At 62.1% G+C, this 56,229-nt stretch carries 51 protein-coding genes and 1 pseudogene (1 of these 52 only partly in view); 21 read left to right on the plus strand and 31 right to left on the minus strand.

All coding sequences use genetic code 11. The features are described 5' to 3' along the window. Positions 1-120 precede the first annotated feature (120 nt). From HJB91_RS27585 to HJB91_RS27605, 5 genes are all read left to right on the plus strand, one after another. Positions 121-582, plus strand: a complete 462-nt coding sequence (locus HJB91_RS27585; protein ID WP_221124541.1) for a cytochrome c-type biogenesis protein — start codon at positions 121-123, stop codon at positions 580-582. A gap of 178 nt (positions 583-760) precedes the next feature. After that, positions 761-2,353, plus strand: coding sequence for a Do family serine endopeptidase (locus tag HJB91_RS27590; RefSeq protein WP_210628569.1), 1,593 nt, complete (start codon positions 761-763; stop codon positions 2,351-2,353). Between the two features lie 67 nt (positions 2,354-2,420). Beyond that, on the plus strand, positions 2,421-3,176 hold the full coding sequence (locus tag HJB91_RS27595; RefSeq protein ID WP_405047691.1) for a response regulator transcription factor: 756 nt from the start codon (positions 2,421-2,423) through the stop codon (positions 3,174-3,176). Next, the gene (locus tag HJB91_RS27600) at positions 3,173-4,585 is read left to right on the plus strand and encodes a HAMP domain-containing sensor histidine kinase (RefSeq protein WP_210628568.1); all 1,413 of its coding nucleotides are present in this window, start codon (positions 3,173-3,175) and stop codon (positions 4,583-4,585) included. Before HJB91_RS27595 ends, HJB91_RS27600 begins: the two co-directional genes overlap by 4 nt. A 130-nt stretch (positions 4,586-4,715) precedes the next feature. Next, positions 4,716-7,673 carry a bifunctional [glutamine synthetase] adenylyltransferase/[glutamine synthetase]-adenylyl-L-tyrosine phosphorylase gene (locus HJB91_RS27605; protein ID WP_221124542.1) on the plus strand — a complete coding sequence of 986 codons (2,958 nt, stop codon included), beginning with the start codon at positions 4,716-4,718 and terminating at the stop codon, positions 7,671-7,673. Here the strand turns inward: HJB91_RS27605 and HJB91_RS27610 are convergent. Beyond that, the gene (locus HJB91_RS27610) at positions 7,670-9,973 is read right to left on the minus strand and encodes a PAS domain-containing sensor histidine kinase (RefSeq protein ID WP_210628566.1); all 2,304 of its coding nucleotides are present in this window, start codon (positions 9,971-9,973) and stop codon (positions 7,670-7,672) included. The genes HJB91_RS27605 and HJB91_RS27610 overlap by 4 nt on opposite strands. Positions 9,974-10,165: 192 nt before the next feature. Further along, entirely contained in the window at positions 10,166-12,814 is a 2,649-nt protein-coding gene (pepN, locus tag HJB91_RS27615; protein WP_210628565.1) for an aminopeptidase N, read from the minus strand. 415 nt (positions 12,815-13,229) lie between these two features. Between pepN and HJB91_RS27620 the strand changes: the two genes are divergently transcribed. Continuing rightward, positions 13,230-14,168, plus strand: coding sequence for a DMT family transporter (locus HJB91_RS27620; RefSeq protein ID WP_221156487.1), 939 nt, complete (start codon positions 13,230-13,232; stop codon positions 14,166-14,168). A 230-nt stretch (positions 14,169-14,398) separates the two neighbouring features. Next, on the plus strand, positions 14,399-15,292 hold the full coding sequence (locus HJB91_RS27625; RefSeq protein ID WP_210628563.1) for a hypothetical protein: 894 nt from the start codon (positions 14,399-14,401) through the stop codon (positions 15,290-15,292). On the opposite strand, the gene HJB91_RS27630 is transcribed toward HJB91_RS27625, so the two are convergent. From HJB91_RS27630 to HJB91_RS27655, 6 genes are all read right to left on the minus strand, one after another. Continuing rightward, entirely contained in the window at positions 15,272-15,418 is a 147-nt protein-coding gene (locus HJB91_RS27630) for a hypothetical protein (protein WP_210628562.1), read from the minus strand. The two genes, HJB91_RS27625 and HJB91_RS27630, sit on opposite strands and share 21 nt — an antisense overlap. 91 nt (positions 15,419-15,509) lie before the next feature. Then, on the minus strand, positions 15,510-15,701 hold the full coding sequence (locus HJB91_RS27635) for a hypothetical protein (protein WP_168294200.1): 192 nt from the start codon (positions 15,699-15,701) through the stop codon (positions 15,510-15,512). Positions 15,702-15,833: 132 nt separating this feature from the next. Next, positions 15,834-16,727, minus strand: coding sequence for a uracil-DNA glycosylase family protein (locus tag HJB91_RS27640; protein WP_210628561.1), 894 nt, complete (start codon positions 16,725-16,727; stop codon positions 15,834-15,836). A gap of 68 nt (positions 16,728-16,795) precedes the next feature. Next, entirely contained in the window at positions 16,796-18,088 is a 1,293-nt protein-coding gene (locus tag HJB91_RS27645; RefSeq protein WP_210628560.1) for an Hsp70 family protein, read from the minus strand. A gap of 206 nt (positions 18,089-18,294) precedes the next feature. Further along, positions 18,295-21,417, minus strand: a complete 3,123-nt coding sequence (locus HJB91_RS27650; protein ID WP_221156489.1) for an efflux RND transporter permease subunit — start codon at positions 21,415-21,417, stop codon at positions 18,295-18,297. Next, the gene (locus HJB91_RS27655; protein ID WP_221156491.1) at positions 21,414-22,733 is read right to left on the minus strand and encodes an efflux RND transporter periplasmic adaptor subunit; all 1,320 of its coding nucleotides are present in this window, start codon (positions 22,731-22,733) and stop codon (positions 21,414-21,416) included. The genes HJB91_RS27650 and HJB91_RS27655 overlap by 4 nt, the downstream gene beginning before the upstream one ends. Positions 22,734-23,006: 273 nt before the next feature. On the opposite strand from HJB91_RS27655, the gene HJB91_RS27660 reads away from it, so the two are divergent. Further along, positions 23,007-23,888 carry a phosphotransferase family protein gene (locus tag HJB91_RS27660; protein ID WP_210628557.1) on the plus strand — a complete coding sequence of 294 codons (882 nt, stop codon included), beginning with the start codon at positions 23,007-23,009 and terminating at the stop codon, positions 23,886-23,888. Positions 23,889-23,894: 6 nt separating this feature from the next. Here the strand turns inward: HJB91_RS27660 and HJB91_RS27665 are convergent, their stop codons facing one another. Then, a complete protein-coding gene (locus HJB91_RS27665; RefSeq protein ID WP_210628556.1) occupies positions 23,895-24,683 on the minus strand; it encodes an SDR family oxidoreductase in 789 nt (262 codons plus the stop codon). A gap of 242 nt (positions 24,684-24,925) precedes the next feature. Between HJB91_RS27665 and HJB91_RS27670 the strand changes: the two genes are divergently transcribed. Next, positions 24,926-26,590, plus strand: coding sequence for an electron transfer flavoprotein-ubiquinone oxidoreductase (locus HJB91_RS27670; protein WP_221147746.1), 1,665 nt, complete (start codon positions 24,926-24,928; stop codon positions 26,588-26,590). A gap of 136 nt (positions 26,591-26,726) precedes the next feature. Further along, entirely contained in the window at positions 26,727-27,341 is a 615-nt protein-coding gene (locus HJB91_RS27675) for a L,D-transpeptidase (protein ID WP_221156493.1), read from the plus strand. A gap of 75 nt (positions 27,342-27,416) precedes the next feature. Here HJB91_RS27675 and HJB91_RS27680 read toward each other — a convergent pair whose 3' ends face one another. Then, the gene (locus HJB91_RS27680; RefSeq protein WP_210628553.1) at positions 27,417-28,319 is read right to left on the minus strand and encodes a DMT family transporter; all 903 of its coding nucleotides are present in this window, start codon (positions 28,317-28,319) and stop codon (positions 27,417-27,419) included. 145 nt (positions 28,320-28,464) lie between these two features. Here HJB91_RS27680 and HJB91_RS27685 point away from each other — a divergent pair, with 145 nt between their 5' ends. Continuing rightward, the gene (locus HJB91_RS27685) at positions 28,465-28,938 is read left to right on the plus strand and encodes an Lrp/AsnC family transcriptional regulator (protein ID WP_210628552.1); all 474 of its coding nucleotides are present in this window, start codon (positions 28,465-28,467) and stop codon (positions 28,936-28,938) included. Positions 28,939-29,151: 213 nt separating this feature from the next. Here the strand turns inward: HJB91_RS27685 and mgtE are convergent, their stop codons facing one another. Then, positions 29,152-30,525: a magnesium transporter gene (mgtE, locus tag HJB91_RS27690; RefSeq protein ID WP_210628551.1), complete on the minus strand. Its 1,374-nt coding sequence runs from the start codon at positions 30,523-30,525 to the stop codon at positions 29,152-29,154. 262 nt (positions 30,526-30,787) lie between these two features. Continuing rightward, complete coding sequence (locus HJB91_RS27695) at positions 30,788-32,014, minus strand: MFS transporter (protein WP_221156495.1); 1,227 nt, start codon at positions 32,012-32,014, stop codon at positions 30,788-30,790. 303 nt (positions 32,015-32,317) lie between these two features. On the opposite strand from HJB91_RS27695, the gene HJB91_RS27700 reads away from it, so the two are divergent. Then, complete coding sequence (locus tag HJB91_RS27700; protein WP_210628549.1) at positions 32,318-33,262, plus strand: diacylglycerol kinase family protein; 945 nt, start codon at positions 32,318-32,320, stop codon at positions 33,260-33,262. A gap of 17 nt (positions 33,263-33,279) precedes the next feature. On the opposite strand, the gene HJB91_RS27705 is transcribed toward HJB91_RS27700, so the two are convergent. Further along, positions 33,280-34,632 (minus strand): glutamine synthetase family protein, encoded by a 1,353-nt coding sequence (locus HJB91_RS27705; RefSeq protein ID WP_221156514.1) that lies wholly within the window; start codon positions 34,630-34,632, stop codon positions 33,280-33,282. An 83-nt stretch (positions 34,633-34,715) separates the two neighbouring features. Between HJB91_RS27705 and HJB91_RS27710 the strand changes: the two genes are divergently transcribed. Next, entirely contained in the window at positions 34,716-36,083 is a 1,368-nt protein-coding gene (locus HJB91_RS27710) for an aspartate aminotransferase family protein (RefSeq protein ID WP_221156497.1), read from the plus strand. Between the two features lie 6 nt (positions 36,084-36,089). On the opposite strand, the gene HJB91_RS27715 is transcribed toward HJB91_RS27710, so the two are convergent. From HJB91_RS27715 to HJB91_RS27730, 4 genes are all read right to left on the minus strand, one after another. After that, positions 36,090-37,574 carry a glycosyltransferase family 39 protein gene (locus tag HJB91_RS27715; protein WP_221156499.1) on the minus strand — a complete coding sequence of 495 codons (1,485 nt, stop codon included), beginning with the start codon at positions 37,572-37,574 and terminating at the stop codon, positions 36,090-36,092. Continuing rightward, entirely contained in the window at positions 37,575-39,074 is a 1,500-nt protein-coding gene (locus HJB91_RS27720; RefSeq protein ID WP_221147752.1) for a glycosyltransferase family 39 protein, read from the minus strand. 12 nt (positions 39,075-39,086) lie between these two features. Continuing rightward, a complete protein-coding gene (locus HJB91_RS27725) occupies positions 39,087-40,103 on the minus strand; it encodes a glycosyltransferase family 2 protein (RefSeq protein WP_221156500.1) in 1,017 nt (338 codons plus the stop codon). Between the two features lie 138 nt (positions 40,104-40,241). After that, positions 40,242-41,735, minus strand: coding sequence for a glycosyltransferase family 39 protein (locus HJB91_RS27730; RefSeq protein WP_221147741.1), 1,494 nt, complete (start codon positions 41,733-41,735; stop codon positions 40,242-40,244). Between the two features lie 184 nt (positions 41,736-41,919). Here HJB91_RS27730 and HJB91_RS27735 point away from each other — a divergent pair, with 184 nt between their 5' ends. Then, positions 41,920-42,882 (plus strand): lysylphosphatidylglycerol synthase domain-containing protein, encoded by a 963-nt coding sequence (locus tag HJB91_RS27735; RefSeq protein ID WP_221147740.1) that lies wholly within the window; start codon positions 41,920-41,922, stop codon positions 42,880-42,882. Here the strand turns inward: HJB91_RS27735 and HJB91_RS27740 are convergent. From HJB91_RS27740 to HJB91_RS27755, 4 genes are read right to left on the minus strand one after another with little or no spacing between them, the layout of a single operon-like run. After that, the gene (locus HJB91_RS27740; protein ID WP_221156516.1) at positions 42,850-44,091 is read right to left on the minus strand and encodes an RNA polymerase sigma factor; all 1,242 of its coding nucleotides are present in this window, start codon (positions 44,089-44,091) and stop codon (positions 42,850-42,852) included. The genes HJB91_RS27735 and HJB91_RS27740 overlap by 33 nt on opposite strands. A gap of 12 nt (positions 44,092-44,103) precedes the next feature. Further along, the gene (locus HJB91_RS27745) at positions 44,104-44,463 is read right to left on the minus strand and encodes a YciI family protein (RefSeq protein WP_210628543.1); all 360 of its coding nucleotides are present in this window, start codon (positions 44,461-44,463) and stop codon (positions 44,104-44,106) included. 2 nt (positions 44,464-44,465) lie between these two features. After that, positions 44,466-44,825, minus strand: a complete 360-nt coding sequence (locus HJB91_RS27750) for a YciI family protein (protein WP_221156503.1) — start codon at positions 44,823-44,825, stop codon at positions 44,466-44,468. A gap of 10 nt (positions 44,826-44,835) precedes the next feature. After that, entirely contained in the window at positions 44,836-45,192 is a 357-nt protein-coding gene (locus HJB91_RS27755; protein WP_210628541.1) for a YciI family protein, read from the minus strand. A gap of 156 nt (positions 45,193-45,348) precedes the next feature. Here HJB91_RS27755 and HJB91_RS27760 point away from each other — a divergent pair, with 156 nt between their 5' ends. After that, complete coding sequence (locus tag HJB91_RS27760) at positions 45,349-45,564, plus strand: hypothetical protein (protein WP_221156505.1); 216 nt, start codon at positions 45,349-45,351, stop codon at positions 45,562-45,564. Positions 45,565-45,573: 9 nt separating this feature from the next. Here HJB91_RS27760 and HJB91_RS27765 read toward each other — a convergent pair whose 3' ends face one another. From HJB91_RS27765 to HJB91_RS27775, 3 genes are all read right to left on the minus strand, one after another. Continuing rightward, positions 45,574-47,076 carry an AMP nucleosidase gene (locus HJB91_RS27765; protein ID WP_221147739.1) on the minus strand — a complete coding sequence of 501 codons (1,503 nt, stop codon included), beginning with the start codon at positions 47,074-47,076 and terminating at the stop codon, positions 45,574-45,576. A gap of 85 nt (positions 47,077-47,161) precedes the next feature. Then, the gene (locus tag HJB91_RS27770) at positions 47,162-47,341 is read right to left on the minus strand and encodes a hypothetical protein (protein WP_064809967.1); all 180 of its coding nucleotides are present in this window, start codon (positions 47,339-47,341) and stop codon (positions 47,162-47,164) included. A gap of 214 nt (positions 47,342-47,555) precedes the next feature. Then, positions 47,556-47,894, minus strand: a complete 339-nt coding sequence (locus HJB91_RS27775) for a DUF2147 domain-containing protein (RefSeq protein WP_221147738.1) — start codon at positions 47,892-47,894, stop codon at positions 47,556-47,558. A gap of 442 nt (positions 47,895-48,336) precedes the next feature. Here HJB91_RS27775 and HJB91_RS27780 point away from each other — a divergent pair, with 442 nt between their 5' ends. Beyond that, entirely contained in the window at positions 48,337-48,606 is a 270-nt protein-coding gene (locus HJB91_RS27780; RefSeq protein WP_210628537.1) for a sel1 repeat family protein, read from the plus strand. Positions 48,607-48,802: 196 nt separating this feature from the next. Continuing rightward, positions 48,803-49,240: a VOC family protein gene (locus HJB91_RS27785; protein WP_221156507.1), complete on the plus strand. Its 438-nt coding sequence runs from the start codon at positions 48,803-48,805 to the stop codon at positions 49,238-49,240. 62 nt (positions 49,241-49,302) lie between these two features. Here the strand turns inward: HJB91_RS27785 and HJB91_RS27790 are convergent, their stop codons facing one another. Further along, positions 49,303-50,415 carry a pyridoxal phosphate-dependent aminotransferase gene (locus HJB91_RS27790; RefSeq protein ID WP_210628535.1) on the minus strand — a complete coding sequence of 371 codons (1,113 nt, stop codon included), beginning with the start codon at positions 50,413-50,415 and terminating at the stop codon, positions 49,303-49,305. Between the two features lie 170 nt (positions 50,416-50,585). Beyond that, positions 50,586-51,011 carry a PilZ domain-containing protein gene (locus HJB91_RS27795; protein WP_184453433.1) on the minus strand — a complete coding sequence of 142 codons (426 nt, stop codon included), beginning with the start codon at positions 51,009-51,011 and terminating at the stop codon, positions 50,586-50,588. A 415-nt stretch (positions 51,012-51,426) separates the two neighbouring features. Here HJB91_RS27795 and HJB91_RS27800 point away from each other — a divergent pair, with 415 nt between their 5' ends. Continuing rightward, on the plus strand, positions 51,427-51,873 hold the full coding sequence (locus tag HJB91_RS27800) for a host attachment protein (protein ID WP_210628534.1): 447 nt from the start codon (positions 51,427-51,429) through the stop codon (positions 51,871-51,873). A 53-nt stretch (positions 51,874-51,926) separates the two neighbouring features. Here HJB91_RS27800 and HJB91_RS27805 read toward each other — a convergent pair whose 3' ends face one another. Then, positions 51,927-52,793, minus strand: a complete 867-nt coding sequence (locus tag HJB91_RS27805) for a LysR family transcriptional regulator (RefSeq protein ID WP_221147735.1) — start codon at positions 52,791-52,793, stop codon at positions 51,927-51,929. A gap of 89 nt (positions 52,794-52,882) precedes the next feature. Between HJB91_RS27805 and HJB91_RS30950 the strand changes: the two genes are divergently transcribed. After that, on the plus strand, positions 52,883-53,131 hold the full coding sequence (locus HJB91_RS30950; protein ID WP_247241666.1) for a hypothetical protein: 249 nt from the start codon (positions 52,883-52,885) through the stop codon (positions 53,129-53,131). Here HJB91_RS30950 and HJB91_RS27810 read toward each other — a convergent pair. Then, positions 53,082-53,414: a hypothetical protein gene (locus HJB91_RS27810; protein ID WP_210628532.1), complete on the minus strand. Its 333-nt coding sequence runs from the start codon at positions 53,412-53,414 to the stop codon at positions 53,082-53,084. The two genes, HJB91_RS30950 and HJB91_RS27810, sit on opposite strands and share 50 nt — an antisense overlap. A gap of 27 nt (positions 53,415-53,441) precedes the next feature. Then, positions 53,442-53,663: a hypothetical protein gene (locus HJB91_RS27815; RefSeq protein ID WP_221156509.1), complete on the minus strand. Its 222-nt coding sequence runs from the start codon at positions 53,661-53,663 to the stop codon at positions 53,442-53,444. A gap of 105 nt (positions 53,664-53,768) precedes the next feature. Between HJB91_RS27815 and HJB91_RS27820 the strand changes: the two genes are divergently transcribed. After that, complete coding sequence (locus HJB91_RS27820) at positions 53,769-54,203, plus strand: glyoxalase superfamily protein (protein WP_210628530.1); 435 nt, start codon at positions 53,769-53,771, stop codon at positions 54,201-54,203. A gap of 86 nt (positions 54,204-54,289) precedes the next feature. After that, positions 54,290-55,656, plus strand: a pseudogene (locus tag HJB91_RS27825) (MATE family efflux transporter). A gap of 45 nt (positions 55,657-55,701) precedes the next feature. Here HJB91_RS27825 and HJB91_RS27830 read toward each other — a convergent pair. Together HJB91_RS27830 and HJB91_RS27835 are read right to left on the minus strand one after the other, a co-directional pair. After that, on the minus strand, positions 55,702-55,863 hold the full coding sequence (locus HJB91_RS27830) for a hypothetical protein (protein ID WP_210628528.1): 162 nt from the start codon (positions 55,861-55,863) through the stop codon (positions 55,702-55,704). A 107-nt stretch (positions 55,864-55,970) separates the two neighbouring features. Then, on the minus strand, positions 55,971-56,229 hold the end of the coding sequence (locus HJB91_RS27835; protein ID WP_210628527.1) for a helix-turn-helix transcriptional regulator. Its footprint extends 581 nt past the window's final position; the window shows 259 of its 840 coding nt (coding positions 582-840); its start codon lies beyond the right edge, outside the window; the stop codon is at positions 55,971-55,973.

Consider the following 56,229-nt stretch of genomic DNA (forward strand, 5'->3'; position numbering starts at 1 on the left):
CGGGGCCTTGATCATGGCCGCAGGCGGCCTCGTCTCGCTGAGTGATCGGCGCCTGCGCGTCGGCGCCCCGCGGAGAAAGGCCAAGGCCAAACCGGCCGCGCCTGCCATGGAGCCGGCGGAATGATGCATTTCTCCCGTCTCCTCGTCGCCGTGTTCCTGTTCTTCGCACCCGTTTCCGCCTTCGCCGTCAATCCCGACGAGGTGCTGGCCGATCCGGCGCTGGAGGCTCGCGCCCGGGCGCTATCGGCCGAACTGCGCTGCATGGTCTGCCAGAACCAGTCGGTCGACGATTCCAATGCCGAGCTCGCCAAGGATCTTCGCTTGCTGGTGCGTGAGCGCATCAGGAACGGCGACAGCGATGAGGCGGTGCTCACCTACATCGTCTCACGCTACGGCGAGTTCGTGCTACTGAAGCCGCGGTTCAGCATGAGGACGGTGTTGCTCTGGGGCGCCCCGGTGCTGCTGATCCTTGCCGGCGGCGTGTCGCTGCTCGTCTTTGCGCGCAAGAGGAGAGGCCGGCCGACTGGAAGCAAACTGACGCCGGAAGAGCAGGCGCGGCTGAGCGAGCTTTTGGATAAGTAACGTCTGACTAGCGATCCTTCGTCGCGATGGCTCGGATTCGCGCAAGCAGAGATCACAAACATTACCAACTTTTCATTGGCCGGACAGTTCGCAGTAAGGTGCCGCGTCCTATATCTTAAGTCATCGACTGATCCGGCGTCGCCGGTCTGAAGGTCTAAGAACAAGAGAAGGTGCTCCAATGCTGAAGAATTTCAACGGACGTCCGTCCCTCGCCACTGTGCTCAAGGCTTCTACCGTCGCCGGTATCGCAGCCGCTGTGCTCGCAACCGGCGTTCCGCTCGAAATCACCCGGTCTTACGCTGAAGCTGTCAAGGTTCAGGCGCCTGCCGTGCCGAGCTTCGCCAATGTCGTCGATGCCGTTTCGCCCGCCGTCGTCTCCGTTCGCGTCGAAAACCGCGTCAATCCCGTCGCCGACAATGACGGCTTCGCCTTCGATTTCAACGGCCGCGGCTTCGACGATCTGCCCGACGATCACCCGCTGAAGCGCTTGTTCCGTCAGTTCGGCCAGGATCCGAACGACCAGCAGGGCGGCCACCAGCGGCGCTTCGGCCAGAACGGTCCGGGCGGCCCGAATGGTCCCGGCGGCAAGGGCCGTCTGCGTCCGGTCGCTCAAGGCTCCGGCTTCTTCATCTCCGAGGACGGCTACATCGTCACCAACAACCACGTCGTTTCCGATGGTCAGGCCTTCGTCGCCGTCATGAATGACGGCACAGAACTCGACGCCAAGCTGATCGGCAAGGATCCGCGCACCGATCTCGCCGTGCTGAAGGTCGACGGCAAGGGCAAGAAGTTCACCTATGTCAACTGGGCCGACGACAACAATGTCCGCGTCGGCGACTGGGTCGTCGCCGTCGGCAACCCCTTCGGCCTCGGCGGCACCGTCACGGCCGGCATCGTCTCGGCCCGCGGCCGCGATATCGGTTCCGGTCCTTATGACGATTACCTGCAGGTGGATGCGGCCGTGAACCGCGGCAACTCCGGCGGCCCGACCTTCAACCTCAACGGCGAAGTCGTCGGCATCAACACGGCGATCTTCTCGCCCTCGGGCGGCAGCGTCGGCATCGCCTTCGCCATTCCGGCCTCGACCGCAAGGGACGTCGTTGCTGATCTGATGAAGGATGGCCAGGTTTCCCGCGGCTGGCTGGGCGTGCAGATCCAGCCGGTGACCAAGGATATCGCCGAGTCCATCGGACTTTCCGAGCCGAGCGGCGCTCTCGTTGTCGCCCCGCAGCCCGGATCGCCGGGTGACAAGGCCGGCATGAAGGCCGGTGACGTCGTCACGGCGCTCAATGGCGAAACGATCAAGGATGCCCGTGATCTCAGCCGCCGCATTGGTGCGATGCAGCCGGGCAGCAAGGCCGAGCTTTCGGTCTGGCGCGCCGGCAAGGCCCAGTCGCTCACGGTCGAACTCGGCACGCTGCCGGCCGATCAGAAGGATGCCAATGCCGATGACAACAACAATCAGCCGCAGCAGCCTGAGGCACCGGCTTCCGAGAAGGCGCTTGCCGATCTCGGTCTGACGGTTGGCCCCTCCGATGACGGCAAGGGCTTGGCGATCACCGGCATCGATCCCGACTCCGATGCCGCCGACAAAGGCATCAAGGAAGGCGAAAAGATCACCTCCGTCAACAATCAGGAGGTCTCCACCGCCGCCGATGTCGTCAAGGTGCTGAACCAGGCCAAGAAGGACGGCCGCACCCGCGCGTTGTTCCAGATCCAGTCCAGTGAAGGAAGCCGTTTCGTCGCGCTTCCGATCAACGGCCAGGGCTGATCCGCAAAGAAAACCGGAGCCGTGCGGACCGAGGTCCGCGCGGCTCGTTTCTTCTGACCTTTCAAGGATGATCGTGATGAGCGCTGCCCCGCAGCAGGATGCTTTGAGCCTTGCCGAAACCCAGCCGGTGGGTAATGTCGGCCGCATGAAGATTCTCATCATCGAAGATGATCTCGAAGCCGCGGCTTACCTCACGAAAGCCTTTCGCGAGGCGGGCATCGTCGCCGATCACGCCAGCGACGGCGAAGCCGGCTTGTTCATGGGGTCGGAGAACACCTACGACGTCATCGTCATCGACCGCATGCTGCCGCGCCGAGACGGACTTTCGGTCATCAGCGAGTTGCGTCGCAAGGGCATTCACACGCCGGTCCTCATCCTCTCGGCGCTCGGCCAGGTCGATGACCGCGTGACCGGCCTTCGTGCCGGCGGCGACGATTACCTGCCGAAGCCCTACGCTTTCAGCGAGTTGCTGGCGCGCGTCGAAGTGCTCGGCCGCCGCAAGGGCACGCCGGAGCAGGACGTCGTCTATCGCGTCGGCGATCTCGAACTCGACCGGCTCTCTCACGAGGTGCGCCGCGGCGGCAAGGAAATCCCGCTGCAGCCGCGTGAGTTCCGCCTGCTCGAATATCTGATGAAGAATGCCGGTCAGGTGGTGACCCGCACCATGCTGCTCGAAAACGTCTGGGACTATCATTTCGACCCGCAGACAAATGTCATCGACGTCCACGTCTCGCGCCTGCGCTCGAAAATTGAGAAGGACTTCAGCCAGCCGCTCCTCAAAACCATTCGGGGCGCGGGGTACATGATCAAGGATGAGGGATGAGCCGCTTCAGGGTTCTCTTCAAGTCCACTGCAGTCCGCCTTTCGGCACTCTACATTCTGCTCTTCGCCATCTGCGCCGCGACGCTCGTCTTCTATGTGACGGCGATGTCGGAACGGCTGCTGACAGGCCAGATCCGCGACGCCGTCCGGCAGGAGGTGGAGCAGGTGCAGCGCGCCTACGATACAGGCGGCATGAACCTTCTGCTGCGCACGATGGAACGGCGTGCCCGTCAGCCCGGGGCCAATCTCTACATCATTGCCGGTCCCTCGGGCGATATTCTCGCCGGCAACGTCGCATCGGTGCAGCCCGGTGTCTTCGAGGAGGTCGGCTGGACCTCGGCTCCCTTCTCCTATCAGCGTTATACGGACGGCGGCGGTGTCGAGCGCCGGCACAAGGCGATCGCCAACATTTTCGTGCTCGACAACGGCTTGAGAATTCTCGTCGGCCGCGATCTCGGCGATCCCGAGCGTTTCCGCCTGCTGGTGCGCCAGGCACTGATGGTGGCTTTGGCGATCATGGGGCTCGGTGCGATCATCATCTGGTTCGGCATCGGCCGCAATGCGCTGAAACGCATCGACCGCATGTCGGATGCGAGCAAGAAGATCATGGCGGGCGATCTGTCGCAGCGCTTGCCGGTCGGCGGATCCGGCGACGAATTCGACCGCCTGTCTATGTCGTTGAACACCATGCTCGAACGCATAGAGAAGCTCAATGAAGGCCTGCGGCAGGTCTCCGACAACATTGCCCATGATCTGAAGACCCCCTTGACGCGGCTGCGCAACAAGGCCGCCGATGCGCTCGATATGACAGATGGCGACACACGGCGTGCGGCGCTGGAAGGCATCATTTCCGAATCGGATCAACTGATCCGCACCTTCAACGCCCTGCTGATGATCTCCCGCGTCGAGGCCGGATCGGTCGCGGCGGAAATGTCGCCGGTCGAGCTTTCGGCCATTGTCTCCGACAGCGCCGAGCTTTACGAACCGGCGGCCGAGGAAGCCGGGCTCGGCCTCAGCGCCAGCGTCGAGCCCGGTGTCGAGGTACAGGGCAATCGCGAGCTGATCGGCCAGGCGATCTTCAACCTGCTCGACAATGCGATCAAATATTCCTCCGATACGGAAGGAGCAGGTGTGGTGTCGCTGAAGCTTGCCCGCCGCCCGGACGGCATCTGCTTGTCGGTGTCTGACCACGGGCCGGGCGTTCCGGCCGACAGACGCGACGACGTGGTGAAGCGCTTCGTTCGCCTCGACGAGAGTCGTTCAAAGCCGGGTACAGGGCTCGGGCTTTCTCTGGTGGAAGCCGTCATGGAGCTGCATAACGGTCGGCTGGAACTCTCCGACACTGATCCCGACAAGCCGGAACAGCGCGGATTGACCGTCAGCATGATCTTCCCGGCCAAGGCTGCCTGAAGTCCCGAATTGCGATAGGCTGAATCGCGTATTGGCGGTTTTCCGCCGGGACCCTAAGTTAACCCGGAACGAAGGCGACGACCGCGATTCCAGGTAATCGCCTCTTTTTTTGCAGAGCCAGGGAGAGCGCATGCTGACGAAATCGACGCATGGCCTGAAGGATGTCGCCGAAGGGCTGCTGCGTCCGCTGAGCCAGACGGAGCTGAAGCTGGCGCTGGCCGATCTTCAGGAGGCGAGCAAAAGCGAGCCCACGGTGGCCGCAATGCTGAAGACGGAGGGGCCTTTGCGCGATTTCGTCGCCGCCGTGCTGACGCTGTCACCCTACCTGCGCGAAATCGTCAATCTCGATCCGGCCGTCCTCGCCGGCGCCATCAGCAAACCGCTGGAGCCGCAGATCGAGGCGCTGATCGCCGAGGCGCGAAGCTCATGGCGGCCGGATGGCGAGGGAGCGGCGCCGGTGGAATCCATGGTGATGACCAGGCTGCGCATCGTCAAGCGCAAGGCCGCTTTCCTCGTTGCACTTGCCGATCTCTCGCGCATCTTCGACAGCCGGACGACAACGGCCTGGCTGAGCGCGCTTGCCGAAGCCTCGGTCGCAGCCGCGATCGACCATCTGCTGCTCACGGCGCATGAGGGCGGGAAGCTCAGGCTGCGCGATCCGGCGAAACCAAGTGAGGGCTCTGGCCTGATCGTTCTCGGCATGGGCAAGCTTGGCGCGTCCGAACTCAACTATTCCTCCGATATCGATCTCGTCGTTTTCTTCGACGAACAGGCCGGCATCGTGCCCGACCCGGATGATGCGATCGAGATCTTTCCCAGGATGATGCGCCGGCTGGTGCGCATCCTGCAGGAGCGCACGGCGGACGGCTATGTCTTCCGCACCGATCTGAGACTGCGTCCGGATCCCGGCTCGACGCCGCTGGCGATCCCGGTCGACGCGGCGATGATCTATTATGAGGGCAGGGGCCAGAACTGGGAGCGGGCGGCCTTCATCAAGGCGCGCGCCGTGGCCGGAGACCTTGCGGCCGGCGCGGAATTCCTGCGCGGGCTGTCGCCTTTTGTCTTCCGCAAATATCTCGACTACGCGGCGATATCAGATATCCATTCGATCAAGCGGCAGATCCACGCGCATAAGGGTCACGGCGCGATCGCGGTCAAGGGCCATAATGTCAAGCTCGGCCGCGGCGGCATCCGTGAGATCGAATTCTTCGTCCAGACGCAGCAGCTGATCGCCGGCGGCCGCATGCCGGCGCTGCGCGGCCGGTCGACGGAGGAGACACTCGGTGAACTCACCAAGGCGAAATGGATCGATGCGCAGACGCGCGACGAACTGACGGAGGCCTATTGGTTCCTGCGTGATGTCGAGCATCGCATCCAGATGGTGCGCGACGAGCAGACGCATCTTCTGCCGGAGACCGATGCCGACTTGAAGCGCATCGCCTTCATGATGGGCTTTACCGACACGCCGAGCTTCTCCGAAAGGCTGGTCGGCGTGCTGAAGACGGTCGAGCGTCGCTATGCCCGCCTGTTTGAGCAGGAGACCAGGCTTTCCACCGAAACCGGAAACCTCGTCTTCACCGGCCAGGGCGACGACCCGGATACGCTGGAGACGCTGAAGAAGCTTGGCTTCACCAGGCCATCCGACATTTCCCGCGTCATCCGCACCTGGCATTACGGCCGCTATCGCGCGACGCAATCGGTGGAGGCGCGCGAAAGACTGACGGAGTTGGGGCCCGAACTCCTTCGCGTCTTCGGCGAAAGCAAGCGTGCCGATGAGGCGCTGCTGCGCTTCGACAGCTTCATCTCGGGTCTTCCGGCCGGCATCCAGCTCTTTTCGCTGCTCGGCAGCAATCCGGCGCTCCTGTCGCTGATCGTCAACATTATGTCCTCGGCGCCCCGGCTGGCCGAGGTGATCGCCGCCAAGCCGCATGTCTTCGACGGCATGCTCGATCCAGGCCTGATGGCGGAGCTGCCGACACGCGACTATCTCGGCGAACGCCTGAAGGGCTCTCTTGCCCAGGCCCGCCACTATGAGGAAGTGCTAGACCGGCTGCGCATCTTCGCCGCCGAACAGCGCTTCCTGATCGGCATCCGCCTGCTCACCGGCGCAATCAATGGCGCAATGGCCGCTCGCGCCTTCACCCATCTCGCCGATCTCATCGTCGCGGCCGCACTCGATGCCGTGACGAGCGAGATGCGGGCTGCGCATGGCGATTATCCCGGCGGCCGCATCGCCATCTCAGGCATGGGCAAGCTCGGCAGCTTCGAGCTGACGGCAGGTTCCGACATCGATCTGATCCTGCTCTATGATTATGACGACGCGGCTTCCGAATCCGATGGGCGGAAGCCGCTCGATGCGACGCGTTATTTCACTCGCATTACCCAGCGATTGATCGCCGCCTTGTCGGCGCCGACCGCCGAGGGCGTGCTTTACGAGGTCGACATGCGGCTGCGCCCGTCCGGCAACAAGGGCCCGGTCGCCACCCGCATCAATGCCTTCGGCAAGTACCAGCGCCAGGAGGCCTGGACCTGGGAGCATATGGCGCTCAGCCGCGCCCGCCTGATTTCGGGCGATGAAAGCCTGATTGCCGAGGCGGAACATATTATCCGCGAGGTGCTGACTTCGGATCGCGACATCGCCAAGGTGGCGCATGACGTTGCCGAGATGCGCGAACTGATCGACAAGGAAAAGCCGCCATCCGGTCTCTGGGACTTGAAGCAGATCCCCGGCGGCGTCATCGATCTCGAATTCATTGCCCAGTACCTGGCGTTGATCGCGCCAACGAGGGGCGTCGGGATTGCCGTGAACGGCAAGAGCACCGGCGAGGCTCTTAAGCTGCTCGGCGACCGGCTGATGTCGGCGGCCGATCTCGACACATGCCTGGAAGCCTTTGCGCTCTACACCAGTCTTTCACAGCTGATCCGACTCTGCATCGAGAGCGAGTTCGACCCGAATGACGCGCCTGCCGGCCTCATCGAGCTCGTCTGCCGTGCCGGCGACTGCCCTGACATCAGAACCCTTGAGGGAGAGGTGAAGCGGCTTTCGAAAGCAGTGAGAAAGATATTCGTCAAAACCGTGAAAGCTTAGACATCATCCGGAATACGCAGCGAGATCACTGTGCCCACCGCCTCGCGGGAGCGGATCTTCATGCGGCCACCGTGCAGCGAGGTCAGCGAGCGCGAGATGGCAAGCCCGAGGCCGGAGCCGCCCTTGCTCTTGGCGTATTGGCTCTGCACCTGTTCGAACGGCTGGCCGATCTTTGAGAGCGCTGAACGGGGAATGCCGATGCCGGTGTCGGCGATGGTGACGAAGACGGCGCCGTCGACGCGGCGCGTGCGCACCGCGATGCGGCCGCCATTGTCGGTGAACTTCACCGCATTGGAGAGCAGGTTGAGCAGCACCTGTTTCATCGCCCGGCGGTCGGCCGTCAGCGTCAGGCCCGACGAGATGCGCTGTTCGATGACGATGTTCTTTTCGGCGGCCGGAATGGCGGTGAAACGCAGGCTTTCTTCGATCAGCGGCACGAGGTCGATGCGCTCGCAGTGCAGCTTCAAGTGGCCGGCCTCGATCTTCGACATGTCGAGAATGTCATTGATGACGTTGAGCAGATGTTTGCCGCTGTCATGGATATCGCGGGCATATTCGTCGTATTTCAGCGAGCCGAGCGGCCCGAACATCTGGTTCTGCAGGATCTCGGAGAAGCCGAGGATCGCGTTGAGCGGGGTGCGCAGCTCATGCGACATATTGGCGAGGAATTCCGACTTCGCCTTGTTGGCGGCTTCGGCGCGCTCCTTCTCCGCCTGGTAATTGGCGTTGGCCGTCGATAGCTCGGCCTTCTGAAGCTCCAGCGTCTGACGCGAGGCGGAGAGATCGCCGATTGTCGCCATCAGCCGGCGTTCGGATTCGCGCAGCCGCTCCTGATGACGTTTCATCAGCGTGATATCGGTGCCGACCGAGACCCTGCCACCGTCGCGGGTACGTCGTTCATTGATCTGCAGCCAGCGCTCGTCGGCAAGCTGCACTTCCGTCGTGCGCCCCGAGCCGTCGGCATCGGCGACCCGCCGCTCGATGACGGGGCGGGCGGCGGCTGCGTTGACGATGGAGCGCTCGGTGCCGGGTACCAGCACGTTGTCCGGCAGACCATAGGCCTGCTGGAAATGGGTGTTGCACATGACGAGCCGGTCGTTCTTGTCCCACAGCACGAAGGCTTCGGAGGTGCATTCGATGGCGTCGGCGAGCCGCTGGTCGGCTTCCGCATAGCGCTGGGCGAGCCGATGCTGTTCAGTCACGTCCATGGCGATGCCGATCAAGTGCATGCGGCCGGAATTGCTGCGGATCACCTGGGCGCGGGCGCGCATCCAGACATAGTGGCCGCCGGCGTGGCGCATGCGGAAGATCTGGTCGACCTGGCCGGAATGTCCGTTGGCGATGGCGCGTGCGATCTCGTAGAGCCCGCCGTCATCCGGATGCATGAGCCGCGCGGCCTCGCCGAAGCCCATCGTCTTATCGGATCCCGGCAGGCCGAGCATGTCATACATCGAGCGCGACCAGAAGAATTCGCGGTTCTCGAAATCGAAATCCCAGAGGCCGCAGCGGCCACGCGACAGCGCCGTCTCGACGCGCAGATTCGACTCCAGGAAGATGTCGTCGGCATCGCGGGCGCGTTTCACCTGGGTGTAATAGGCGTAGAGGATAACGAGCAGGATCGAGGATATGCCGGCAAACAGCGTGACGTTGAGCGCCAGCTCCTCGCGCCAGACCTGGCTGATCTCCTCGAGCGAGGTGGCGGCGACGATATAGCCGCCGGCATTGCCCATCAAAGTGATCTCAGCATAGTGCGGCACGCCGCCAATCGTAGTTTCGATGACGCCGGCACGATCGCCGAAACGCCGGATCGCCGATACCTCCGGGAAGAAATCGCCGACATTGCTGCCGACATGCGAGAGCCCGGCGGTCGTTGCGGCGAAAACCTTGCCGCTGGCCTGCACCAGCAGCACGAAAGCACCGCTGTCCAGTCGGTCCTGCGGCAGGTACTTGGTGAGGCGGGTCTGCGCCTGGCCGATATCGCCGCTGTCGAAAATCTGGGCCGCATCGGCAAACACGGCCGAGGCTGTTGACGCCGAGAGTGCTGTGGCATGGCGGGCGGAAGCCTCAAGTCGGGCATACTCGCTCGCCATGCCGAAGAAATGCGAGGCGGCGACGACGGAGAGGAAGGCGATGATCAGCGCCGGAATGGTGCGCTTCAGGATGAGCTCCGCCTTCGGCAGATGACGAAGGAGCGGTTCCGATGTCGCGTGACCCGAAAGGCTGTTTCGCCAGGCTTTCAGCCCGTCAAAATCGACACGCAGCCGTCCTCCGGCCACGGTTGCCCGCCGCACGTCCATCATCTCTTCGCCTTGTCCCTCGTGTGATTCGCGCGCCGCTCGCCCGAACCTGACCTAGAGAATCACGGGTGATTCGCCTTGTCCAGAGGCAAAGGTAAAAAACCGTTAACTATTTAAATTTCTGTATTTTTTGCGCTATTCTAATCAGCCGGCCGGCTGGCCGTCAGCATCCTGCGCGGCCGCCGGTTCGGCAAATCACCCCTTAAGCGTGCGCTCCACAATGTCGCGCACGTCAGTGGAAAGGTTGGGCGCCTGTTCGATCCTGCTCAATGCGGCGCGGGCATGATCGGCACGTGTTGGCTCCAGCGAGCGCCAGGAGCGCATCGATGTCAGAATGCGGGCGGCAAGCTGCGGGTTGCGTTCGTCGATTTCAAGAATCTCGCCGGCGAGAAAACGATAGCCTTCGCCGTCGGCACGGCCGAAGCCGGTCGGATTGGCAAAGGCGAAAGTCCCGACCAGTGCCCGCATCCTGTTCGGATTGGTCCGCCTGAAGAGCGAATTCTCCATGAGGGCACGCACCCGTTCCAGGGTCTTGGCGCCTGGAATGCCGGCCTGAATGGAGAACCATTTGTCGATGACGAGCGCGTTTTCTGCGAAGCGGTCGCGGAAGGTGGCCAGCGCCTCACCCGTCTCTGCACTCTCGGGAAAATGATGAACGAGAAGCGTCAGCGCATGGCTGAGATCGGTCATATTGTTGGCCGCGTCGAAGGCGGCCTTGGCGCGAGCCGGCGTCTGCTCGGCATAGGTGAGATAGGTGAGGGCGCTGTTGCGCAGCGCGCGCAGGCCGGCGCTTTTTGCATCCGGGCTGAAATCGTTTGATGTTGTCATTGCGGCGTAGAGGCCGGCAAAGACGTTCTTTCCGGCATCGGCGATCTGTTTCAGGATCGCCTGCCGGCCGGCATGGATGGCATCGGGATCGATGTTGCCGCCGAGTTCGCGGGCAATATCGGATTCGCTCGGCAGTGCCAGCGCCTGGGCGCGGAAGGCGGGCTCGAGGCTCTCGTCGGCGGCAGCCGCAATCAGCGTCTCGACGAAGGTCGCCTCGCAGGCGACGGGCTTGCCCTCACGCGCGTCGCGGGCGGCCTTGAGAAGGTTCGGCAGCGCCAGGTCGGTCAGCGCCTGCCAGCGGGCGAAATGATCCGTCTCATACCGGGCGAGGCGAGCAAGATCGGCCGGGCTTTGATCGAAATGCAGGTTGATTGGCGCCGAGAAGCTGCGGTTGATCGAGACGACCGGACGCGAGCCGATGCCGTGGAATACCGCCGTCTGCGTGCGGCCGGTCAGGTGCAGCACCTCGTCGGCATATTCGGCGCCGCTGACGGAGCTCGGCTCAATCTTGCCGCCGTTTTCGCCGAAGAGCGCGAGGCTAAGCGGAATATGCATCGGTTCCTTGCTCGAATGGCCGGGTGTCGCCGGGACCATCTGTTCGAGCGACAGGGTGAAGGTGCCGGCCGCCGGATCATAGCCGCCCGATGCGGTGACCAGCGGCGTGCCGGCCTGATGGTACCAGAGCGAGAATTGCGTGAGGTCGCGCCCGCTTGCATCCTCGAAGCATTTGACGAAGTCCTCGATCGTCACGGCTTGGCCGTCATGGCGGTTGAAATAGAGGTCCATGCCCTTCTTGAAATCGTCCCTGCCGATGAGCGTCGCGATCATCCGCGTGACTTCGCTGCCTTTCTCGTAGACCGTCCGCGTGTAGAAATTGTTGATCTCGCGATACGTCGTCGGCCGCACCGGATGGGCGAGCGGGCCGCCGTCCTCCGGAAACTGCTCGGATTTCAGGTGACGCACGTCGGCGATGCGCTTGACCGGGCGCGAGCGCTGGTCGGAGGAAAATTCCTGGTCGCGATAGACCGTCAGGCCTTCCTTGAGGCACAGCTGGAACCAGTCGCGGCAGGTGATGCGGTTGCCGGTCCAGTTGTGGAAATATTCATGCGCGATGACCGCTTCGATATTGGCGTAGTCGGCATCGGTCGCGGTCTCGGGATCGGCAAGGACATATCTGTCGTTGAAGACGTTGAGACCCTTGTTCTCCATTGCCCCCATGTTGAAGTCGGAGACAGCGACGATCATGAAGATGTCGAGATCATATTCGCGCCCGAACCGCTCTTCGTCCCACTTCATCGAGCGCTTCAGCGCATCCATCGCATAAGCTGCGCGGGACTCCTTGCCGTGTTCGACATAGATCTTCAGCACCACTTCGCGGCCAGACATGGTGGTGAAGGTGTCTTCGACGACGCCGAGATCGCCGGCAACGAGGGCGAAGAGATAGCTTGGCTTCGGATGCGGGTCGAACCAGGCGGCGAAATGCTTGCCGGGGCCGTAGCCGGCGCCGCCGAGAAAGTTGCCGTTCGACAGCAGCAACGGGTTGGCGTCCTTGTCGGCGATGATGTTGACCGTGAACGGTGCAAGCACGTCGGGCCGGTCGGGGAAATAGGTGATGCGGCGGAAGCCTTCCGCCTCGCACTGCGTGCAGTAGATGCCGCCGGTGCGATAGAGGCCCATCAGCTGGGTATTGGCTTCAGGATTGATGATCGTGGTGATCGTCAGCTCGAAGGGAGCGCTCTCCGGCAGGTCGCGGACCGTCAGGCTTTCCGGCGTCGCGTCATAACGTGAAGGGTCAAGCTCCACCTGGTCGAACAGCAGCCCCGCCAGTGTCAGCTCGTCGCCGTCGAGCACGATCGGCGCCGCAATGTCGGCGCCCGGACGACGATGAAAGATGAGACGCGCTTCGACCTTCGTCTCCGTCGGATCAAGTTCGAATGTCAGGTCCACGCGTTCCAGCACGAAGTCGGTGGGACGGTAATCTGCCAGGTGAATGACCTGGCCGTTATCTGTTCGCATGGTGTTTCCTGAAGACCGTTATTTGACAACCGCGGATACAGAGGCGGGCGCACTCTGCCTAAATTGCCGGGCATGATTACATTAAAGTCTGAACTAAAGTTAAAGCAAATTGCCCGCGAACGCGAAGTTCGCAGGCAAAATATCTATTGGAAGCGGATGAACGTGGCTGTCGGCCGAAACGCTATACCGGATCGAGCGCCGCAGCGCCGCTCTGCGTCGGCTGCACGATGCGGCCAGTCGAGGCCGCCGCAATTCGCTTGGTGGTATTTCGCCTGACCGGCCGGATTGGATGCGAAAAGCGATAAATTTTCGCCCAACTCGATTTTCTTTAGCTACGATGACAGACGTCACTCGCCGCGTCCCCGAGTCGGACGCGTCTCCCCGTTCCTGTTAAGTCAGCATCAGAGCCAGGATCATGCACTCGGTTTTCAGAAACCCGATGAGAGGCATTGCGCTGAAAGTCTCATCGGTCGTGGTCTTCCTGGCCATGCAGACCTTCATCAAGCTGGCCGGCCCGGATATCCCGCCGGGCCAGGTCACCTTCTGCAGGTCCTTCTTCGCGCTCTTCCCGATCATGGCCTATCTCGCCTATATCGGCCAGCTACGCGCGGCCTTCCACACGGCCAACCCGGTCGGCCACCTGAAGCGGGGCACGATCGGCATCCTGTCGATGGCTTTTGGTTTTTACGGCCTGCTGCATCTGCCGCTGCCGGAGGCGATCGCGCTCGGCTACGCCTTGCCGCTCGTCGCCGTTGTCTTCGCCGCGGTTTTTCTCGGCGAAACCGTGCGCATCTATCGCTGGAGCGCCGTCCTCGTCGGCATTGTTGGCGTCGCCATCGTCTCCTGGCCGAAGCTGACGCTGTTGCGTGACGGCGGCATGCAAGCCGAACAGGCCCTCGGCGCGCTTTGCGTGCTGCTCTCGGCCGTTCTCGGCGGCATGGCGATGATCCAGGTGCGTCGTCTCGTCGAGGAGGAGAAGACCGCGACGATCGTGCTGTATTTTTCGCTTACCGCGTCGGTCTTCTCGCTGGCTTCCCTTCCTTTCGGCTGGCTCGTCCTGCCATGGCCGTCGGCGCTTTATCTGATCGCTGCCGGCTTTTGCGGCGGCGTCGCTCAGATTCTGCTGACGGAAAGCTACCGCCACGCGGATGTCTCCACCATCGCGCCGTTCGAATATACCTCGATCCTGCTCGGCGGTATCGTCGGCTACTTCGTCTTCGGCGACGTGCCAACTGTCGCCATGCTGATCGGTACCGTCATCGTCGTTGCCGCCGGTATCTTCATCATCTATCGCGAGCATCAGCTGGGCATCGAACAGCGCGAGGCGCGCAAGGCGACGACGCCGCAAGCCTGAGGCTCACGGCCGGCAAGATTTCAGCGCGTCGATCGACATCGCGCGAGGCTTGCTTCCGGTGAGCGAAAAGAATGGCGAATTCTTGGGATGGCGTCGACCTGCGGAATGTGGTTGTTGAACATGAGAAACTATCATTTATTCAACGCTATGCATGTCTGAATGAGCCGCTTTACGGCTTTCGATATTACTGCTCCGAACGCTGTGTGCGAGCGGAGATGGAGAAAAGCATAATGGCGTTCACGGCGGAGCAATTGGCGGGGAACTGCTCCTTTTTGATGAGCATCCGCTTTCTGGCTGGGCAGACGCGCGGCATGTTCGACGCCGGTCCACGTCTGGCGCGACTGCTCGCCTCCCATCAGCGCTGGCTCCTGACTCAGACCGCCTATGCCCTCCACCTGGAATATGATCCGCGCGACCCGACGTCGGGTTTCACCGCCGTTCGGCTGACCGGCCGCATCACCGCACACAAGGTGGCGAGCCGTAACACCGTGCTCGCCTTCATCGAAGAACTTTATACCTACCGCTTCATCACCCACACGCCTGGTGACGAGCGGCGCCGGCCACGACATTTCGAACCGGCCAATGTCAGCCACCAGGCGATGTTTGGCTGGATCCACGCCAATCTGGCCGCCCTCGACCTGCTCGACAGCGGCGAAAGGGCGGCCTTTTTCCAGGCAAATCCAGCATTGATGAAGCTCGTTCAGCCGCGCATTGCCCGCCATTGCCTGGAAGATGCCGCCTGGCGGGAGCCGCCGGAGCGGGTGGCGCAGTTTCTCTGGACGGAAGCGGGCGGCCTCGTCGTCGACAACTTCATAAGCCGGATGGATACGGAGAACACCGAGTCCGACAGGTTTCTCGTCGGCCGCGTCGAAACCCGCGCGCTCGCCGCCGATTTCATGATGTCGCGCACGCACCTGCAGCGGCTCTTGGCAAAGGCGGCGCAGCGCGGCTGCGTCGGCTGGCTCGACGAGCCGCGCAAGACGCGCCTTTGGATATCGCGGGATTTCGTCGAAGAATATTGCGCCTGGCAGGCCGTCAAGTTCGCCTATGTCGACGAGGCCTTCGAATGGGCGAAGGCCCAGATCGACGCGCCGACGGAGGGATCACAACACGATCGCTCCTGAGCCCGAGGCGGCATCGGCTGGTTTTAGCGACAGCTCGCGCTCATATTCGCGCGCGGCGCAGACCGCGGCGCGGATATGCTCGAATGTTTCGATGTTGCGCAGAAGCGATAACAGGATCGTTGACATGGTGGATGATTCTGACATGAAAATGCAGCAAATTCAGAGTGCTACAGCACGAACCGCTCGTCTGGAGAGACGCGGCCTGTAGCGATTGCGCTCAGTATTGCTGGAAGTCCGAGAAAATGGCGTTCGGGCGCGCCGTGCGGCTGTTGATGCCGGTGCCGCGGGCAATCATCTGTTCGTTCGTGGCGAAGCCGAAGCGGCTGTAGCCATGTGTGGAGCGAAGCTGGTCGCCGGCAAGGCGAAGGGTTTCAAACCCGGAATGGATAGGACGATATCTTTTGTTCATGGCCTTGGTTCCTGTGATTCCTCCCAAGACACAGGTTTATATTGCAGTGCAACATGGATTCTGCAAGGCATGCTGACGCGGTGCAGCCATGCGAAAAATGCATGGCGCGCTTCATAAATTATTCAACTTCGGCTAATTTCTGAGCAAGGAGAGGGAAATGAGTTTCGCCTGAAAAGCGAGAAGATCGTTCCAGGCCAGCCGCTTGTTGACTGGCGCGGTCAACAGATCCTGGGGATGCAGGCTGGCGATGGCCGGAATGGCACGATCCGCGATGACGATGTCCTTCCAGCGGCCCCGCAGGCCGTGAATCGTGTCGTTTTCCCCGAAGAAGAATCGCGCCGCGAAATTGCCGAGCAGCAGAATCGCCTGCGGTTCGATGAGCGCGATCTGTCGTTCGATGAAGGGCCGGCAGATGTCGATCTCGGCCGCCGATGCCGCCCGGTTGCCCGGCGGGCGCCAGGGGATGACCTGCGTCAGCAGAACGCTCGAGCGGTTCAGCCCGATCGCCGCCAGCATCTTGTCGAACAACTGGCCGGACTTACCCGAGAAGGGCAGGCCTTCGCGGTCGTCTTCGGCGCTCGGCGCCGAGCCGATCACCATGATGCCGCTTTCGGCGTCGCCGCTGGCAAAAATGGTCGAGCGGGCGCTGTGCTTGAGATTGCAACCGTTGAAGGCTTCGATCGCGGTCTTCAACTCGCTGAGCGACCGAGCAGCTTCGGCGACGAAACGCGCCTGCTGCACGGCCTCGCCGTCCGGGATCGCCGGCTGCGGCCCGGAGACCTGCGCTGGATGCGCCGCTGCAGTCGGACGAGGCGATGTCTGGCGATGCCCAGGGAGAGGACGTTCCTCAGCAATGGGCCTTTCCTGCTGCGCCTGCGCCGCCGGACGGCGCGCGGACTTCATCGCCTCGAATTCGGCGAAGCGGTCGACCGCCTCTTCTTCCAGCAGCCATTCCACGCCGGCATCCGCATGGAAATGCAGAAGCGCTGCAAGCTCGGCGGGCGAAAGGTCGTTGGCGGAGATCATGCGGCAAATCTAGCGAAGAGATCGTGGCATTGAAAGGGCGGGCGGCACATTGGCCGCGCTCGCCGACTTTATTGCACAGTCCATTGTGCGATGTCGTCGCGTTCGCCGATCAGCGCCAGTCCGTGGGCGATCGACAACAGCTCGCCGCCGCTTTCGATCCGGTCACGCTCAAACCGCTCGGTGAAGATGCGGCGCACCGCCGGCACGAAGGAGGTGCCGCCGGTCAGGAATACCTTGTCGATGTCAGCAGGCTTCGTCTCGGTCTTGACGAGCACCTCGTCGAGTGCGCCTTCGATGCGGGCGAGATCCTCGGCGATCCAGCCTTCGAAGTCGCGGCGCTTGACGCTGCGCTGTCCGCCGCGGCCAAGCGGCGCGAAGTCGAAAGGCGCCTCGTCGGCAGCCGAGAGCGCCATCTTCGTCGCCGACACCGCCTGGTAGAGTGGATAGCCTTCGTCATGGTCGATGAGGTCGATGAAAATTTCGAGCTTTTCCGGCTCCAGGCTGGTGCGCACCAGTTTCTTCAGATCCTCGAATTCGCGCGTGGTCTTGAAGATCGACAGCTGGTTCCAGCGGCCGAAGCTGGAATAGTAGTTGGACGGCACCTCGAGAATCTTGTCGAAGCTCTTGAAGTGGCTGCCCTTTCCGATCAGCGGTGCGACAATGTTGTCGATCATTCGATAATCGAAATGATCGCCGGCGACGCCGACACCGGAATGGCCGATCGGCGTTGCCGTCAGCCTTCCGGCGACGGTTTCGAAGCGGATTAGCGAATAATCGGTCGTGCCGCCGCCGAAATCGGCGACCAGCACCGTCGCATCCTGCTTCAGGTTCTGCGCGAAATAGAAGGCGGCGGCGACCGGTTCGTAGACATAGTGGATTTCGGGAAAGCCGAAACGCGACAGCGCCTCGTTGTAGCGTTCGGTCGCGAGCGCCGGATCGGGGCTGGCGCCGGCGAAATGCACCGGACGGCCGGTGACGATGCGGCTGACATCCGAGGGCCAGCTGTCGCCGGCATAGTTGCGAAGGCGCCGCACGAAGACCTCCATCAGGTCCTCGAAATTGTGCCGCTTGGCGAAGATCAGCGTGCCCTGGAACAGCGCGCTTGCCGCAAAGGTCTTGATCGACTGCAGGAACCGGCATTCGCCGGGATTGTCGATGAATTGCCGGATCGCCGCATGGCCCGCCTCCACCTTCAGCGCCGAGGCGCCGAGCTGGGCGTCCTTCATGAAGGAAAGTGCCGTCCGCATGCTGTCGGCCGTCCCGGCCGCGCTTGTGAACGTCATCGAGCCCGTTGCTCCGCCATCCGCCATGGCGAGAACCGTATTCGTCGTGCCGAAGTCGAAACCCAGCGCCTGAGCCATGCCCGCACCTCTTCATGCCGATTGTTGTTGGAGACGGAGCAGCGCTCCGCAAGGGCGTAAGGACGCCCGGATCAAGGAGGGCGGTTGATGCCACAGGGGCGTGACACATTCAAGTGGATTGAAGATCGAGGCGCTCTGCCATGTCCGCTTCTTCGCCGATCGGCGGCAGGAAGCGGACCAGCAAGGCCCGGCATCGCGAGAACGCCTTACTCGGCGGCCAGCGCCCTTGTCTCCTGCAGCACTGGTTCCTCGACCCTCTTACGACCGCCCACCAACCGGCCGAGGAAGTTTCCGAACCGGTCCATCTCGACGAAGATGACGGGGGTGATGAACAGCGTCAGCAGCTGCGATACGACGAGGCCGCCGACCACGGCGATGCCGAGCGGCTGGCGCAGCTCCGAGCTGGCGCCGGTGCCGAGCGCGATCGGCAGGGCGCCGAGCAGGGCGCAGAACGTCGTCATCATGATCGGCCGGAAGCGTCGTACGCAGGCCTCGTGGATCGCCGCCGTCGCCTTTTCCCCCGTCGTGCGCATGGTCTCAACCGCCACGTCGATCATCATGATCGCGTTTTTCTTGACAATGCCGATCAACATCAACAAGCCGATGAGGGCGATGATCGACAGGTCGAACCCCATGATGTCAAGCGCCAGCAGCGCACCGAACGCCGCCGCGGGCAGGCCGGACAGGATGGTCAGCGGATGGATGAAGCTTTCATAGAGGACGCCGAGCACGACATAGATGGTCAGCACCGCCGCCAGGATCAGGTACGGCGTATTGCCTTGCGACTGTGCGAAGATCTCGGCCGTGCCGCCATAGGAGGTGAAGACATCGGCCGGCAGGCCGATCTCCTTCTTGATCTGGTCGATCGCTGCCGTCGCGTCGCTGAGCGAAACCCCTTCCGGCAGGTTGAAGGAAACGGTGGTCGAGACGAGCTGGCCCGTCTGGTTGATCGTGACGGGGCCGGTGGTGCGCTGCACGTGCGCGAAGTTCGAAAGCGGCACCAGACTGCCATTGGACGAGGCGATGCGAATCTCCGACAGCTTCTGGTCGTCCCAGGGTTTGCTGGTGTCGTATTCGACGATGACGTCGTAGCTGTCGCCGGTCGACTGGATCTCCGCCGCTGCATATCCGCTGAAGGACTCCTGCAGCGTCGTGCGCAGCGTATCGTTGTCAATCCCATAGGCCGCCGCCCGCTCGGTATCGATGACGATATTGGCTTGCAGGGCGTTGTTCTGGGCATCCGATGTCACATCGGTAAACAGCCCGCGGTCAACACGCATCGCCGCCTGGATCTTGCCGGCCCAGAGGTTGGTCTGGTCGGCGCTCAGCGCCTGAATGACCAGCTGATATTGGCTGGCGGTCTGGCGGCCGCCGAAGCGCAGGCTCTGGTTCGGCGTCACGAAGGCCTGCAATCCGGGGATCTTGTTGATCGCAGTGCGCAGCTCACGCAATGTCTGATCAAGCGGCGGGCGCTCCTTCTTGTCCTTGAGTTCGACGAACATCGAGCCATTGTTCTGCGGTCTGTTTGGATTGCCGCCGATCGTCGACATCACGTGGTTGACCGCCGGGTTCGCCTTGACGGCGGCTGCCGCCTGCTGCTGCAGCGCCTCCATGGCGGAATAGGAAATGTCCTGCCGGGCCTGCGTGCTGATCGACAGGCGGCCGATATCCTCCTGCGGGAAGAAGCTCGTCGGCAGCGTCATGAAGAAATAGACCGTCAGCGCCACCGAGCCCAGGAACACGCCGAGGATCGTCAGACGATGGCGAAGGCACCAGCCGACTGCCCTGTCGTAGCCGTTGAGCGTCCGCTCGAAGCCGGCATCGAAGAGGCGAATGAGGAGCGGCGGCCGGCTGTGATTGTTGGAAAGACGCGAGCCGAGCATCGGCGTCACCGTCAGCGAGACGATCGCCGACGAGATGATGGCGATGGCGACCACCATGCCGAATTCGTTGAACACGCGGCCGACGACGCCGCCCATCAAGAGAATCGGGATGAAGACGGCGATCAGCGAAACCGACATGGAAATGATGGTGTAGCTGACTTCGCCCGCCCCCTTGATCGCCGCTTCGCGCACCGGCATGCCTTCTTCGACGTGACGCAGGATGTTTTCGAGCATGACGATCGCATCGTCCACCACCAGACCCACCGCGAGCGTCAGCCCCAGCAGCGAGATATTGTCGATGCTGTAGCCGAGCACATACATCATCCCGAAGGTCGAGATCAGCGACAGCGGAACGGCAAGCCCCGGAATGATCGTCGCCGTCGCATGGCCGGTGAAGAGGTAGATGACGAAAACCACGAGGCCGATGGTCAGGAACAGCGTGAACTTCACATCGGCGATGGCGGCGCGAATTGGTTTTGCAGCGTCGTTCATGACCACGGTCGTCATCGAAGACGGAATTTCGGCGTGCAGTTGCGGCAGCTTGGCGTTGATCGCATCGACGACATCGACCGTGTTGGCATCGGGCTGACGCTGAATGGCGAGGATGATGCCGCGCTGGCCATCATACCAGCTGCCGGTATACTGGTTCTCGACCCCATCCTGCACATCGGCGACGTCGCCGAGATGGATCGGCGCACCGTTCGGATTGGCAATGACGAGCGATCGGAATTGTTCGGCATTGGTGCGCTGCGTGTTCGCGGTGATGGTCATGCTCTGCGAATTATTCTGCAGCGTGCCGACAGGCTGCTGGCTGTTGGCGGCAGCAAGCGCCTTGTTGACGGTATCGATGCCGATGCCGCGGGTGAGCAGCTTGTTGGGGTCGACTTCGACGCGCACGGCGTAGGTCTGCGCCCCATAGACGCTCACCTGGGCAACGCCGGGCAGCGTCGAAAGCGATGGCGAGATGATGTCCTCGGCGATCTCATCGAGCTTGCTGCGGGGCATGGTGTTGCTCTGCACGGAAAGCAGCATCACAGGCGCATCGGCGGGGTTGGTCTTGCGATAGCTCGGTGGTGTCGTCAGGTTGTCGGGCAGCTGCCGGGTCGCGTGTGAGATCGCCGCCTGCACGTCGGCAGCGGCCGCATCGATATCGCGGTTGAGATCGAACTGCAGCACGATGCTGGTGCTGCCGAGCGAGCTCGAGGCGCTGATTTCGCTGATCCCGGGAATGGTCTCGAACTGCTTGATCAGCGGCGTGGCAACGGAGGTTGCCATCGTCTGCGGCGAGGCGCCGCTCAGCTGCGCCGACACGTTGATCGTCGGAAAATCGACCTGCGGCAGGGCTGCAACCGGCACGAGCCGGTAGCCGGCAAGACCGGCCAGAATGACGCCGATGGCAAGCAGCGTCGTCGCGACGGGGCGCTGGATACAGAAATTCGGGATCATTGCTGCGCTCCCACCGCGATCGTCTCGGACTGCTGCGGTTGCCGAGTCGCTTCGGCAGACGCGACGTCAAGCGTCTTGTCGTCGAACTGCTCGTTGATCGTCTGCTGGTCGCTGAGCTGACCCTGGCCTTCGACCACGACATGGTCGCCTGCCTGAAGCCCGGATTCGATGGCAGTGAAGCCGCCATTGGCGCGGGCGACGGTGACCGGTGTCAGATGTGATTTGCCGTCTTTGGTGACAAAGGCGAAGAACCCGTCGGGGCCGGGACTGACGGCAACCGTCGGCACCACAACCTGCTGTTCGTCGTTGTTGAAGTGCACGACGATGTTGACCGATTGGCCGGGCCAGAGCGCACCGGAGGCATTCTCGAACTGTGCCTTGGCCAAGATCGTGCCGGAGGCGGTATCGACCGTGTTGTCGTAGAAGCTGATTTCGCCCTTGCGGACTTGCCCCTTGGCGGAGGCGGGAACCGTGCTGACTTCAACCGGACCGACTGCCAGCGCCTTCTTCAGGGCGCGCAAATAGCGCTCCTGCAGGTGGAATTTCACATAGATCGGGTCGTATTTCGCGATGGTGACGATTGCCGAGCCGGCATTGAGGAAGGCGCCCTTGCTGACGGCAATATCGCCGAGCCGGCCGTCGAAGGGCGCCCGGATATCCGTATTCTCGAGGATGATTTGATCCGAGGCGAGGGTGGCCTTGTCAGCCTCGACTGTGGCCGTGGCGGTGTCGCGGGCAGCTCTTGCCTGGTCGAGGCTCTGCTGGGTGCCGGCCTTCTGGTCGAACAGGTCCTGTGCGCGAACCAGGGCCGTCTCCGCTTCCGAAAGCGTTGCCGTATCCCGGACGATCATCGCATTGTCCTTGTCGACCGCCGCCTTCGCCGTCCGGTCGTCGAGCTTGGCGATCAGATCGCCGGCTTTGACGGTGGCTCCATCCTGCGCATTGATGCTGACGATCAGGCCCTGTTCCTGTGCGGCCATGGTCGTATTGTCGTCGGCATCGGCCCAGCCGGACGCGGTGACATCCGTCGGCAGCGTCGTTTTCACCGCAGCGACTGTTTTGACGACGGTCGGACCGCCGCCGCGTCTGCGCCCGCCACCCTGGTGTTGCCCGCCATTCTCGGCCTGGTCGGTCGGCGCCTGATTGGTCTGCGTCTGATCGCCCTGTGCCTGCCTGCCGCCATTGCCGCCGGCCGGCTGCTTGATGAGCTGCGAGAGGTAGGAAACGTGCGCGGCATAGGGGACCAGATTCCCGAATTGCCAAACGCCGACCGCGGCGATTGCGACAAAACTGACGGTGATCCAAAATTTCTTCATGGGCGAGACCGGGGTTTGAGCAAGGGTGCGAATTTATGCTTGATTGAGCAGCTTATATTGCGGCGCAAAAAGGACATAATTCCCGTGTCGCGATCACTAAGTGGTTATAACGGCTTAAATTTTTGTAATGAATGTTCCGTAATATTCAAATTGTACTAATATAGTCCGGGTGCCACTTGGCGCGGCTTCGGCGGCTGCACGCCGACAGTTCCCGACGGGCCGATGCTGCTCGCCTGCACCCAAGGAACAGGGAAACAGAAAAGGCAGGTCGTCATGACAGAGTTGAACGTCAGCGAATTTCGCACCCTCATCACAAGCGTGTTTCCTGAACTGACGGGCTCCGTTTTCAAGCTCGCGGCAAAGGGCTGGGATTCGATGGCGGTCGACGTCGACGACACGCTGATTTTCAAGTTTCCCCGCCATATCGGCGCCGAAAGAGCGCTCGTGAAGGAAGCCGCCTTGCTCGATATCGTTCGACCGTCGCTGTCAATGGCGGTGCCCGACATGCGCATTCACGACGGGCCGCCGATCTTCTCCAGCCATGCCAAGCTCGAGGGGCAACATCTCATTGCCGAAGATTACGATGCGCTCGGGCAGGGCGACCGCCAGCGCCTGGCGGAGGATCTCTCGCGTTTCTACGCCGAACTGCACGCGCTCGATGCCGATCGCGTGCGGGCGGCCGGCGCCGGAGCGATCCAGCCATGGCAATCGCCAGAGGCGGTTCGAACGAAGGCTTTGCCGGTGCTGCCGGCTGATATCAAAGGCTTTGCCGAGACCGTTGTTTCGGATTTCGAAGCCTTGCCGCCGGATCCCTACGGCAACATCTACGGTTTCTTCGACGGTCACGGCTGGAATATGGCCTTCGACTATCGGCAGGGTAGGCTCAACGGCATTTACGATTTCGCCGATTCAGGTTTTGGTCCATTGCACCAGGAGTTCATCTATTCAAACTTCATCTCGCCCGATCTGACCGCGCGCATCGTCTCGGCCTATGAATTCCTGACCGGACGCAGGCTCGACCGACGGCGTATTGCGATCCTGACCGGCTTCCATCGGCTTTCCGAACTCGCCGAACTCGCCGACGATCCGGCCAATGTCGAACAGATGATCCGGAGCGCGGCGACCTGGGCCGCCGCGGCGGCCCGTGCGGCCTGAGCGGCTCTAGACGGACCGTGCCGCGCCGCCGTCGCAGCGGATCAGCGAGCCGGTAATGTAGCTTGCGGGCTGGCTGCACAGGAAGGCGGCCGTTGCGGCAAATTCCTCGACCCTGCCATAGCGGCCGACGGGAATGCGCGCCTCCTTGTCGGCGCGAATTTCCTCGAGGCTTTTGCCCGTCCGCTTTGCCGCGGCGCCGTCAAGATCGTCGAGCCGCCTCGTCAAGATGCTGCCCGGCAGAAGCAGGTTGGTGGTGATGCCGAAGCTCGCCACTTCGGAGGCAAGCGTCTTGCTCCAGCCGGCAAGCGCCGGGCGCAGCGTGTTCGACAGGGCCAGGTTGGGGATCGGTTCGATCACGCCTGATGAGGCGACCGTCAGGATGCGGCCCCAGCCTTGCGCCTTCATATCAGGCAGCAGCGCGTTGGTGAGCGTGATCACCCGCGCGACCATGGAGAGGAAATAGGTTTCGAGCTTTTCGGCCGTCATCTCTTCGGTCGTGCCGGGCGTTGGTCCGCCGGTATTGTTGACGAGGATGTCGAGGCCGCCGAATTTCTCCTTCACCGCCGTCGTTGCCGTCTCGACAAAGCGCTCGTCGCCAAGATCAGCCCAGATCCAGTCGGCCCGGCCATTGCCTTCGTTGTTGATCGCCGCGCAATTGGCCTCCAGCTGTTCGCCACTGCGCCCGCACAACAGCACGTTTGCGCCTTCGCGCGCGAGTGCCGCGGCGATGCCGAGGCCAAGCCCGCGCGAGGAGGCGAGAACGAGCGCCCGTTTTCCCTTGATACCGAGATCCATGATCTTCTCCGATGTCTTCGAGGGATGTATAAGGCGCGGGCGACGAAAAAGGAAAGGGAGGGTTGGGTCTCGCTGGTTTCGCAATTGACGTTAACGTAAGCGTTATTGTAACTCTCGTATCGGCAGAAATGTCTTTGTGCGAATTGAGGATTGGCTGTCGCATCCCGGCTCGACAATGCGTCGCGGTTTTGACAAGACAGTGGCCATGGGATGATGGCCACTGGCCGAGCGGAGACGAATGAATGACCGAGACGACTGAGCTGCCCGAACGCGAGAGCATGGAATTCGACGTTGTGATCGTCGGCGCCGGTCCTGCCGGTCTGGCGGCGGCGATCCGGCTGAAGCAGGTCGATCCGGAACTGTCGGTCGTGGTCTTGGAAAAGGGCGCGGAGGTCGGCGCCCATATCCTGTCCGGCGCCGTCGTCGATCCCGTCGGCATCGACCGGCTGCTGCCCGGCTGGCGCGAGGAAGCCGATCATCCCTTCAAGACCGAGGTGACCGCAGATCACTTCCTGGTGCTCGGCCCGGCCGGCTCGATCCGTCTGCCGAATGTGTTGATGCCGCCCTTGATGAACAATCACGGCAACTACATCGTGTCGCTCGGCAACGTCTGTCGCTGGCTGGCCGGCAAGGCGGAGGAGCTCGGCGTCGAGATCTATCCGGGCTTTGCCGCAACCGAAGTGCTCTATGACGACAAGGGTGGGGTTATCGGCGTCGCCACCGGCGACATGGGCATCGAGAAGAACGGCGAGCCCGGCCCGAACTACACCCGCGGCATGGAGCTGCGCGGCAAATATACGCTGATCGGTGAAGGCGTGCGCGGTTCGCTCGCCAAGCAGCTGATCGCCAGGTTCGATCTGCAGAAGGATCGCGAGCCGCAGAAATTCGGCATCGGCATCAAGGAGCTCTGGCAGGTGAAGCCCGAGAATCACAGGCGGGGCCTGGTGCAGCACTCCTTCGGCTGGCCGCTCGGCATGAAGACCGGCGGCGGTTCCTTCCTCTACCACCTCGAAGACAATCTGGTGGCGGTCGGCTTCGTCGTCCACCTCAATTACAAAAACCCCTATCTCTATCCCTTCGAGGAGTTCCAGCGCTTCAAGACGCATCCGGCGATCCGGGGAACCTTCGAGGGCGGCAAGCGGCTGTCCTATGGGGCGCGTGCGATCACCGAGGGCGGTTATCAGTCGGTGCCGAAGCTTTCCTTCCCCGGCGGCGCGCTGATCGGCTGTTCGGCCGGCCTCGTCAACGTGCCGCGCATCAAGGGCAGCCATAATGCGGTGCTGTCGGGCATGCTGGCGGCCGAGAGGGTGGCGGCGGCGATCGCATCCGGCCGCAGCCACGACGAGGTTGTCGAGATCGAGAATGAATGGCGCAAAGGCGACATCGGCAAGGATCTGAAGCGGGTGCGCAACGTCAAGCCGCTGTGGTCGAAGTTCGGCACCGCGATTGGCGTGGCACTTGGCGGCCTCGACATGTGGACCAACACGCTGTTCGGATTTTCCTTCTTCGGTACGCTTGGTCACGGCAAGACCGATGCGCAGTCGCTGGAGCCGGCCGCCAATCACCAGCCGATCGCCTATCCCAAGCCGGATGGCGTCCTGACCTTCGACCGCCTGTCGTCGGTGTTCCTGTCGAACACCAATCACGAGGAAGACCAGCCGGTGCATCTGCAGGTCAAGGACATGGGGCTGCAGAAGAGCTCCGAACTCGGCGTCTATGCCGGCCCGTCGACCCGCTACTGTCCGGCCGGCGTTTACGAATGGGTGGAGAAGGATGGCGACAAGACCTTCGTCATCAACGCCCAGAACTGCGTGCACTGCAAGACCTGCGACATCAAGGACCCCAACCAGAACATCAACTGGGTGCCGCCGCAGGGCGGCGAGGGGCCAGTCTATCCGAATATGTGAGGTGGAGCGCCGGACATCGGCGGTTGTTTCGACCGCTGACGTCTTCGTGATCGCCTTTCGGCGGCTGCTGTTAGCCGTTCGTTAACCATAAATTCCTTAGCTTGCGACATCTTGTTGACGCGCTAAGGACACATTCATGACGATCTCCCGCCGGGGTTTTCTGATCGCTTTGCCGCTCTTCGTCGCCGGCTGCTCCTCGACCGGCTTGAACAGCCAGACGAATTATGCCGCGCTTCCGGATGAAAAGTTTCCGCTGAGGCAGGTGCCGATCGACAAGATCAAGCCGGAACTTCGCCGCCAGGAAGTGGCCTATGAAAGCGCGCATGCGCCGGGCACGATCGTCATCGACACGCCGGCGCGTCGCGCCTACTACGTCCTCGGTGACAACAGGGCGATGCGATATGGCGTCGGTGTCGGCCGCGAGGGACTGGCATTTGCCGGCAACGCCTATATCGGGCGCAAGGCCGAGTGGCCGAGCTGGACGCCGACGGAAAACATGCAGCGCCGCGAGGAACGCTATCGCAGGCTTGCGGGCGGCATGCCGGGCGGCCCGAACAACCCGCTCGGCGCGCGGGCGATGTATCTCTATCGCGGCGGCAACGACACGCATTTCCGCATTCACGGCACCAATCAGCCGGAATCGATCGGTCTCGCCATGTGGAGCGGCTGTATCCGCATGATGAACCACGATGTGATCGACCTCTATAGCCGCGTCGAGGTCGGCGCCAGGGTCGTCGTCATCCAGGCCTGAACGACCGAGAACACACTGAAAAGCCGCCGCAGCAATGGCTGTCGGCGGCTTCGTATTGCCGGTCGCGGCTGACGGTCAGCGTCGCGCGGCAATCCCCGTCGAAAGTGCGACGCCGATGCCGGTGATCACGGCGGCGCTGATTTCGGCAACGCCGATTGCTTCGCCAAGCAGGAGGCCGCCGCCGAGCGTGGCAAGAACGGGCGTCAGCGCCGTGAAGGCGGCGGCCTGTGTTCCGCCGAGGGTACGAACGGCCGTGCCATAGGCGACCATGGCGACGAGGCCCGACAGAATGCCCTGGCTCAAGACCTGCAGGCCGATTTCCGGAAGCGGGGCCTGCGGCAGCGAGATACCGAAGACGAGTGCGAGCACGGCCATGATCAGGAAGGACCAGACGGCAATCAGTGCGCTCGCCTGAATGGCCGTCAGACCCGAGCGGCGGAAGGCATGGGTGTAGCTTGCCCAGAGCACGGCGCCGGCCGGCAGCATGACAAAGCTTGTCCAGGGCAGGGAGGCATCGGCAAGGCTGCGGGCAAGCAGGATCAGGACCCCGCCGACTATGGCGGCCAGCCCGGCGAGGCGCGTGACATCCGGCCGTTCCCGAAACAGCACAATGCCGATCAGTGCGGTGGCAAGCGGCATCGAGCCGCCGAGCAGGATGCCGGAGGAGGCCGCCGGTGTGGAGTGAATGGCAAGCGTCGTCACCAGAAAGAAGACCGCGCCGCAGCCGGCGACCATGACCGCCAGCAGATAGAGCGGCACGCCCTTCGGCAGCAGACCGATGCGAAGCCAGACGGGCGAAAGCGCAAGCGCCGGAATGCCGTAGCGGATGAGGCCGATATCGATCGAGCCGAGCGACGTCGCGGCGCTGTGGCGGGTCGCCAGAAACCAGGTCGCCCAGATCAAGACGGTGATGCTGCCGGCGGCATAACCGAGCGTCTGCGAAGGTGACTTGTCGTTTGAAAATGCGATCGTGCTCATCGTTCCAATCCTTTCCTCCATCCGGATCTTGTCCGGTTGAGGAAGAGATTAGCGCCGGAGGCCGGGGCATGTCCTTGCTATCTGTGGCTTGAAAATCGTGGTATACGCAATCTTCTGCCAAATTATGCCTATGGATATCGCGAAAATGCCAAATCTCGATAAATTCGATATTGCCATCCTGAAATGCCTGCAGGAGGATGCCCGCGCCACCAATGTCGAGATCGCCGAGAAGGTGAATCTCTCACCGTCACCCTGCCTGCGCCGCATTCGTAATCTCGAACGCTCCGGTATCATCCGCGGCTACACCGCCGATATCGACCGCAAGGAGGTCGGTCTCGGCCTGACGGTCTTCGTCGAGTTCAAGGTGGTGCATCACAGCCGCGAAAATTCCGAGGCGCAGCAGAAGGCGCTGCTCGCCATCCCCGAGATCGTCTCGTGTTTCCTGATTTCGGGTACCGCCGACTTTCTGGCAGAAGTGGTGGTGGAGGATCTCGCTGCCTATGAACGACTTCTGACGGACACGCTGTTGACCTTGCCGAATGTCAGCGACATCCGCTCGAACTTCGCCATCCGCAGCATCAAGACGCATGGGCCGCTGAAGCTGCCAGAGGTGAGATAATTTCCCTCGGTTTGCTGGCAGTTTGTTGACGAACAATACTTTTTTCTCTGCTCGGACCTCGAGCCCGCCCCCTCATCCGCCTGCCGGCACCTTCTCCCCCGCACGCGGGGAGAAGGGGATAGGTCGCGACCTCTCAGCCTCCATAGGCCTCTCGCAAGGCACGTCCCCTCTCCGCGTCAGAACGGGGAGGGCTAGGATGAGGGGCTTTTTGCTCTACAGCAGCGTCCCACTGAGGATAAGCAACGCCACCGAGAAGTAGATGACAAGTCCGGTGACGTCGACCAGCGTGGCGACGAAGGGGGCCGAGGCGCTGGCCGGATCGAGCCGCAACTTCTGCAGCATGAAGGGCAGCATCGAGCCGCAGATCGAGCCGAAGGTGACGATTCCGATCAGGGCGGCAAACACCGTGATGGCGACCATCTGCCAATGCGGGCCGTAATCATAGAGCCCGGCTGACTGCCAGAAAACGATGCGGATGAAGCCGACGAGGCCGAGGATCGCGCCGAGCACGATGCCGGTCGGCAATTCGCGGAACAGCACCTTCCACCAGTCCGAAAGCTTCAGCTCGCCGAGTGCAAGGGCGCGGATGATCAGCGAGGTCGCCTGCGAACCGGAATTGCCGCCGGAGCTCATGATCAGTGGGATGAACAGGGTCAGCACGACGGCCTTTTCCAGCTCGCCTTCGAAGTGCTGCATGGCGCTCGCCGTCAGCATCTCGCCGAGGAAGAGGGCGGCGAGCCAGCCTGCGCGCTTGCGGATCATGCCGGCAAAGCCGATCTTCATGTAGGGCTGGCCGAGCGCCTCCATGCCGCCGAACCTCTGGGCCGCTTCCGTGGTGTCCGATATCATCGTGTCGATCACGTCGTCGACGGTGACTATGCCGAGCACCTGCCCATGTTCGTCGATGACAGGCAAGGCGAGCAGGTCGTGCTTGCGGATCAGCCGGGCGACGTCCTCCTGCTTCATCAGCGGATCGGCCGAAACTGGAGCGCCTTTTTGAGCGACAGTGAGGATGGAGGCATCCGGCTCGCCGGTGATCAGGCGACGCAGCGTCACCACGTGCATCAGCGCATGGCTGACCTCGTCGAGCACGTAGATGGCGTAGACGGTTTCGCGCGAACGTTCGACCTGGCGCACATGATCGAGCGTCTGGGCAACGGTCCAGCTATCCGGCACGCTGACGAATTCCGTCGTCATGATGCTGCCGGCCGTGCGCGGCGGATAGCCCATCAGATGCTGGATAGAGACGCGCACCGGCTCGTCGAGGCTGGAGAACAGCCGGGCGCGGGTCTCGCCGTCGAGTTCGAGCAGCACGTCGGCGACGCGGTCGTTGGACATGCCATGCAGCAGCCGTGCGGCGTCCTCGGCGCTGATCAGCGCCAGGATCTGTGCGGCGTTGCGAAGCTCCGGCCGGTCGAGGATGTTGACGGCATAGTCGAGCGGCATGCCGGACAGCACCCGTCCGGCGTCCTGGATGCTAAGCGCGTTCAACGCGTCGACGCGTTCGGCGATCGTGGCGCCGCGGCTATTGTTGATGAAGGCACGGGCGGCATGGCCTGCCCGAAGAGGGAAGCGATTGATATTCATGAGGCTCGCCTTTCCGTCGATCCGCCGTAGCGTCCGATCGGGCGAGCCGACAGGAGTCGGTCAGCGCACGAGGGCGGCCGCGTACGGCAAAGGCAATCGACTGCTACTGTCGCTTGGCATCGCTAAGATGACTCCGTTGAAATCCGTGGCTGACAGGTGCCGTCCACGTGCATGCTACGTGGTGCCGAACGCGGAAAAAGTCAAGCCGGCTAAATGCTTAACGCCAGAATGTCGCACCTGCACGCGTTGCAGCGAAGATCGGTCACGCCGCCTGCGTGCTGCGGGTGCGGCTCTCCAGGCGGGCTGAGGCTGCGAAGACGAAGAGGCCGAGGAAGGAGAGTGCCGCGCCGACATAGCCGGTGGCCGCAAAGCCGTAACCCGAGGCGATGACGAGGCCGCCGAGCCAGGCGCCGATCGCATTGGCGATGTTGAAGGCGGAATGGTTGGAAGCTGCGGCCAGCGTCTGCGCATCGGCGGCGACATCCATCAGCCGCGTCTGCAGCGCCGGGCCGGCGGCAAAACCGCAGCCGACGAGGAAGACCGAAAGGCCGAGCATATAGGGGGAGGCGGCGGTCAGCGAGAAGGTGGTCAGCACGACGATATTATAGACGAGCGAGCCGCCGATCGTTCCGAGCAGCGACTTGTCGGCGAGCCACGAGCCGATGAAATTGCCGGCATTCATGCCGACGCCGAAGAGCACCAGCATGATCGGAACGGCCGTTTCCGGCAACATCGCCACTTCGGTCGTCGTCGAGGCGATATAGCTGAACATGGCGAACATACCGCCATAGCCGACGGCAGCAATCCCGAGCGTCAGCCAGACCTGCGGTCGGCGGAAGGCGCCGAGTTCGCGTGCGAAACTCGCTTCTTCGGAAACCCGGTCCTTGGGTACGTAGAACCAGATCAGCGTCACCGTCAGCAGGCCGAGCACGCCGACGGAGAAAAACGCTACCTGCCAGTCGAGCGACTGTCCGAAAAATGTCGTCAAGGGCGTGCCGAGAAGTGTCGCAACCGTCAGGCCGAGCATGACGCGGCCGACCGCTCGGGCGCGCCGATGCACCGGCACCATCGAGGCGGCGACAAGCGCCGCCACGCCGAAATAGGCGCCATGCGGCAGGCCGCTGACGAAGCGCAGCAGGGTGAAAGTCTCGAAGGTCGGCGCCATGGCGCTTGATATATTGCCGGCGGCAAAAATCAGCATCAGTGTCAGCAGCAGCGTGCGGCGTGCCATTTTCGCCGCGAGCACGGCGATGACGGGCGCGCCGACGACGACACCGAGCGCATAGGCGCTGATGACGTAGCCGGCCTGCGGCGTCGTCACCGAGAAGGTGGCGGCGACATTGGGCAAGAGCCCCATGATCGCGAATTCGCCGGTGCCGATGCCGAAGCCGCCGCAGGCGAGCGCCAGTTGCACCAGCGCCACGGTCGTTGCCGACGGCAGCGCTTCATCCTGGCTGTCGATGGAATCATTGACGGTAATCTCACTCACGAGAGTTCCTCGATGCGGTTTTGGCTTGGCGATGGCCGCTGGCGCAAGCGCGGCTGCGGGCCGATCATTCGAATGGCGGGAGGCGGAGATACGTATCTCCGATATTCCTCATCTATCCCGAACGCATCGGCTGGCGTCGAGTGCGTTTTCTGCAGTGCAGCGTCCTGCTATGTGCATATGTCAGTTGCAATATTTGCATTTCAGCTGCTTCTTAGGAAAAGCGGCCGCGCTTGAAATCGCCGATACCGCAACCATCTCAGGAGCAAAGGCAGTATTGTTTCCGCGCCAGGGACGGGAGCCCTTATGAAGTTTGTAGGCTTTTTCAATCGCGACGGTGGCACCTTCCGGACCACCGACATGCTGGCCTACGAAAAGAGGGCGGAAGAAGCATTCCGCGACGCCGGGCACGATTTCGACGCCATCGTCTTCTCCGGAAAGGAGATCATTCCCGCCATGGAGCGGGCGGCCAAGCGCGACGATATCGACGGGATCGTGGCCGGCGGCGGCGATGGAACGATTTCGGCGGCGGCATCGATCGCCTGGAAAAACGGCGTCGCGCTCGGCGTCGTACCCGCCGGCACGATGAACCTCTTTGCCCGCTCGCTGCGCGTGCCGCTCGATATCTGGCAGGCGCTCGATGTGCTTGCCTCCGGCGAGATCGATAATGTCGATATTGCCAGCGCCAACGGCCGGCCCTTCATTCACCAGTTTTCCGCCGGTCTGCATGCTCGGATGGTTCGCTACCGCAACGCCTACAGCTATCGCTCCCGATTGGGCAAAATACGGGCGAGCACGAAAGCGGCCTTGGGCGTCATCTTCAATCCGCCGGAATTCGAGGTCGAGTTCCAGGCGGCCGGCATGCGCGAACGCCGCAGGGTGTCGGCGATTTCGGTCTCCAACAATCCCTTCGGCGAGAATCCGCTGCTCTACGCCGACAATCTGAGAAGCGGCGAACTCGGCTTTTATACTGCAAATCCGCTAAAACCCCTCGGTGTCGCCCGCCTTGCCGTCGACATGCTGCGCGGCAAGGTCCGCGAGAACGCCGATGTCATGGTGATGCACCCGGCCGAGGTGCAGCTGCATTTCCCGAAGTTGCGCTCCAAGGCCAATTGCGTCATGGACGGCGAGCTGCTGCCGCTCGAACGCGACGTCTCGATCCGGCTGCATCCGGGCGAGTTGAAGGTTCTTGTCAAACAGGGTCTCGCCGCGCAGGTGAATGCCGATGAACGCCGCGAGCCCGCCGCGTAAACCGGCCGCTGAAAATTTCAGAGCCGCGGCAAATAGGTGCGATAGTCGAAATCCGAGACGGTGCGCAGATGCGCAAGCGCTTCCTTGCGCTTTGTGTCGCCATAGAGCGCCTGATAACGCGCGCCGAAAATATCGGTGATGAGCGGCGAGGTGCGGAAAGCCTCGACGGCGCTGAGGAAATCATGCGTCAGCCGTGTGGTATTCGCAGGCGTATGCGAGGGCGTCGTCTCCTCGCCGGGGTCGAGTTCGTGTTCGAGACCGGTGAGCATGCCGCCGAGGATTGCCGCGAGCAGCAGATAGGGATTGGCATCGGCGCCGGCGACACGATGCTCGATACGGGCGGCCGGCCCGTCCTTGTCGGGTATGCGGATCGCCGTGCCGCGATGGCCGCTGCCCCAGGTGAGATCGACGGGTGCGAACGAGCCCGGCTGGAAGCGGCGGTAGGAATTGGCGAAGGGGGCGAAGATCAGCTGCGCTTCGCGCATGCTGTTGAGCAGCGCGGCAGCAACCGATTTGAGCCGCTTCGGCTCGCCGCCCTTGGCATCGAGGATATTGCGGCCTTGCCGGTCGATGACGCTTGCATGCACATGCAGGCCGGAGCCGGCATGGTCGGAATAGGGCTTGGCCATGCAGGTCGATTTCAGCCCGTGCCGGCGCGCCGCCTGTTCGGCGATGCGCTTAAGGTAGAGGCAGTCGTCGGCGGCCGCCAGCGCATCGGGGCGGTGCAGCAGGTTGATCTCGAACTGGCCGGGACCGAACTCCGCCGTCGTCGCTTCCGCCGGCAGCCCCTGCGCCTTCGCATAGGCCCTCAGCGTCCCGAGATAGTCGTCGAGTGCGTCGACGGCGCTCATGTCGTAAAGCTGGAAACCGTTCGGCTCACCGCGATAGGTGAGGCCTTCGGGCGGGGAGGGGCGACCGGTCTCACGCCAGTCTCCCGACATCACGTAGAATTCCAGCTCGGTCGCCACCACAGGCGTCAATCCCCGCGCCGCATAGCGCTCCAATACAGAAGCGAGGATGGCACGCGGGTCCATGAAGCTGGGGCTGCCGTCGAATTCATGCATGCTGGCGAGCACTTGCATCGAGCCCTCGGGTGCCCAGGGCATCGGCGCCAGGCTGCGCCGGTCGGGGATTACCTTGCCATCGGGATCGCCGATCGTCAGCGACAGGCCGGTGATATCGTCATTGTCGTCGCCCCAGATGTCGAGCGATTGCGTCGAGGTCGGCAGGCGGATCTCTCCGGCCCAGACCTTGTCTTCTGCGCCCGGCGGCAGCTGTTTGCCGCGCAGATCGCCATTCATACCGACGATCAGGATTTCGAAACGCGGGTCGCCACCCCAAGCCTTGCCGTCCATCCTGTCGCTCGCCATGGCCTTGAAAATCCTCTGGGACAAGGCCAAGCTCCTATCTCATCGACAACAGCCTTTCAATCCGCGAGGGTCTTTCACCAGCCATGCCCGATACTTACCCACCCTCGAACCTTGCGGCGATCGACGCCGCGCACCACCTGCATCCCTTCGCCGACATGAAGAAGCTGAATGCCGAAGGCGCGCGCATCATCCAGCGCGGCGAGGGCTGCCACATCTTCGACGATCGCGGCAGGAAATATCTAGATGGCTTCGCCGGCCTCTGGTGCGTCAATATCGGCTATGGCCGCCGGGAGATCACCGAGGCCGTCGCAAGGCAGATGAACGAGTTGCCCTATTACAACACCTTCTTCGGCACGAGCTCGACGCCGGCGACGCTGCTGGCTGAGAAGGTTACGTCCCATGCCGGCGAACGGTTCAACCATATCTTCTTCACCGGCTCCGGTTCGGAAGCGAACGACACCTGGTTTCGCATGGCCCGGGTCTATTGGAGCGCCGTCGGCAAGCCGTCGAAGAAGATCGTGATCGCGAGGAAGAACGGCTATCACGGTTCGACCGTTGCCGGTGCCAGCCTCGGCGGCATGAAATACATGCACGAGCAGGGCGACCTGCCGATCCCGGGTATTGTCCATATCGGTCAGCCCTATTGGTACGGCGAGGGCGGCGATCTCTCGCCCGCCGAATTCGGCCTCAAAGTCGCGCGCGAGCTGGAAGCGAAGATCGACGAGCTCGGCGAGGAGAATGTCGCCGCCTTCGTCGCCGAGCCGGTGCAAGGGGCTGCCGGCGTCATCATCCCACCTGAGACCTATTGGCCGGAGATCGACCGCATCTGCAAGGCGCGCAATATCCTGTTGGTGACCGACGAGGTGATCTGCGGTTTCGGTCGATTGGGCGCCTGGTTCGGCCACCAGCATTTCGACGTCGAGCCGGATCTCGCACCGATCGCCAAGGGGCTTTCCTCCGGCTATCTGCCGATCGGCGGCGTGCTCGTCAGCGACCGCATCGCCGACGTGCTGATCAATGAGGTCGGCGACTTCAATCACGGCTTCACCTATTCCGGCCATCCGGTCTGCGCCGCCGCCGCACTCGAAAATCTGCGCATCATCGAGGAGGAAAGACTGGTCGAGCGGGTGCGCGACGATATCGGTCCCTATTTCGGCAAGGCCTGGGCGGCGCTCGCCGAACACGATCTTGTCGGCGAGGCAGCCGGCATTGGCCTCATGGGCGGCCTGCAGCTCACTGCCGACAAGAGCACGCGCACTCGCTTCGACAAGCCCGATCAGATCGGCGCGTTGGTGCGCAACCATGCACTGGCGAACGGCCTCGTGCTGCGCGCCACCGGCGACCGCATGCTGGCCTCGCCGCCCCTTGTCATCACCCACGCGGAGGTAGACGAGATGGCAAGGATTACCAGGCTGGCGTTGGACGCGGCCTGGAAGGAGCTGAAGTCGTGACTTCGCTCAGGCCGGCTGATTGATCCAGGCATAGCCGAAACGATAGCTGTCCCTGCCGCGGCCGTAGAAATAGGGCACGTCGATCGCCGATGTCTCAGGCGCGGAGGCGCCGAGATTGGTCTGGAGCCATTGCGCCATATCAGGAGGCAGCGCTTCGCTGCCTCCCTTCGGTATCAGCCAGACAAGGAGAAGCGGTCGGCGGCCGGTCAGATCCGGATGGAAGCCGGGATAATCGACGGAGAGGACCGGTACCCCGGCAATATCCTGCCTGACATTGCCGGCAAGAAGGCTATCGCCGGCAAGGATTGCCGCCGGTTCCGCCTGTTGACGCAGGTTTTCCAGCATCGCGGCATAGGGCCTGTTCAATCGTTCGTAATGACCGGTGAAGCGTGCCGTCGCGACGCTGCCGTAAAGGATCGCCGGCACGCCGATCATGATGACGGCGACTACGAGCATGAAGCGCCGGAAAGCCTTGCCGGTCTCAACGCCCGCGGCCTCGACCTTCAGGCAGAGATAGAGCGGCAGGATGAAAAACATCGGTACCAGCCAGCGATCCTTGATGCCGGCCGCACCGCCGAAGACGACCAGAAACAGAATGCCGGTCAGGAAGACGAGCATCATCCGCTCGACGAGTCGCGTCCATTCCGAGCCGGCAGTAAACGCCTGGCGAAGGCGCTTGCCGAACACCATGGCGAAGACCGCCACCGTCAATCCGGCAAAGCTGATGACGGCGAGAGCGAGCGAGCTGATGCCCATGGCGACCTGCATGGGATAGCTCGCATGGCCGCTCGCGGTCATCTTCTCCAGCGTGCGTGCTGTAGCGAAATCGAGATTGTCCTTCAGCCAGAAGAGGTGCGGCAGGGTAATGACGAGGGCCACGACAGCCGTCAACACCAGCCGCCAATCGAAAATCCGCGGCCGCAGGCGCTGATCCGCCAGGGCGGCAATTAGTGCTGCCGCCGGCAGGATGGCGAAATTATACTTGGCAAGCAGGCCGAAACCGATGCCGATACCGGCGACCAGATAGGAGGCAAGGCTTGGCTGCTTCAGACTGCGGATGAAACCGTAGAAGAAGATGCTGGCTGAAAAGAAGACCGCGACCGTGTGCGTCAGGTCCCGCTGCATCTCAAAAACCATCTGCGGGATGGTCAGCAGACCGAGTGTTGCGATCGCCACCATCGCCTTGTCGCGCAGGACGAGCCGCGCCGTCAGGCCGTACAGCAGATAAGAGCTGAATAACAGGAGGTTCTTGACGACGGACAGGGCAGCCAGCGAAACGCCTGTAAACTGGAAGACGGTATATTGCAGCCAGTTGTAAAACGGCGGCTGCGGGCCGTAACCGGCGGCGAGCCATTGCGAGCGGAAGGCCTGTTCGGCCTCGTCGAGATCGAGCGAATGCGAGGTTGCAAGCCGCACGCCGATCTGAAGGACGAAATAGGCGGCCAGCAGGACGAAAATCCATCTGATGTCGCGGAGGCTGGTCTCGGTCAACTATCTCGCCCCCGGCCGAACCCAGGCATAACCGAGAGCGAAATTGTCGCCCTGGCGGCCGAAATGATAGGGAAGCGACAAGGCGTCGACTTCCTGCGGCGCGATACCTGCCGCCGCCAGCGCCAATGAAAACCGCTCCGGCATGACCGCATCCGCGGCCGTTGCCGTCTTTTTGCCGCGCCAGACGATGAGCACCGGCCCGCCTGCCGTCGCATAGGCCGGAATACCGGGTGCAGGGAAATCCGGGATCACCACGGGCACGTCGGGAAGCTGCAGGCGCATGTTGCCGCCGACATAGGTATCCGAGGCGATCACCAGCACAGGTTCGGCCTGCCGCGTCATATCGCGCGCGAGATCGGCCATCGGCACATTCGGCCTGCTATAGGTGCCGATCAGCCCGGCGCCGACGACGCGGAAGCCGAGCGCGACCAGGACGCAGGCCATCAGCACCGGCACGACAGGCCGGAAGCGGCGCAGTCCGGCGGAAAGGTCGAGCCCGCCCGCCTGCATCTTTGCCAGGAAATAGATCGGCAGCACCAGCAGGAATGGGTCGAGCCAGCGTTCACGCACCGTGGTGGAGCCGGTGAACAGCACGATCAGAAGAATGCCGGCGAGGCTCGCGAGCATCATTCGCTCCAGCATCCCGGTCCAGCGGTTTCCGGCTGAGAGCGCCCGGAAGAAGTCCCGGCGGAAGGCGGCGGCGAAAATTGCGACGGGCAGTGCTGCAAAGGCGATGATGGCGACGACAAAGGCAAGAATACCCTTGCCGATTCGCAAGGCGCCGACCGGTTCATTGCCGGCGGCCATCTTGACCAGAGTATCGGAAGAGGCGAATTCGAGGTTGCTCCGCAGCCAGATCGCGTGCGGCAACACGATGACGAGCGCGACGGCGATTGCCGCCAGCAGACGCCAGTCCAGCGCCCGGCGCCGCCATTCGGCATCGGGCAGGATGGCGATCAGCGCCACGACGGGCATGAGCGCAAAATTATATTTCGAGATCAGCCCGATGCCGGTGGCAAGCCCGAGCAGGAGGTAGCTACCGATGCCGGGCCGCTCGAGCGTGCGGAAGAAGCCGTAGAGGAAGAGCGAGCTGGCAAAGAGCAGCGCCGTCGTGTGGGTCAGATCCTGCTGCGCCATGTAGGAAACCTGGGGCAGGGTGATCAGCGCCATCATCGCGACGGCGGCAAGCTTCTGGTCCTTCAGTGCCTCGCGCCCGGCAAGGCCGTAAAAGAGGTAGCACAGGAAGAGCAGGATGTTCTTCGGGATAATAAGGGCGCCCATCGACAAGCCGGTTACCGAAACGACGGCATATTGCATCCAGTTGTAGAAGGGCGGCTGCGGGCCGTAGCCCGCCAGCAGATATTGCGAGAAGAAGGACTGCTCGGCCTCATCGAGTTCCAGCGCGTGCGGGAGTGCCAGCCTGAGCGCGATGTTCAGCACAAAATAGGCTGCAAGCAGCAGCGCCGCGGTTCTGATCGTCCTCGTCGCGCGGTCCAGCATCATGCTGCCGGCTTACGCTTGGCTTTGATCGTCGAAGATCTGCCGGACGATGTAGTTCGGGGAGGCATCGTCACGATAATAGGTGCGTGCGATCATTTCCGCCAGAATGCCGGTGGTGATCATCTGCACCGACGAAAGGAGGAGAACGACCCCAACCATCAGCATGGGTCTGGTGCCGATATCGTTGCCCAGGATGAACTTGTCGAAGCCGAGATAGAGCAGGATCAACATGGCAACCGCGCCAAGACCGAGACCGAGCGAGCCGAAGAAGTGGCCGGGCCGCGCCTTGTAGCGCATGAAGAACATGACAGACAGCAGGTCGAGGATGACGCGGAAGGTGCGCGAAATGCCGTACTTTGAAACGCCGTGCGCGCGAGCATGGTGGGTGACGGCCATCTCGCCGATCCGCGAGCTCGGAACAACGCCGGCGACCCACGCCGGGATGAAGCGGTGCATTTCGCCCATCAGCTTCACCTGCTTGATGATCGAGGCACGGTAGATCTTCAGGCTGCAGCCGTAATCATGCAGCTTGACGCCGGTGATGCGGCCGATCAGGTAGTTGGCGCACCAGGACGGGATCTTGCGCAGGAACAGGCCGTCCTTGCGGTTCTTGCGCCAGCCGACCAGGAGGTCGAGTTGGCGCCGCTCCAGCTCGGAGACCATCGAAGGGATATCCTTCGGGTCGTTCTGCAGATCGCCGTCCATCGTCGCGATCAGCCGGCCGCGGGCGGTATCGATGCCGGCCTGCATGGCGGCGGTCTGGCCGAAATTACGCTGCAGCTCGACGATCCTGAGCGCCAGGCCCTCGCGTCCGACGAATTTGCGGGCGTTGACGAGCGTCGCATCCGTGCTGCCGTCGTCGACGAGGATCAGTTCCCAGTGATGAGGATACTCGGCCATCGCCGCAACGATGCGCTCGACCAGCGGGCCGACGCTTTCCTCTTCGTTGAAAACGGGCACGACCAGCGACAGCTCGAGCGATTGTACCGGATCATTCGTGCCGCGAATGGGCTCTAGCGTTGTCTGCAACTTTGCATCTCCAAAAGGCCGGGCGGCCTTGCAATCTTACTGCCGCCACCGCGCTTGCGGAAGCCTACTACATGAAGTGTCCGGCCGTTGCCAGCGGGCAATGCCGCTTTCCCCGCAATCGGCCGACTTGCCGCAACCCTACTTCGCGCCGCCTTCCACCCAGGAATAACCAATCGAGAACGTATGTTTGCCGTCACCGAAAAGATAGGGAAGGGTCAGCGTCTTCACCTCCTGCAGATGAATACCCGATTTCACGAGATCATCGGCAAAGTCGGGAGAAATGGTGGGGTCATTTGCGGTTTCTCCGCGCCAGACAACGAGCACAGGACCCTTCGCAGCCGCATATTCGGGAACTCCGGGCCCTGGAAAGAATGGGATCACGACGGGAACGTCGGGGAATTCCAGCTTCATGTTGCCGGCCACGAACTTGGTTCCCGCCACGATGAGAACCGGCTTGCGGGTCGCGGTCAGTTCGGCCACGTAGCCGGAGAAGGGCACGTTCGTTCTCGTATAAACGCCGGTATATTGCATGGCGACGATCCTGAGCAGAAGGATCGCCAGGATGACGACCATGAAGACCGGCACCACTGGCCGGAAGCGTGCCAGGCCGGCGGAAAGATCGAAGCTCGCGGTTTCGAGCTTCAGGAGCAGATAAATCAGCAGGACGAGCAGGCACGGGTCGAGCCAGCGCTCGTGGATATCGCTCGCGCCGGCGAAGACGACAACGCCGGCGAAGGCGATCAGGCTGACGATCATCATCCGCTCGATGACCCGGATCATCGGACTGGACGCGGAAAACGCACGGAAGAAATCCAGTCGGAAGGCTGCTGCGAAGAGAACGATCGGCAATGCGACGAAGCCGAGGACGGCGATTGCGAGGGACAACAGCCCCTGTCCGATACGGGGAAGGCCAGCGGCGGCCTCGTGCTCGGCGGTCATCCGCTCCATGGTCGGGGCCGAAGCGCTGACGAGGTTATCGGGCAGCCAGAGCGCATGCGGCAGAATGATCAGCATGGCGATTGCGAATGCCGGCAGCAGACGCCAGTCCAACAGCCGGCTGCGCCACTTTCGGTCCACCAGGACTGCGACGAAGGCGGCAAACGGCAGGATGGCGAAATTGTATTTGGAAATGAGGCCGATGCCGGTGGCGATGCCGACGACGAGATAGCTCCCGATCGTCGGCTGACGAAGTGTGCGGAAAAAGCCGAAGAGGAAGAGCGAGGTCGCAAACAGCAGGGCAACGGTGTGGGTCAGTTCGCGCTGCGCCATCAGGCCAACCTGTGGCAGGGTAATCAGGCTCAGCATGGCGATAGGCGGGAGCAGACGGCTCTTCAGCACCTCGCGGGCGGCCAGCCCATAGAAAAGATAACAGCCGAAGAGGATGATGTTCTTCGGAACCGAGAGCGCCCACATCGTGATCCCGGTCACCGAAACGATGGCGTATTGGATCCAGTTGTAGAAGGGCGGCTGCGAGCCGTAGCCGGCCAAGAGATATTGCGAGTAGAACGATTGTTCCGCCTCGTCGAGATCGAGCGTATGGGGCAATGCGATGCGGAGCACGATGTTCAGCAGGAAATAGACTGCCAGAAAAATGCTCGCGCTCCTGATGTTTCTGGTAATGCGCTCCAACATCGATCTCCAAGTCAAGCCGGCAAGGCGCCGTGATTTGTCGGTCTGCCGCCGCGGTTGTCGGCCTTGAAGCGATCTCGCCGCCCGTGGCTTCAACTCCGCCGTTGTGCCCAACCTTCATTTCTCCTAAAACGCCTGGCAATGGAGCCGAGGCTCATGCCGACGCCAAGCGAGGAATGCCTACTACATGAAGAGTTCGATCGTTGAAAGCCAGCAATCCTGGTTTATGCGCAATCGCATGACGGCGCTGACGGTCGCAATTGTCGCAGCCTATGCGCTCTTCGTGCAATGGTTCTGGGGTTGGCCCGTCATCATCAGCCAATGGGCCGATGTCGGGGCAGGCCCGGTGATCGGTGCGCTCGTGGCGTTGACGAGCACCTATTTCCTGCGCACCTGGCGCATCTACGATTATTTTCCCAAGGAAACGGCGGGCCGGTTCGCAATCCTCTTCCGCGTCACGCAGATCCACAATCTCCTGAATATCATGCTGCCCTTCCGCACCGGCGAGACCAGCTTTCCGTTGTTGATGCGCACCGAGTTCGGCATCCCGCTGGCCCGCGGAACCTCGGCGCTCCTGGTCATGCGGCTGCTCGATCTGCACGCGCTCCTGGCGGCGGCCGGTATCGGCTTTGCGCTCGCTGCGGCCGATGCGCTTGTCGCGTGGTCGCTTTGGTCAGGCTTCCTGCTGCTGCCGGTCGCGGCCTTCGCTGCACGCAAGCCGCTTCTGCGGGTCGCCGCGAGGCTGTTGCCGGAAAAGGCGCAGAAATTCGTCGTCGAAATCGAAAACGGTCTGCCGCTCGATGCCGCCGCCTTTGCGCGCGCCTGGGCGATGACCATCGTCAACTGGCTGGTGAAGGTGATCGTGCTCGCATGGGCGCTCGGCCTGATGGGCGTGCTGCCGATGGCGGCAAGCTTCGGCGGCGCGCTCGGGGGTGAACTCTCCTCTGTCCTGCCGGTGCACGCGCCGGGCGGCGTCGGCACCTATCCGGCCGGCATCACCGCCGGTGCCATTGCGCTCGGAGCATCGGGTGAGCGGATGGCTCTGGCCGCGCTGGCGCAGGCAAGCGTCAACGCGCATCTCTTGATCATCGTTTCGGCGCTGACGGGCACCGCGATCTCACTGCCGCTCGGGCGCCGCGGCAAGCTCTGAAATCCGTTTCCGCAGAAATGCCTGCTCCGGCTCCTGCCGACAAAGCAACAGCGCCGTCTGATAGGCGGCGATCGCCTCTTCGGTGCGGCCGAGCCTGCGCAGGAAATCGGCGCGCGCCGAATGGGCGAGGTGATAGGCCGTGAGCTCCTGGCGGCCCAGAATGGCATCGATCAGATCCAGTCCCTTTGCCGGCCCGTCCGCCATAGCGATCGCCACGGCGCGGTTGAGTTCCGCGATCGGCGATGGCTGCGCCGCCAGCAGCAGATCGTAATAGAAGGCGATCCGCCGCCAGTCGGTCTCATCGGCCGTCGGCGCCCTGGCATGCTCGGCAGCGATCGCCGCCTGCACCGTATAGGCGCCGATCTCTGCCGCCCGCATCGCCTCGGCGAGCAGCGCCAGGCCTTCCGCGATTTTCACACGGTCCCAGAGCGAACGGTCCTGGTCGGCGAGCAGCACCAGCGATCCCTGCTGGTTGCTGCGTGCCAGGCGGCGGGAATCCTGCAGCAGCATCAGCGCCAGCAGCCCACGGGCGTCAGGATGCGGCAGCAGCGCCAGAAGCAACCGCGCCAGCCGTATCGCCTCGGCGGTCAGGTCGGCGCGGACCACATCCCCGCCTGATGAGGCGGAATAGCCCTCGTTAAAGACGAGATAGATGACGTGCAGCACCTGATCGAGCCGCTGAGGCAGTGCGTCGCGGCCCGGCACTTCGTAGGGGATATTCGCGGCCCGTATCCTGTTCTTGGCGCGCACGATCCGCTGGGCGACCGTCGGCGCCGAAACGAGAAACGCATGGGCGATCTCTTCGGTGCTCAATCCGCAGATTTCCCGAAGCGCCATCGCCGTCTGGGCATCGGAGGGGATAGCGGGATGACAGCAGGTGAAGATCAGCCGCAGCATGTCGTCCTCGATCGCTTCCATATCGCCGATCTCCGTTTCGTCGACGCTGTAGAGGCTGTCCTCGATGTGCTGCTGCGAGGCATCGAATCGCGCTCGCCGCCGAATGGTGTCGATCGCCTTGAAACGTCCGGTCGAGACGAGCCAAGCGAACGGGTTAGCGGGGATGCCATCCGTCGGCCATGTCCGGGCGGCCGCGGCAAAGGCATCCTGAAGCGCTTCCTCCGCCCGATCGAAATCCCCGAGCAGGCGGATCAGCGTCGCCAGCACCCGGCGCGACTGGGTTCGATAAATCTCTTCGATCACGCTCTCCAGAGGCGCTCCTCCTCACTGCGGCGCGGTGAGGGTCCGCACGGGCCTGAGCTCGACCGCGCCGAAACGCGCCGAAGGGATCCGTCCGGCAATCTCTTTCGCCTTTACGAGATCTGGCGCCTCGATGACGTAGAAGCCGGCGAGGTGTTCCTTCGTCTCGACATAGGGCCCATCGGTGGCGGAGAGCGTATTGTTTCGAACGCGCAGCACCGTCGCCTGGTCAGGCATCTCCAAGGCATCGGAATGGATCAGGATGCCATCGCGGCGAAGCTCCTCATCGAAAGCGAAATGCGCTTTGATGAGTTCACCGGTTTCATCAGGCGTCAGCCTGCCATCCGTGTCGGCGCTGTTATAAATCATGCAGATATAACGCATGGCTATTTCCCATCCTGGATGGCGTAAGTCGGGCGCACTTCGATTGAGGAATATTTGAGGATCGGAAAGCTCGACGCGATCGTCTTCGCCTCCTCGATATTTTCTGCCTCGATCAGCACAAAACCGCCGAGATGCTCCTTGATTTCGGCAAATGGGCCATCGGTCGCTGAGACTTCGCCATTGCGCAGGCGGACCGTGATCGCTGTTAACGGTTCATGCAAGGCGAGCGCCACCTGCAGATGGCCGCTCTCGCGCCAGCGATTGTCGCTGATGATGCACTCCTGTGTGAGCGCATCCCATTCGGTCTGAGGGACCAGCTTGCTTTTTTCGGTGTCGAACCAGATCTGGCATAGAAATTTCATCGGTTTGTCCTCATTGAGCTGCGAATTCGTGGATTGGCCGCACCTCGATCGCGCCCAGTTTGGCGAGTGGAATGCCGGCGGCAACGCGGATCGCGTCGTTAAGGTCCTTCGCCTCAATCAGAATGAAGCCGCCGAGCGCTTCCTTAGTCTCGGCGAATGGGCCATCCGTCACCGACGTCTCGCCGCTGCGCACCCGAACCGTCACCGCCGAGGTTGGCGGCTGCAGCGCCTGGGCGACGATCATGTGCCCGCTTTCGACGAGGTCCCTGTCGTAGTGCAGTGAATTTGCGTCGAGTTCGGCCTTCTCCTCTTTGGTCATGGCGTCGAGTATCGCGCCATCGAACCAGACTTGGCAGAGATATTTCATCGCGGGGCAGCCTCCTTGCAGGGTTTCAATACCTCTGGACGAATGGGGTGCGGGCATTTCGACAGCGTCAGGACAAATCTTTTGTGCCGGTCACCTGTCGAAATCGCAAGATAGCGCTCGACAAGGCTTCGTTGAAACCTGTCGAGGAGAATGGCAATGAGTATTCTTGAAATCGCGCTGGCAAGCCAGATATGGGCGCGCCGCCATGAGAAGCGCGGGCTGGCATTCGATGAAAGCGGTGGGCTGAAGGCCCTTCTGCGCGTCGCTTTTGTCTTCGTCGCCTTCACCCTGTTGATTGCAGGGCTGAACGTTGCCGCCGGCAGACCGCAAATGCTTGCGCAGAGTTCGGCGCCTGTTGCGACCGGCCGGTGAAGAAAAGGCCTATTGGAAGGCCGTCTCGAAGAAGCTGCGCAGTTTGCGCGAATGCAGCGCTTCCGGCGGCATGGCCGCAAGCTTCTGGACGGCACGGATACCGATCTGCAAATGCTGGTTCACCTGCGTGCGGTAAAAGGCCGTCGCCATACCAGGCAGCTTCAACTCGCCGTGTAGCGGCTTGTCGGAGACGCAGAGCAGCGTGCCGTAGGGCACGCGGAAGCGGAAGCCGTTGGCGGCGATCGTTGCCGATTCCATGTCGAGCGCGATCGCGCGCGCTTGGGAAAGCCGCTTCACCGGCCCGCGCTGATCGCGCAGTTCCCAGTTGCGGTTGTCGATCGTGCCGACGGTGCCGGTGCGCATGATGCGCTTCAACTCGAAACCCTCGTAACCGGTGATTTCGGCCACGGCCGCTTCCAGTGCCACCTGCACTTCGGCGAGCGCGGGAATCGGCACCCAGACCGGCAGGTCGTCGTCGAGAACATGGTCCTCGCGCATATAGGCATGGGCGAGAACGTAATCGCCTAGCCGCTGGCTGTTGCGCAGGCCGGCGCAATGGCCGAGCATCAGCCAGGCATGCGGGCGCAGCACGGCGACGTGGTCGGTGATCGTCTTGGCGTTGGAGGGGCCGACGCCGATATTGATCATGGTGATCCCGGCATGACCCTTCTTCTTCAAATGGTAGGCCGGCATCTGCGGCAGGCGGGCAAGTGTCGCATCCGTTTCCGGCGCGCTCGAGCCGGGCAGGGTGACGATGTTGCCGGGCTCGACGAAGGCGGTGTAACCGTCGCCGCCCTCCGCCATCAGCTTGCGCGCCCAGCTGCAGAATTCGTCGATATAGAACTGGTAGTTGGTAAACAGCACGAAATTCTGGAAATGCTCGGCATGCGTCGCCGTATAATGCGACAGCCGGGCCAGCGAATAGTCGATGCGCTGCGCGGTGAATGGCGCAAGCGGCGAGGGCTCGCCCGGCGGCGGGATATATTCGCCGTTGGCGATCTCGTCGTCGGTGGTGTTGAGGTCGGGCGTGTCGAAGATATCGCGCATTGGAACATCGACAAAGGCTGAGGCCGATGCTTCCACATGCGCGCCCTCGCCGAAGGCGAAGTGCAGCGGGATCGGCGTCGACGATTCCGAGACGACGATCGGAACATTGTGGCTCCTAATCAACAGTGACAGTTGCTGCTTCAGATAATGCTTGAAGAGCTTCGGCCGGGTGATCGTCGTCGTGTAGATGCCTGGCGCCGTGACGTGGCCGTAGGAGAGGCGCGAGTCGACATGGCCGAAGCTCGTCGTCTCGATGCTGACCTGCGGATAGAAGGCGCGGTAGCGCGAGGCGATCGGAGCGCCTTGGGCAAGCTCGGCGAAGTTTTTGATCAGGAACGCCGTATTGCGTTCGTAAAGCGCTGTCAGCGTCTCGACGGCCTTGGCGGGATCATCGAAACTCTCGGGCTGGAAAGGGGGCGGAGAGGAAATGTCGAGGGGCGACAGGGGGGAGATTCGTTTGTTCATGACGCATTATAGAGAGTTGTCTTTGACAAGCAAACGACGCCGCGCCGGCGGAATCCGATTTTTTCTCTTAAGAGTCTGATGTCAGTCACCGCACCGTCGGTGCGCAGAAAGTTCCGCTTCTCTCCAGGCAGGTATAGCTCGCGCCGAAATGCGACTGCGTGCCGCCGCCGCCATTGTGCACGACGACCGCCGAAAATGTGACGGCGAAGATCGCCGCGAACAGAGTGATGATTGTGAAACGTCTTGCCAGAATATAGAAGTTCATCCCGGACCCCCAATACGCAACTTAACCGTGACATGAGTTTTGCCACACCTCGGCTGAACGAGTGCTGAGATGCCGGTTCATCCGCCGTTCAGCTTGCGGGGCGGGGTCTGGCGATTGCAATGAGGATCGGCAAGCCTGGAAGACGTCGAGGCATACCGGCATTTCGGCCGGCATGATTACGTTTTTGGATGATTGTTGCGTCGGCCTTATCGCGTCAGAGCCGTGTCCAGGTCTGCGTCTTGCAGAGGATCTTCATCACGCAGCCCTGCATCTTCAGTGAATTGCCGGAAATCTTTCCTGAGCCGCTATAGGTCTTGTCGGCGGCTGGGTCGGTGATCTCGCCGGCATAGCTGCCGCCGGTCCCGGCAAATGTGCCGATCTTGCGGCCGGTATATTTGCCGGTTTTCAGCGTCACGCAAAAGCTCCCGCCGCAGGCGGCAATCACCGCCGTTTCGCCGGAGGCCGTCTTCCAATTGCCGACGATAGGTTCCTCGGCATAGGCTGTCCCCGCGATCACGGCGATAGCGCCGGCAAGAACGAGACTGCGGATCATCTTTTCCTCCCTGATGTCTTCTGACCGGTCGCGAAAATAACTGACGCGAACGTAAAGGTAAATAGAGCCGGCTGTCCGTTCGCCGCTCGCTGAATGCAGCCGAAGGCCGACCATAGAACTTTTAAACCCGTCGCCTGCTGATTTCATGATGAACGATCTGTTTATTTCCAAATCTGAATCTTTTGTAAAATTTGAGCGAAAAGGCCTAGATCACAGGGAATCCGATGTTTAACAAAAACCCAATTTTACCAAGCGTTTGCAGTTTGTTTGTCTCAAATTAATCATGCATTTTAGGCGTTTTTTGAAAGCCATTTGGCATAGTCAAGCCATCAGACGAGCGGGGCAAGCCCGCCGGACCGGAAGGGCCGCAAAGCCGCGATAGACGGCAGGGCCCGAAGGTAAAACAGGGTAAGTCGTAAACAGGCTAACAGGGATAAAACCGATGGCACGCTTTGAAATGCACAATGCTGAAACGGCCACCATGGGTGGCGACAACAACAGCGCCGATGTCTTCTGCGAAATGGGTCTGATGTATGCGACCGGCCGCGGCTGCGCCGTCGATCTCATTGCCGCCCACAAGTGGTTGAACATCGCCGCGATCAAGGGCAACGACCGCGCCGCCGAGCTTCGCGCCGACGTGGCCGCCGCCATGAACAAGATGCAGCTCGTGGAAGCACTGCGCGCTGCCCGCGAATGGATGACGGTGCACTGACGCATCGACCGAAAATCTGAAGCCGTTTCAGACGGAACGATACGTCAGCTCGACGTGTTGGAGCGCCGCCTGTCCAAAAGGACGCACGGCGCTTTAACAGATGTTTTCCAAGCTGTCGGTATTGGCGTGCCTCGGACGTCCTTCGTTAGACGAGGCAAGACCTGGTCGATTGCAACGACACCTTGGAGATCAAAACATGGCGCTCAAGCGAATGGACAACGTGGGAATCGCCGTCGAAGACCTCGGAGAGGCGATTGATTTCTTTGGCGAACTCGGCCTCGAATTCGAAGGGAGGGCCACGGTCGAAGGCGAATGGGGCGGACGTATCACCGGACTGGGCGATCAGCGCGTCGAGATTGCCATGATGCGCACGCCGGATGGCCACAGCCGGCTCGAGCTCTCCCGCTTCCTGGCCCCGCCTGTCATCGCAGATCACCGGAACGCACCGGTCAACGCCCTCGGCTACCTCCGCGTCATGTTCGCAGTGGATGACATCGACGAGACGCTTGAAAGGCTCCGCAGGCGCGGCGCGCAGCTCGTAGGAGAGGTCGTTCAGTATAAGGATGCATATCGGCTCTGCTACATCCGCGGACCTGAGGGGATTCTGATCGGCCTCGCCCAGGAACTCAGCTGAACGCAACACCCAGACAAATGGCGAAGACCGACCGATGTCGGCGAGCGGACAGGAATGACAGCTCAGGCGAGTGTCTTCAAGACCTGCGGCAGCGCTTCCTCGAACAGCGCCATATCAGCCTCAGGCCCGACGCTGACGCGGATGCAGCGATTGAGCGGCGCGACACCCGGCATGCGGATGAAGACGCCATGCTCGATAAGGCCATCGACGATCGCCCGCGCATAGGCGCCGTCGTGGCCGGTATCGATCGCCACGAAGTTCGTCGCCGACGCCAGCGGCTCAAGACCGTTCGCCCGGGCAATGCGGCCGATCCGCTCCCGCGCAGCATGGATCTTCCCGATCACTTCGGCCAGATAGGCCTGGTCCTTGAGCGCGGCCAACGCTGCGGCGGTCGCCAGCCGATTCATGCCGAAATGATTGCGGATCTTGTCGAAGGCCTGTGCCGTGCCTGAGGTCGAGATCACGTAGCCGGTGCGTGAGCCGGCAAGCCCATAGGCCTTGGAAAAGGTGCGGGTGCGGACGATGTTCGGCAGATTGATGAGCGAAGCGATCGACGGCAGCGAATTTGCCGGCCCCGTTTCGCTGTAGGCTTCGTCCAGCACCATCATCGTGGTCTCGGGCAGCGCCCGGGCGAAAGCGACGATGCTGTCGGCGTCCCACCAGCTTCCCATCGGATTGTCGGGATTGGCGAAATAGACGAGGGGCGCTTTCTCGCGCCTGACGGCATCGAGCAGCCCGTCGAGATCCTCGCGGTCGTTTGCGTAGGGGACGGTCACCAGGCGGCCGCCAAAACCGGCGACATGGAAATTGAATGTCGGATAGGCGCCGAGCGAGGTAACAACGGGCGCCCCCGGCTCTATCACCAGCCGGACGATCTGGCCGAGCAATTCGTCAATGCCGCCGGCGATGGCGATATTGGCGGACGTCACACCGAGATGCGCGCCAAGCGCTTCCCGCAGCGCGAAATTTTCCGGGTCGTTGTATTTCCAGATGTCGCGTGCCTCTTCGCGCATCGCGGCAAGCACGGAAGGGGCCGGGCCGAAGCCGTTCTCATTGGCGCCGATGCGCGCCAGAACGGCACGTCCGCGCTGGCGTTCGATGGCCTCAGGGCCGACGAAGGGAACTGTGGAGGGCAGGGCGCTGATGAGGGGCGTGAAGCGCGAGAAGGCGGACATGCGAAAGCGGTTTCCCGGACATGTTGAGATCAGGCGCAACAATAGGCCCGGGCACGGCCAAGGCAAGCAAGATTATTCCGCAACCACAGCAGCCCGGCGCGCCTGTTCAAACGCGGCAGGGACGGCGTAGCGCTTTGAATCGCCGCCAAATTTCGCCTTCGATCGACGACTTATGCGAGACTGGCCGCCGGCCTTGTCTCCCGAAACATCGGCGCACGCCGGGCGTCGATCGCTTCCATATTGCCGACAAGGAAATCGGCGCGCACGACGCGGCGCAGAACCTCGGGGTCCAGGAGGTTGATGAACCTCACGCCGATGCGTTCCTTATTGCGGTAGACCTCGGCACAGCCGATCCGATAGGCTAGTCCGAGAATGTTGAGATAATAATGTTTCGGCAGACCGGCGGTGGTCGAGACGATGAACGTCGCACCGCCCTGCGAAATGTCGATGATCTCGGCGCTTCGCATCGAGACTCCGGTGAGGCACGGCCGGACGGCGACGATACGGGCCGGGCGCTTGACGTTGAACTCTTCCCAGCGCAGGTCGTAAATGGCGGATTTGACCGTTGCAAGGTGTGTGGCGCGGAGCATAGTCATCTTACATTCTCCGTCAGGCAGGGCACAATTGGGGGTTCTTGCTCTGGAGCAAGCTGATCTTGCTTCAGCCACGGTCACATGAATGTTTTGCACATTCGTCAAATATAAAAAGACAATTTTAACGAGTTCAAATTTTGTTTCCATGCGGTACGCCGAATGTTCAGAATCGGAACGCAGGCTCTCCCGCCAAAATGCATTACGGATTGTTCCCCGACCGATTTCGGCGCAGTTTTCTCGAACTCTTTCAATGGTCGGGCGTTCTGCCTAAAGCATGTCGCGCAAAAGTGTCAGCGGTTTGCGATAACGACATGCGTAAAAACAAAAACCGAAAGCGCAAGGAGCGAATCTGAAAGATCGCGACGCGCTTTCGATCGATGAAGCAAGGCGCTTCGATGACGACAGCGAGGAGTTGAAGATGACCGACATCAGAATCCCCGGGAAATCATGGGTCGTAGTCTGCAATGGAGCCAAGGCGCTGATCATGCAGAATGCCGGCGATGCCCAGCTGATGAGCCTGACGGTGTTGGAAACGCTGACGCAGCCGAACGAGCCCGATCGTGAGCTCGGCAGCGACAAGCCTGGCCGCAGCCATGCCGCTGATGGATGGAGCCGCAGCGCTGTCGAAGAGACCAGCTGGCAGGAGCAGGCCGAAGCGCAATTTCTGAAACATGTGGCTGAGCGAATGGACGAGCTGACGCAGGCAAAGGATGCGCGCCGTATCGTCCTCATCGCGCCGCCGAAGGCGCTCGGCACCCTGCGGCCGGCGCTGAGCGCCGGGACGCAGGCGGCTATATTGGCGGAATTGGCGAAAGACTATACCAATCTGCCGATCGACGATATCGAGCGGCATCTCGCCGCGTGATGAAACCAACCGGTGAGCAAACGCGGGCCCGCTGGCCCGCGTTCTTGTTCGCTTCAGACCAACGGTCTCTCTCCGGCAAAGAGATCCTCATGATCGGCAAACAGTGTGGCCAGGCGATCGATGACCGTCCTGACTTCCGGCCTTTGCCGCTCGTCGTCATGCGCGACGATCCACACCTCGTAGGTCAATGCATCGATGACAGGCCCAGCTCGGACGAGCTTGCGCTCCTCGTCGCCGATGAAACAGGGCAACACGCCGCGGCCGGCGCCCCCTCGGATCAGGTAAAAGAGCATATGCGGCGTGTTCGTCCAGCTGGTGATCCAATAATCCGGCTGTTCGAAAGTCCACTTGTCCGCCGGTGTTATGGCGATATCTGTTCCGAGCGAGATCCAGTTACAATTGCTCTCGTCATAATCGGCTGCCTGATAAACCGCATGCGCTACCTTGACTGAACGGCGGATCGCGACGTTGCCGCCATCCGGCCGGCTGTGGCGAATGGCGATATGCGCCTCGCGATAGGTGAAATCGACGCTCGCGTCACAAGTCTTATAGCACATGCGAAAGCAGTCTTTCGGCGTCCAGACGCTGGCCAGGTGGTCGGCGATGAAGCGCGACGTCCAGCTGTCGACGACGGTCGACACAATCGGCAGCGTCAGCACTTCACCGCGCCAGTCGGAGATCGCCCGCGCCGCATCCTGCATCAGCCGGACGCGATCGAGCAACTCCTGGCCGTCCTTGGCAAGCAGGTAGCCTGTGGGGCCGCGGTTGAACAGCGACCGGCCGGTCAGCCGTTCGAGCCCCAGCATGCGCCGGCCGATCGTCGGCGCACTGAGCCCCGTCCGCGCCGCCGCCGCCGAAAGCCCGCCGCCGGTCGCGACATGGAAGAAAAGCTGCAGATCGTCCCAGCTCGCCTCTTTCATGGATGAAATCCCCCTTTCCTCCATGCCTCTACATAGCGAAGGCGTGAAGGCTTAGCTCAACTACTCCAGCAATAGATGGAGGATAGGCAATGCTTCTCAACTGGGTAGTTCTCTTCAACGAAGTCGCGTCCCGCAATTACCGGATGCGCCGCGATCCCATGGCCGATCCGCTCGATGGCCCGGAATGGCGCGGACTTCTCTGGATCATACCGATCATCGCGCATCTCTCAGCAAGAAGGGGCGAGACGAGGAGGCCGCGCCCCGATCGGGCGGCGATTGGAGGCGGCCTCAGTTTTCGAAGCTCAATCGCAGCACGTGGTGCAGGAATTCCGGATTGAGCAGCATGTTGAAGCTGATCGTCACCAGTTCTTCTTCGCGTTTGACCACGGTGGCGCCGATCTCGTCATGGATGCCGAGTATTTCGAGAAAGAAATGGCTCGGCATCTCGAGGCTCGGACTGACTTCGAGCACCGCGCCGGCAAGCGTGATCGTGCGAATCAGGCAGCGCACCTGGGTTCCGGTGCTGAGGTGATGGCCGACGAAGATGATATTGCCGGGCCTGTCGAGGTGAAACTCCCTGTAGGCACGTTCCGGCTTGGGGTGTTCTGTGTCGAGGTGCATCTGAAAGGCCCTTTTAGCCTCCGCTCATCATAAGCAGAGAATAATGCAAGAGTGCTGACGATTGCTGAAGATCGTCGTTAAGATTGAAGGCTGTTGCTGAGAAGCGCTGGAAATCGCATCGATTCCGGCCAGGTCTGCTCCAAATTCGCGCAATTCTGCGGGCAGTCGCGCCATTCTTGACATGCCGACGGCGATCGCGCATACAAAGCCCCGGTTCGAGGCACCGGCCGCTCGCGGATGAAAATCCATGGTGAAGCCCTCGTGATCATGGTCACGGCCCCTTGTGCATGCTGACTGACGGCAATGCGAGCTCCCATTTGCAGTCGAAGAGCATGCCTTGCGAAGGCTCACTCCATGACGACCTATCCCGGCATTGAAGAACTGAAGGCCCAGGCTAAGCGCTTGCGCCAGGCGATGAACGATCGCGGCACCGCGCTGACCCACGGTGCGGCCTTGGAAATGATCGCCCGCCAGCACGGCGCGCGTGACTGGAATACGCTTGCGGCTCTGGCGGCAAAACCCAATGCGGCTACGAAGACGCCGCTCTTCGTCGGCGCCCATATTCGCGGCCGCTATCTCAATCAGCCGTTCACGGGCGAAATTCTCTCGCTTTCGGCTCTGCCGGGCGGCCTCCACCGAATCAGCATCCATTTCGATGTAGCGGTTGACGTGGTCACCTTCGAGAGCTTTTCAGCCTTTCGTCGACGCGTGAGTGCACAGATCGATGCCGACGGCGTCTCCCCCAGGAAGACCTCGAACGGCGTGCCTCATTTGGTGCTCGATCTCTGATCGCTCCTCATCCTTTCCAGGCTGTCCGCATGCATGCGCTTGTTCAAGCCGCAGCGGATGTCGCCCGATATCGCAGGGATTTCTCCATGGCCGATCCTTCCAATGACAATGCCTTCCTCACCGGCTGGCTGCCGGGCGTATTCATCAGAACTGCGGCGCCGATCGTCGCGATCACCACTGTCAACGGCCTGTTTGCTGTCGTCGACGCCTATTTCCTGGGGGCCTATGTCGGCCCCGACGCCCTCTCAGCCGTCAGCCTGATCTTCCCGGGGCTTATGCTGCTGGTCGCCCTGCAATCGCTCGTCTCGAACGGCATGGGAAGCATCCTCGCCCGTCGGCTCGGTGCCGGCGATCGCCAGGGCGCGCGTCGGGTATTTTCCGGCGCCCATACGCTGGCGCTCGCCGTCATCGTGATTCTCATCATGGTCTACTGGACCCTCGGCGGGCGGATCATCGATGCCGGCGCCGCCGGCAACACCGCCGTGGCCGACGGCGCCATGCTCTTCATGGGCGCGATGATCGCCTCGACGCCGGTGAGTTTCTTCCTGTCGCTGCATCTCGACGGGCTGCGCTGTGAAGGCAGGATCGGGTTCATGACGGTGGTCACACTTTCGGCCTCACTGCTTAACATCCTCGCCAACTGGCTGTTCATGGCAGTGATGCATTGGGGCGTGGTCGGTTCGGCCGCAGGCTCCATCGCCTCGCAGTTCATCTGTCTCGTGGCCGTGCTCGTCTATCGCTGGCGCCGGCCGGCGACACTCAGGCCTTCTCCCGCATTCGCCCTTGTCGAGTGGCAGGCATCGTCGCCTTGGGCGCGCCGATGAGCCTCGGTTTCATCGGCATATCGCTTGCCTCGGCCGCGATTCTGGTCAACGTCTCGCTCTGGAGCACGCGTGAGTATACCGCCACCCTTGCCGCCTACGGCATTATCACCCGCATCCTGACCTTCACCTATCTGCCGCTGCTTGGCCTCAGCATCACACTGCAGACGATCGCCGGCAACAATCACGGCGCCGGCCTTGGGTTGCGCGTCGGCCGAAGCCTGCAGATCGCCATGCTCTCGGCACTCGTCTATTGCAGCCTGGTGGAGATCACGGTGGAATTGCTGGCCGGTCGCATCGGCGCCGTTTTCGTTGGCGATCCCGCCATTATCGCCGAGGTCAGGCGAATTCTGCCCTGGACGATCGGCGCCTATTTTCTCTTCGGGCAGATGCTGATCCTGTCGTCCTATTTTCAGTCGATCGGGGATGCGCCGCGCGCGGCGATCTTCGGTCTGTCGCGACCCTATCTTCTCACCCTGCCTCTCACCTTCCTGCTGCCCTTCGTCTTCGGCGAGCAGGGAATCTGGATGGTGCCTGTCTTTGCCGAGGCAGGCATGGTGGTGCTTGCCTTGCTGGTGCTGTCTGAGAATGCCAGACGCCGCGGCTGGCGATACGGGCTTCTGCCCGCCTGAGAGGCGGAGGCCGCGCCTTCCCGGCGCGGCCTCCGGCGATTGCCCCTATTCGTTGCCGCTCTGAGCGGCCGACGTCGACGCTTCCGCCTCGTTCAGTGCCTCGGCGCATTCCTGGCAGCAGACTTCGACGGTCCTGCCGCCGAGCTTGACGGTGATGATCTCGGCGCCGAGTTCGCAGTCGCAGGCAGCACATGTGGTCTTCTTCATCGGGTAATCCTCCATTGATCGTCCCTGGATCGGGACAGCGCCATAAGAGCATCGAAGACCGCGTCATCGCTGTCGAAAACTTTAGCGATGATCAACTCGGAAAAGCTCTACGGTCGGCGCCGCAGTTGCGCCGAGCGCTGAAATTCGGCCGGAGTCTGACCGAAGGCCTGTTTGAAAGAGGCGCTGAAATGACTGTGGCTGGAAAAACCGAGATCGAGGCCGAGTGAGGTCAGATCGTCATACTGGCCGAGCAGATCGAGCGCCCGGGCAAGCCGCAGCCTCAGCTGATAGCGATAGAGCGGCGTGGCCTCGACCTGCTGGAAGACCTGGGTGAGGTAAACAGGGGAAACGCCGACTTCCGAGGCG

The organism is Rhizobium sp. NLR10b (genome assembly GCF_019685435.1).
Classification (GTDB): domain Bacteria; phylum Pseudomonadota; class Alphaproteobacteria; order Rhizobiales; family Rhizobiaceae; genus Rhizobium.

Excerpts from the sequence above, each read along its gene's own strand:
- HJB91_RS27820 (WP_210628530.1), top strand. The coding sequence starts at position 53,769 with ATGACGACCTATCCCGGCATTGAAGAACTGAAGGCCCAGGCTAAGCGC.
- HJB91_RS27800 (WP_210628534.1), top strand. The coding sequence starts at position 51,427 with ATGACCGACATCAGAATCCCCGGGAAATCATGGGTCGTAGTCTGCAAT.
- HJB91_RS27710 (WP_221156497.1), top strand. The coding sequence starts at position 34,716 with ATGCCCGATACTTACCCACCCTCGAACCTTGCGGCGATCGACGCCGCG.
- HJB91_RS27630 (WP_210628562.1), bottom strand. The coding sequence starts at position 15,418 with ATGTCAACGATCCTGTTATCGCTTCTGCGCAACATCGAAACATTCGAG.
- HJB91_RS27780 (WP_210628537.1), top strand. The coding sequence starts at position 48,337 with ATGGCACGCTTTGAAATGCACAATGCTGAAACGGCCACCATGGGTGGC.
- mgtE (WP_210628551.1), bottom strand. The coding sequence starts at position 30,525 with ATGAATATCAATCGCTTCCCTCTTCGGGCAGGCCATGCCGCCCGTGCC.
- HJB91_RS27595 (WP_405047691.1), top strand. The coding sequence starts at position 2,421 with ATGATCGTGATGAGCGCTGCCCCGCAGCAGGATGCTTTGAGCCTTGCC.
- HJB91_RS27700 (WP_210628549.1), top strand. The coding sequence starts at position 32,318 with ATGAAGTTTGTAGGCTTTTTCAATCGCGACGGTGGCACCTTCCGGACC.
- HJB91_RS27660 (WP_210628557.1), top strand. The coding sequence starts at position 23,007 with ATGACAGAGTTGAACGTCAGCGAATTTCGCACCCTCATCACAAGCGTG.
- HJB91_RS27600 (WP_210628568.1), top strand. The coding sequence starts at position 3,173 with ATGAGCCGCTTCAGGGTTCTCTTCAAGTCCACTGCAGTCCGCCTTTCG.
- HJB91_RS27650 (WP_221156489.1), bottom strand. The coding sequence starts at position 21,417 with ATGATCCCGAATTTCTGTATCCAGCGCCCCGTCGCGACGACGCTGCTT.
- HJB91_RS27805 (WP_221147735.1), bottom strand. The coding sequence starts at position 52,793 with ATGAAAGAGGCGAGCTGGGACGATCTGCAGCTTTTCTTCCATGTCGCG.
- HJB91_RS27795 (WP_184453433.1), bottom strand. The coding sequence starts at position 51,011 with ATGACTATGCTCCGCGCCACACACCTTGCAACGGTCAAATCCGCCATT.
- HJB91_RS27755 (WP_210628541.1), bottom strand. The coding sequence starts at position 45,192 with ATGAAATATCTCTGCCAAGTCTGGTTCGATGGCGCGATACTCGACGCC.
- HJB91_RS27785 (WP_221156507.1), top strand. The coding sequence starts at position 48,803 with ATGGCGCTCAAGCGAATGGACAACGTGGGAATCGCCGTCGAAGACCTC.
- HJB91_RS27775 (WP_221147738.1), bottom strand. The coding sequence starts at position 47,894 with ATGATCCGCAGTCTCGTTCTTGCCGGCGCTATCGCCGTGATCGCGGGG.
- HJB91_RS27705 (WP_221156514.1), bottom strand. The coding sequence starts at position 34,632 with ATGGCGAGCGACAGGATGGACGGCAAGGCTTGGGGTGGCGACCCGCGT.
- HJB91_RS27810 (WP_210628532.1), bottom strand. The coding sequence starts at position 53,414 with ATGCACCTCGACACAGAACACCCCAAGCCGGAACGTGCCTACAGGGAG.
- HJB91_RS27745 (WP_210628543.1), bottom strand. The coding sequence starts at position 44,463 with ATGCGTTATATCTGCATGATTTATAACAGCGCCGACACGGATGGCAGG.
- HJB91_RS27625 (WP_210628563.1), top strand. The coding sequence starts at position 14,399 with ATGGCGTTCACGGCGGAGCAATTGGCGGGGAACTGCTCCTTTTTGATG.
- HJB91_RS27590 (WP_210628569.1), top strand. The coding sequence starts at position 761 with ATGCTGAAGAATTTCAACGGACGTCCGTCCCTCGCCACTGTGCTCAAG.
- HJB91_RS27635 (WP_168294200.1), bottom strand. The coding sequence starts at position 15,701 with ATGAACAAAAGATATCGTCCTATCCATTCCGGGTTTGAAACCCTTCGC.
- HJB91_RS27605 (WP_221124542.1), top strand. The coding sequence starts at position 4,716 with ATGCTGACGAAATCGACGCATGGCCTGAAGGATGTCGCCGAAGGGCTG.
- HJB91_RS27720 (WP_221147752.1), bottom strand. The coding sequence starts at position 39,074 with ATGCTGGACCGCGCGACGAGGACGATCAGAACCGCGGCGCTGCTGCTT.
- HJB91_RS27675 (WP_221156493.1), top strand. The coding sequence starts at position 26,727 with ATGACGATCTCCCGCCGGGGTTTTCTGATCGCTTTGCCGCTCTTCGTC.
- HJB91_RS27655 (WP_221156491.1), bottom strand. The coding sequence starts at position 22,733 with ATGAAGAAATTTTGGATCACCGTCAGTTTTGTCGCAATCGCCGCGGTC.
- HJB91_RS27640 (WP_210628561.1), bottom strand. The coding sequence starts at position 16,727 with ATGATCTCCGCCAACGACCTTTCGCCCGCCGAGCTTGCAGCGCTTCTG.
- HJB91_RS27765 (WP_221147739.1), bottom strand. The coding sequence starts at position 47,076 with ATGAACAAACGAATCTCCCCCCTGTCGCCCCTCGACATTTCCTCTCCG.
- HJB91_RS27610 (WP_210628566.1), bottom strand. The coding sequence starts at position 9,973 with ATGATGGACGTGCGGCGGGCAACCGTGGCCGGAGGACGGCTGCGTGTC.
- HJB91_RS27645 (WP_210628560.1), bottom strand. The coding sequence starts at position 18,088 with ATGGCTCAGGCGCTGGGTTTCGACTTCGGCACGACGAATACGGTTCTC.
- HJB91_RS27680 (WP_210628553.1), bottom strand. The coding sequence starts at position 28,319 with ATGAGCACGATCGCATTTTCAAACGACAAGTCACCTTCGCAGACGCTC.
- HJB91_RS27750 (WP_221156503.1), bottom strand. The coding sequence starts at position 44,825 with ATGAAATTTCTATGCCAGATCTGGTTCGACACCGAAAAAAGCAAGCTG.
- HJB91_RS27760 (WP_221156505.1), top strand. The coding sequence starts at position 45,349 with ATGAGTATTCTTGAAATCGCGCTGGCAAGCCAGATATGGGCGCGCCGC.
- HJB91_RS27790 (WP_210628535.1), bottom strand. The coding sequence starts at position 50,415 with ATGTCCGCCTTCTCGCGCTTCACGCCCCTCATCAGCGCCCTGCCCTCC.
- HJB91_RS27735 (WP_221147740.1), top strand. The coding sequence starts at position 41,920 with ATGAAGAGTTCGATCGTTGAAAGCCAGCAATCCTGGTTTATGCGCAAT.
- HJB91_RS30950 (WP_247241666.1), top strand. The coding sequence starts at position 52,883 with ATGCTTCTCAACTGGGTAGTTCTCTTCAACGAAGTCGCGTCCCGCAAT.
- HJB91_RS27685 (WP_210628552.1), top strand. The coding sequence starts at position 28,465 with ATGCCAAATCTCGATAAATTCGATATTGCCATCCTGAAATGCCTGCAG.
- HJB91_RS27830 (WP_210628528.1), bottom strand. The coding sequence starts at position 55,863 with ATGAAGAAGACCACATGTGCTGCCTGCGACTGCGAACTCGGCGCCGAG.
- HJB91_RS27815 (WP_221156509.1), bottom strand. The coding sequence starts at position 53,663 with ATGGATTTTCATCCGCGAGCGGCCGGTGCCTCGAACCGGGGCTTTGTA.
- HJB91_RS27670 (WP_221147746.1), top strand. The coding sequence starts at position 24,926 with ATGACCGAGACGACTGAGCTGCCCGAACGCGAGAGCATGGAATTCGAC.
- HJB91_RS27585 (WP_221124541.1), top strand. The coding sequence starts at position 121 with ATGATGCATTTCTCCCGTCTCCTCGTCGCCGTGTTCCTGTTCTTCGCA.
- HJB91_RS27665 (WP_210628556.1), bottom strand. The coding sequence starts at position 24,683 with ATGGATCTCGGTATCAAGGGAAAACGGGCGCTCGTTCTCGCCTCCTCG.
- pepN (WP_210628565.1), bottom strand. The coding sequence starts at position 12,814 with ATGCGAACAGATAACGGCCAGGTCATTCACCTGGCAGATTACCGTCCC.
- HJB91_RS27730 (WP_221147741.1), bottom strand. The coding sequence starts at position 41,735 with ATGTTGGAGCGCATTACCAGAAACATCAGGAGCGCGAGCATTTTTCTG.
- HJB91_RS27620 (WP_221156487.1), top strand. The coding sequence starts at position 13,230 with ATGCACTCGGTTTTCAGAAACCCGATGAGAGGCATTGCGCTGAAAGTC.
- HJB91_RS27770 (WP_064809967.1), bottom strand. The coding sequence starts at position 47,341 with ATGAACTTCTATATTCTGGCAAGACGTTTCACAATCATCACTCTGTTC.